The organism is Acinetobacter celticus (assembly GCF_001707755.1).
In the GTDB taxonomy this organism is placed as follows: Bacteria; Pseudomonadota; Gammaproteobacteria; order Pseudomonadales; family Moraxellaceae; genus Acinetobacter; species Acinetobacter celticus.
The window spans coordinates 57,672-115,342 of the sequence record NZ_MBDL01000011.1 but is presented as its reverse complement, the minus strand read 5'-3'; the positions used below and the strand labels follow the sequence as shown (position 1 = coordinate 115,342).

52 protein-coding genes and 1 tRNA gene (2 of these 53 cut by a window edge) are annotated in these 57,671 nt (G+C 38.7%); 26 read left to right on the top strand and 27 right to left on the bottom strand.

Features of this window, described 5'->3' with window-relative positions; translation table 11 throughout:
• Window positions 1-751, top strand: partial view of a glycosyltransferase family 2 protein gene (locus BBP83_RS11825; RefSeq protein WP_245669751.1) — the 3' portion only. Its footprint begins 23 nt before the window's first position; only the last 751 of its 774 coding nucleotides appear in the window; its start codon lies off the left edge, out of view; its stop codon occupies window positions 749-751.
• Window positions 752-758: 7 nt separating this feature from the next.
• On the top strand, window positions 759-1,766 hold the full coding sequence (locus BBP83_RS11820; RefSeq protein ID WP_068888793.1) for a glycosyltransferase: 1,008 nt from the start codon (window positions 759-761) through the stop codon (window positions 1,764-1,766).
• Here BBP83_RS11820 and BBP83_RS11815 read toward each other — a convergent pair.
• The gene (locus BBP83_RS11815) at window positions 1,763-2,644 is read right to left on the bottom strand and encodes a glucosamine inositolphosphorylceramide transferase family protein (protein ID WP_068888791.1); all 882 of its coding nucleotides are present in this window, start codon (window positions 2,642-2,644) and stop codon (window positions 1,763-1,765) included. The genes BBP83_RS11820 and BBP83_RS11815 overlap by 4 nt on opposite strands.
• An 82-nt stretch (window positions 2,645-2,726) precedes the next feature.
• On the opposite strand from BBP83_RS11815, the gene BBP83_RS11810 reads away from it, so the two are divergent.
• Window positions 2,727-3,488: a glycosyltransferase family 25 protein gene (locus BBP83_RS11810; RefSeq protein WP_068888789.1), complete on the top strand. Its 762-nt coding sequence runs from the start codon at window positions 2,727-2,729 to the stop codon at window positions 3,486-3,488.
• A gap of 38 nt (window positions 3,489-3,526) precedes the next feature.
• On the opposite strand, the gene BBP83_RS11805 is transcribed toward BBP83_RS11810, so the two are convergent.
• From BBP83_RS11805 to BBP83_RS11785, 5 genes are all read right to left on the bottom strand, one after another.
• Entirely contained in the window at window positions 3,527-4,690 is a 1,164-nt protein-coding gene (locus BBP83_RS11805) for a capsular polysaccharide export protein, LipB/KpsS family (protein WP_068888787.1), read from the bottom strand.
• Between the two features lie 51 nt (window positions 4,691-4,741).
• Entirely contained in the window at window positions 4,742-4,960 is a 219-nt protein-coding gene (locus BBP83_RS11800) for a hypothetical protein (protein WP_068888785.1), read from the bottom strand.
• Between the two features lie 156 nt (window positions 4,961-5,116).
• Window positions 5,117-5,989 (bottom strand): lysophospholipid acyltransferase family protein, encoded by an 873-nt coding sequence (locus BBP83_RS11795; RefSeq protein ID WP_068888783.1) that lies wholly within the window; start codon window positions 5,987-5,989, stop codon window positions 5,117-5,119.
• Between the two features lie 325 nt (window positions 5,990-6,314).
• Entirely contained in the window at window positions 6,315-8,099 is a 1,785-nt protein-coding gene (gene aspS / locus BBP83_RS11790) for an aspartate--tRNA ligase (protein WP_068889026.1), read from the bottom strand.
• Between the two features lie 163 nt (window positions 8,100-8,262).
• Complete coding sequence (locus BBP83_RS11785; protein WP_068888781.1) at window positions 8,263-9,027, bottom strand: DUF4184 family protein; 765 nt, start codon at window positions 9,025-9,027, stop codon at window positions 8,263-8,265.
• Window positions 9,028-9,175: 148 nt separating this feature from the next.
• On the opposite strand from BBP83_RS11785, the gene znuD reads away from it, so the two are divergent.
• The gene (znuD, locus tag BBP83_RS11780) at window positions 9,176-11,218 is read left to right on the top strand and encodes a zinc piracy TonB-dependent receptor ZnuD (RefSeq protein WP_068888779.1); all 2,043 of its coding nucleotides are present in this window, start codon (window positions 9,176-9,178) and stop codon (window positions 11,216-11,218) included.
• A 105-nt stretch (window positions 11,219-11,323) separates the two neighbouring features.
• The gene (locus BBP83_RS11775; protein ID WP_068888777.1) at window positions 11,324-12,787 is read left to right on the top strand and encodes a phospholipase D family protein; all 1,464 of its coding nucleotides are present in this window, start codon (window positions 11,324-11,326) and stop codon (window positions 12,785-12,787) included.
• A 153-nt stretch (window positions 12,788-12,940) separates the two neighbouring features.
• Here BBP83_RS11775 and BBP83_RS11770 read toward each other — a convergent pair whose 3' ends face one another.
• Window positions 12,941-13,399, bottom strand: coding sequence for a hypothetical protein (locus BBP83_RS11770; protein ID WP_068888775.1), 459 nt, complete (start codon window positions 13,397-13,399; stop codon window positions 12,941-12,943).
• Window positions 13,400-13,539: 140 nt separating this feature from the next.
• Between BBP83_RS11770 and BBP83_RS11765 the strand changes: the two genes are divergently transcribed.
• Window positions 13,540-13,920 (top strand): endonuclease domain-containing protein, encoded by a 381-nt coding sequence (locus BBP83_RS11765; RefSeq protein ID WP_068888773.1) that lies wholly within the window; start codon window positions 13,540-13,542, stop codon window positions 13,918-13,920.
• A gap of 101 nt (window positions 13,921-14,021) precedes the next feature.
• On the opposite strand, the gene BBP83_RS11760 is transcribed toward BBP83_RS11765, so the two are convergent.
• Together BBP83_RS11760 and metH are read right to left on the bottom strand one after the other, a co-directional pair.
• Window positions 14,022-14,921, bottom strand: coding sequence for a DUF4145 domain-containing protein (locus BBP83_RS11760; protein ID WP_068888771.1), 900 nt, complete (start codon window positions 14,919-14,921; stop codon window positions 14,022-14,024).
• Window positions 14,922-15,103: 182 nt separating this feature from the next.
• Window positions 15,104-18,793 carry a methionine synthase gene (gene metH / locus BBP83_RS11755; RefSeq protein ID WP_068888769.1) on the bottom strand — a complete coding sequence of 1,230 codons (3,690 nt, stop codon included), beginning with the start codon at window positions 18,791-18,793 and terminating at the stop codon, window positions 15,104-15,106.
• A gap of 463 nt (window positions 18,794-19,256) precedes the next feature.
• On the opposite strand from metH, the gene BBP83_RS11750 reads away from it, so the two are divergent.
• Complete coding sequence (locus tag BBP83_RS11750) at window positions 19,257-20,876, top strand: inorganic phosphate transporter (RefSeq protein WP_068888767.1); 1,620 nt, start codon at window positions 19,257-19,259, stop codon at window positions 20,874-20,876.
• Between the two features lie 92 nt (window positions 20,877-20,968).
• On the opposite strand, the gene BBP83_RS11745 is transcribed toward BBP83_RS11750, so the two are convergent.
• Window positions 20,969-22,516: a hypothetical protein gene (locus tag BBP83_RS11745; RefSeq protein ID WP_068888765.1), complete on the bottom strand. Its 1,548-nt coding sequence runs from the start codon at window positions 22,514-22,516 to the stop codon at window positions 20,969-20,971.
• Window positions 22,517-22,906: 390 nt separating this feature from the next.
• Here BBP83_RS11745 and BBP83_RS11740 point away from each other — a divergent pair, with 390 nt between their 5' ends.
• Entirely contained in the window at window positions 22,907-23,200 is a 294-nt protein-coding gene (locus tag BBP83_RS11740; RefSeq protein WP_068888763.1) for a DUF7710 domain-containing protein, read from the top strand.
• Window positions 23,201-23,288: 88 nt separating this feature from the next.
• Here BBP83_RS11740 and BBP83_RS11735 read toward each other — a convergent pair whose 3' ends face one another.
• On the bottom strand, window positions 23,289-23,906 hold the full coding sequence (locus BBP83_RS11735; protein ID WP_068888761.1) for a rhomboid family intramembrane serine protease: 618 nt from the start codon (window positions 23,904-23,906) through the stop codon (window positions 23,289-23,291).
• A gap of 158 nt (window positions 23,907-24,064) precedes the next feature.
• On the opposite strand from BBP83_RS11735, the gene nfuA reads away from it, so the two are divergent.
• Window positions 24,065-24,703, top strand: a complete 639-nt coding sequence (gene nfuA / locus BBP83_RS11730; RefSeq protein WP_068888759.1) for a Fe-S biogenesis protein NfuA — start codon at window positions 24,065-24,067, stop codon at window positions 24,701-24,703.
• Window positions 24,704-24,867: 164 nt separating this feature from the next.
• Window positions 24,868-26,922, top strand: coding sequence for a TonB-dependent receptor domain-containing protein (locus tag BBP83_RS11725; RefSeq protein ID WP_068888757.1), 2,055 nt, complete (start codon window positions 24,868-24,870; stop codon window positions 26,920-26,922).
• A 48-nt stretch (window positions 26,923-26,970) separates the two neighbouring features.
• On the opposite strand, the gene BBP83_RS11720 is transcribed toward BBP83_RS11725, so the two are convergent.
• Window positions 26,971-27,972, bottom strand: coding sequence for a hypothetical protein (locus BBP83_RS11720; protein ID WP_068888755.1), 1,002 nt, complete (start codon window positions 27,970-27,972; stop codon window positions 26,971-26,973).
• A 40-nt stretch (window positions 27,973-28,012) separates the two neighbouring features.
• Window positions 28,013-29,047 carry an alpha/beta fold hydrolase gene (locus tag BBP83_RS11715; RefSeq protein WP_068888753.1) on the bottom strand — a complete coding sequence of 345 codons (1,035 nt, stop codon included), beginning with the start codon at window positions 29,045-29,047 and terminating at the stop codon, window positions 28,013-28,015.
• Between the two features lie 465 nt (window positions 29,048-29,512).
• Here BBP83_RS11715 and BBP83_RS11710 point away from each other — a divergent pair, with 465 nt between their 5' ends.
• Entirely contained in the window at window positions 29,513-30,127 is a 615-nt protein-coding gene (locus tag BBP83_RS11710; protein WP_068888752.1) for a carbonic anhydrase, read from the top strand.
• 65 nt (window positions 30,128-30,192) lie between these two features.
• On the opposite strand, the gene BBP83_RS11705 is transcribed toward BBP83_RS11710, so the two are convergent.
• Window positions 30,193-30,771 carry an arylesterase gene (locus tag BBP83_RS11705; RefSeq protein ID WP_245669749.1) on the bottom strand — a complete coding sequence of 193 codons (579 nt, stop codon included), beginning with the start codon at window positions 30,769-30,771 and terminating at the stop codon, window positions 30,193-30,195.
• Window positions 30,772-30,868: 97 nt separating this feature from the next.
• Between BBP83_RS11705 and BBP83_RS11700 the strand changes: the two genes are divergently transcribed.
• Complete coding sequence (locus tag BBP83_RS11700) at window positions 30,869-31,594, top strand: ABC transporter ATP-binding protein (RefSeq protein ID WP_068888748.1); 726 nt, start codon at window positions 30,869-30,871, stop codon at window positions 31,592-31,594.
• 1 nt (window position 31,595) lies between these two features.
• On the top strand, window positions 31,596-34,076 hold the full coding sequence (locus BBP83_RS11695) for an ABC transporter permease (RefSeq protein ID WP_068888747.1): 2,481 nt from the start codon (window positions 31,596-31,598) through the stop codon (window positions 34,074-34,076).
• Window positions 34,077-34,097: 21 nt separating this feature from the next.
• On the opposite strand, the gene BBP83_RS11690 is transcribed toward BBP83_RS11695, so the two are convergent.
• Complete coding sequence (locus tag BBP83_RS11690) at window positions 34,098-34,916, bottom strand: rhomboid family intramembrane serine protease (RefSeq protein ID WP_068888745.1); 819 nt, start codon at window positions 34,914-34,916, stop codon at window positions 34,098-34,100.
• Between the two features lie 78 nt (window positions 34,917-34,994).
• Here BBP83_RS11690 and mtgA point away from each other — a divergent pair, with 78 nt between their 5' ends.
• Both mtgA and ppk1 read left to right on the top strand, forming a co-directional pair.
• Window positions 34,995-35,669 carry a monofunctional biosynthetic peptidoglycan transglycosylase gene (gene mtgA, locus BBP83_RS11685; protein WP_068888743.1) on the top strand — a complete coding sequence of 225 codons (675 nt, stop codon included), beginning with the start codon at window positions 34,995-34,997 and terminating at the stop codon, window positions 35,667-35,669.
• Window positions 35,670-35,793: 124 nt separating this feature from the next.
• Entirely contained in the window at window positions 35,794-37,875 is a 2,082-nt protein-coding gene (gene ppk1 / locus BBP83_RS11680) for a polyphosphate kinase 1 (RefSeq protein WP_068888741.1), read from the top strand.
• Window positions 37,876-37,924: 49 nt separating this feature from the next.
• Here ppk1 and BBP83_RS11675 read toward each other — a convergent pair whose 3' ends face one another.
• The 5 genes from BBP83_RS11675 to rubA form a co-directional block, all read right to left on the bottom strand.
• A complete protein-coding gene (locus BBP83_RS11675) occupies window positions 37,925-38,533 on the bottom strand; it encodes a transcriptional regulator (RefSeq protein ID WP_068888739.1) in 609 nt (202 codons plus the stop codon).
• A 605-nt stretch (window positions 38,534-39,138) separates the two neighbouring features.
• Window positions 39,139-40,044 carry a LysR family transcriptional regulator OxyR gene (oxyR, locus tag BBP83_RS11670; RefSeq protein WP_068888737.1) on the bottom strand — a complete coding sequence of 302 codons (906 nt, stop codon included), beginning with the start codon at window positions 40,042-40,044 and terminating at the stop codon, window positions 39,139-39,141.
• 13 nt (window positions 40,045-40,057) lie between these two features.
• Window positions 40,058-40,996: an esterase EstB gene (gene estB, locus BBP83_RS11665; protein ID WP_068888735.1), complete on the bottom strand. Its 939-nt coding sequence runs from the start codon at window positions 40,994-40,996 to the stop codon at window positions 40,058-40,060.
• 60 nt (window positions 40,997-41,056) lie between these two features.
• Complete coding sequence (locus BBP83_RS11660) at window positions 41,057-42,238, bottom strand: NAD(P)/FAD-dependent oxidoreductase (RefSeq protein ID WP_068888733.1); 1,182 nt, start codon at window positions 42,236-42,238, stop codon at window positions 41,057-41,059.
• 76 nt (window positions 42,239-42,314) lie between these two features.
• Window positions 42,315-42,479, bottom strand: a complete 165-nt coding sequence (gene rubA, locus BBP83_RS11655) for a rubredoxin RubA (RefSeq protein ID WP_068888732.1) — start codon at window positions 42,477-42,479, stop codon at window positions 42,315-42,317.
• A gap of 493 nt (window positions 42,480-42,972) precedes the next feature.
• Between rubA and BBP83_RS11650 the strand changes: the two genes are divergently transcribed.
• Entirely contained in the window at window positions 42,973-43,515 is a 543-nt protein-coding gene (locus BBP83_RS11650) for an adenine phosphoribosyltransferase (protein ID WP_068888730.1), read from the top strand.
• Window positions 43,516-43,618: 103 nt separating this feature from the next.
• On the opposite strand, the gene BBP83_RS11645 is transcribed toward BBP83_RS11650, so the two are convergent.
• Window positions 43,619-44,113: a YqiA/YcfP family alpha/beta fold hydrolase gene (locus BBP83_RS11645; protein ID WP_171258098.1), complete on the bottom strand. Its 495-nt coding sequence runs from the start codon at window positions 44,111-44,113 to the stop codon at window positions 43,619-43,621.
• A 460-nt stretch (window positions 44,114-44,573) separates the two neighbouring features.
• Here BBP83_RS11645 and lysS point away from each other — a divergent pair, with 460 nt between their 5' ends.
• The gene (gene lysS / locus BBP83_RS11640; RefSeq protein WP_068889023.1) at window positions 44,574-46,103 is read left to right on the top strand and encodes a lysine--tRNA ligase; all 1,530 of its coding nucleotides are present in this window, start codon (window positions 44,574-44,576) and stop codon (window positions 46,101-46,103) included.
• A 373-nt stretch (window positions 46,104-46,476) separates the two neighbouring features.
• On the opposite strand, the gene trpS is transcribed toward lysS, so the two are convergent.
• Window positions 46,477-47,490 (bottom strand): tryptophan--tRNA ligase, encoded by a 1,014-nt coding sequence (gene trpS / locus BBP83_RS11635; RefSeq protein ID WP_068888728.1) that lies wholly within the window; start codon window positions 47,488-47,490, stop codon window positions 46,477-46,479.
• A 188-nt stretch (window positions 47,491-47,678) separates the two neighbouring features.
• Here trpS and BBP83_RS11630 point away from each other — a divergent pair, with 188 nt between their 5' ends.
• Together BBP83_RS11630 and ypfJ are read left to right on the top strand one after the other, a co-directional pair.
• Window positions 47,679-48,602 carry a DUF808 domain-containing protein gene (locus BBP83_RS11630; RefSeq protein WP_068888726.1) on the top strand — a complete coding sequence of 308 codons (924 nt, stop codon included), beginning with the start codon at window positions 47,679-47,681 and terminating at the stop codon, window positions 48,600-48,602.
• 47 nt (window positions 48,603-48,649) lie between these two features.
• Window positions 48,650-49,555 carry a KPN_02809 family neutral zinc metallopeptidase gene (ypfJ, locus tag BBP83_RS11625; RefSeq protein ID WP_068888724.1) on the top strand — a complete coding sequence of 302 codons (906 nt, stop codon included), beginning with the start codon at window positions 48,650-48,652 and terminating at the stop codon, window positions 49,553-49,555.
• Between the two features lie 52 nt (window positions 49,556-49,607).
• On the opposite strand, the gene BBP83_RS11620 is transcribed toward ypfJ, so the two are convergent.
• Window positions 49,608-50,162, bottom strand: a complete 555-nt coding sequence (locus BBP83_RS11620) for a hypothetical protein (RefSeq protein WP_068888722.1) — start codon at window positions 50,160-50,162, stop codon at window positions 49,608-49,610.
• 143 nt (window positions 50,163-50,305) lie between these two features.
• Between BBP83_RS11620 and BBP83_RS15335 the strand changes: the two genes are divergently transcribed.
• Together BBP83_RS15335 and BBP83_RS11615 are read left to right on the top strand one after the other, a co-directional pair.
• Entirely contained in the window at window positions 50,306-50,470 is a 165-nt protein-coding gene (locus BBP83_RS15335) for a hypothetical protein (RefSeq protein ID WP_171258097.1), read from the top strand.
• Window positions 50,471-50,687: 217 nt separating this feature from the next.
• The gene (locus BBP83_RS11615) at window positions 50,688-51,002 is read left to right on the top strand and encodes an MGMT family protein (protein ID WP_068888720.1); all 315 of its coding nucleotides are present in this window, start codon (window positions 50,688-50,690) and stop codon (window positions 51,000-51,002) included.
• 40 nt (window positions 51,003-51,042) lie between these two features.
• On the opposite strand, the gene BBP83_RS11610 is transcribed toward BBP83_RS11615, so the two are convergent.
• Both BBP83_RS11610 and BBP83_RS11605 read right to left on the bottom strand, forming a co-directional pair.
• Entirely contained in the window at window positions 51,043-51,483 is a 441-nt protein-coding gene (locus tag BBP83_RS11610) for a universal stress protein (RefSeq protein ID WP_068888718.1), read from the bottom strand.
• 309 nt (window positions 51,484-51,792) lie between these two features.
• On the bottom strand, window positions 51,793-52,200 hold the full coding sequence (locus BBP83_RS11605; RefSeq protein WP_068888716.1) for a hypothetical protein: 408 nt from the start codon (window positions 52,198-52,200) through the stop codon (window positions 51,793-51,795).
• Window positions 52,201-52,380: 180 nt separating this feature from the next.
• Between BBP83_RS11605 and BBP83_RS11600 the strand changes: the two genes are divergently transcribed.
• Window positions 52,381-52,457 (top strand) — tRNA-Met (locus tag BBP83_RS11600).
• Window positions 52,458-52,670: 213 nt separating this feature from the next.
• Here the strand turns inward: BBP83_RS11600 and BBP83_RS11595 are convergent.
• The gene (locus tag BBP83_RS11595) at window positions 52,671-54,296 is read right to left on the bottom strand and encodes an NAD+ synthase (RefSeq protein ID WP_068888715.1); all 1,626 of its coding nucleotides are present in this window, start codon (window positions 54,294-54,296) and stop codon (window positions 52,671-52,673) included.
• 386 nt (window positions 54,297-54,682) lie between these two features.
• Complete coding sequence (locus tag BBP83_RS11590) at window positions 54,683-55,171, bottom strand: hypothetical protein (RefSeq protein ID WP_068888713.1); 489 nt, start codon at window positions 55,169-55,171, stop codon at window positions 54,683-54,685.
• Window positions 55,172-55,489: 318 nt separating this feature from the next.
• Between BBP83_RS11590 and BBP83_RS11585 the strand changes: the two genes are divergently transcribed.
• The 4 genes in view from BBP83_RS11585 to BBP83_RS11575 are tightly spaced (at most 19 nt apart) and all read left to right on the top strand, a layout consistent with a single transcriptional unit that may run on beyond the window.
• Window positions 55,490-56,446, top strand: coding sequence for a metal-dependent hydrolase (locus BBP83_RS11585; RefSeq protein ID WP_068888711.1), 957 nt, complete (start codon window positions 55,490-55,492; stop codon window positions 56,444-56,446).
• Between the two features lie 19 nt (window positions 56,447-56,465).
• Window positions 56,466-57,326, top strand: coding sequence for an SDR family NAD(P)-dependent oxidoreductase (locus BBP83_RS11580; protein WP_068888709.1), 861 nt, complete (start codon window positions 56,466-56,468; stop codon window positions 57,324-57,326).
• Window positions 57,323-57,571 carry a hypothetical protein gene (locus BBP83_RS15210; protein WP_141689982.1) on the top strand — a complete coding sequence of 83 codons (249 nt, stop codon included), beginning with the start codon at window positions 57,323-57,325 and terminating at the stop codon, window positions 57,569-57,571. The genes BBP83_RS11580 and BBP83_RS15210 overlap by 4 nt, the downstream gene beginning before the upstream one ends.
• On the top strand, window positions 57,457-57,671 hold the 5' portion of the coding sequence (locus BBP83_RS11575; protein ID WP_068888707.1) for a flavin-containing monooxygenase. 1,252 nt of this gene lie beyond the right edge of the window; 215 of the gene's 1,467 nt are visible here — the first part of the coding sequence; it begins with the start codon at window positions 57,457-57,459; its stop codon lies beyond the right edge, outside the window. Before BBP83_RS15210 ends, BBP83_RS11575 begins: the two co-directional genes overlap by 115 nt.

Here is a 57,671-nt window from a genome sequence, read left to right as displayed (position 1 = left end):
TTATATCATCACTTTAAATTGTGGCGAATGGTTACAGCAAACATTAGAAAGTGTTGAAGAATTTGATGAAGTTATTATTTTAGATTCAGGAAGCACTGATAGAACTTATGATATTGCCCAAAATTTTAAAAATGTAAAAATTGTCCATCAAGATTGGATGGGGTATGCGAAACAGAAAAGTTTAGCATTGGAACAGTGTCGTAATAAATGGGTCTTAAATTTAGACGGAGATGAGGTTTTATCTATTGAATTGAAAGATGAAATTGCCAATTTTATTGATCTAAATACTGGTGATGCGCTTATAATTCCGTTTAATGATGCATTTCTAGGCGTGCCGAATCATAATTTAACAAAGAAACATGCAAAAGTACGATTTTTCAGAAAAGAAAAAGGTCACTATGATCTAACCAATCAAGCACATGAAAGTGTGGTTATTCATGGGGAAGTATGCCGAGCACGGTATGATATTTATCATTATGGTGAAAATACAATTCACTTTACGGTTGAAAAAAGTAACCAATACTCAACGTTGAAAGCTCAAGAAAAGTTCAATAAAGGGAAAAAACCTAATTTTATAAAATTATTACTTGTTATGCCTGTTACATTTTTAAAATCTTATATTATTAGAAGAAATTTTTTAAACGGTTGGAGAGGATTTGTTGGTAGTACAATTAATGCGTTCTATGCATTTTCTAAAGAAGCTAAATTATTTGAACACTATTTGAAAAATAATCAGCGATCAGGAAAATAATTGTATCATGAAAATAGTTCAAGTTTTGGCGATGGAAGGAAGCTGGGGCGGGATAGAGAATCATACTTTTGAATTATCAAAAGAGTTAGCTAAAAATCATGAAGTACATTTAATATTAGGGCTAAAGTATCAAGGAAAAATGAAGCATGTAGAAAATCTTCATTATCATTATTTAGATTTTACAAGAAGTCGATGGAATCTTTTTTTACTGATTGAACTGAATAATACTATAAAGTTTGTTAATCCAAATATTGTTCATGCGCAAGGAGGTAAGGCAAGTAAAATTATTTCATTTTTATCCAATTTTTTTAAAACTCCTACCGTAGCCACAATTCATGGTATGAAGAGTAATATAAAAGATTACTTGAGTTTTAACAAAGTAATAGCTGTAAGTAAAAAAGCCGCACAAAAATTAGAAAAATATCGTACTGTTCATATTGTTTATAATGGAATTCAAAAACCATCTACGATTTGTTCCTCTTACTATAATCATGGAAATAGCTGTTTTATAAAAGCATTAGCGATAGGTCGTTTGAATTCGGTTAAGGGTTTTGATTTATTAATTGAAGCATGGCAGGGAGTGGATGCAGAATTAGAAATATTAGGTGATGGCGAGGATTTTGAAAAACTAAGTAGGTTAATAGAAAAATATAAATTACAGGATAGAGTTAAGCTTATTGGTTTTGTTGAGAATGTACACTCTCATATAGAGGCATGTGATTTTGTGGTTGTTTCTTCTCGGAGAGAGGGTGGGCCATTGGTGGTGGCAGAAGCTTTATTAATGCAGAAGCCAATTATTTCTACCGATGTAGGAATGGTTGAGGATTTTATTCCTCCAATTTATATATCTTCTATCGAAAATGTTAAAAAATTACATGAGTTAATTGAATTGGCGTTAACAAACTATAGTTCATTACGCCAAGATTTCAATTTGTCTTTTGCAAAAGCCGAAAAGTATTTGGTAATCGACAAGATGGTTGAAGAAACTGTAAAAATTTATAAAGAGTGTCTTTAGTTTTTTAGGGATAAGCGAATTGCATCCAAAACTACAAAATTACCGTTGGTATTGATGGTATGACAACCATCATCCTCTGTTTTCCAGTCGGGTAACACAATTTCTAAAAGTTGCTCTTTATAGGTTGTTTGGTTCAGTTCAATTATTTCCTTTAACTCCATATTGCCACCATAACGTTTGAGTGAGTCTTGACTTGGGCGTACTAACTTTCCATCATATATAAAAGGTTTGCCTGCCATACGAAATTGTTGATGACCTTTACATACTGGGTTTTGTGGGTGCTCTTGCCAGTTTGGCTTTAAAATATCTTCGGTAAAAAATAAATCTAAGCGGTCACCAAATTTTTTGCAATTTCTTCGTGTTGATGTAAATAAATACCACATGTCGTTATGATAAAAAGGCGTGGTATCAACAGCTTCGATGCCTTCTAGAATATTAGAATGTTTTTCCCACTTGAGCGGAAAATCTGTACATTTCCATAATTCAATGGTTTTGTTTTCTAAGGTTTCTGGAATCATGTACCAGTCATTTTCAACTTTAAATACGCAAGGGTAGGACAGATGATAATCTAGTTTTAAAATAGTTTGCGGTTCGGTATGTGAACCATCTTTAAAGACTTCTAAAACAGATAAAAAACCGACAGGATGTTGGTCATCGACTTCTTCAAAGAAAATGAAAGTTCGGTCATTTTCCTGCGCATAAAAACAGTCGGCAAATGTGAAATTATGTGGCGAATGAATTTCAAAAAGATCTTTGAGTTGTTCTTGGCTTTTTAAAGGTTGATCTAGCCAGCCAAAACGCATATACCAATGTGAGTCAAACTTCTTAGCTTGCTGCTTTTGTTGAAATTTATACCATTTTTTTAAAATTTTACGCATAATGAGGATAGGGGGATATATAAGACTATCTATCTAATTCTACATTAGATATCATTTATACAGTATGAAATTGGCCTGTTTTATGAAAGTTTTTATTATTAGTATTGAAGAACAAAACTCTCCTAGATTGAACAAGTTTTTAAGTCAGCCTTTTTTTGAACAAGGTAATTTGAAATATACAAAATTGGGTGTCAAAGGTGGGGAGTTATCAGCTAAGCAATATTTTGAAGATGCTGTAAAAGGTAGATCAAGTCCTTTAACGCCTGGTGAATTGGGTTGTACATTATCTCATTTAAATGCTCTAGAAAATTTCTTGAAGACAGATGAAGAGTATATTTTAATTTTAGAAGATGATGCTATTTTACCAGTAGATTTGAGTTTAGAAATTTTGGAAGAAGAGCTAAAAAAAATTAAATTGCCTAAAAATACTTTATTTAGCTTAGGTGGTATTCAAATGAAAGAATGCCATAAAGTTAGAGGAAAATATTGTAATTTTAGTCTATTTGGTAAGAAAGTTTTAGAGGTAGTTCCCGATTTTTATCATCGAGTAAATTATACAGTATCTTATATTGTTGATCGTAAAATGGCGAAAACTTTATTGGAGTACCATAAACCAATTAGGCGTACTGATGACTGGAGTTATTTATGTGATTTTGATTCTTCAGTTAATATTTTAATGACTTACCTTGTTGATCATCCTGTAATTGAGAAAGGTGAGGTTAATAAAAACTTAAGTACTATCGAGAATGAACGAGTTGATAATATTCAAATACTAAGTAGCAAGTATGGTTTTGGAATACGGAAAAATTTAGCTAAATTAAAATATAAGACCTATAAAATTTAAATAGATTTCCTGCAGAAATTTTTTATATCACAATAAATCTATTTCCTTTTTTTTAGCTTATTAATTCTAGATAATATGTAGTATTTTATAACTTTCCATGGTCTGCGTCTAAAGTAATTAAGAATATTTTGCATGTAAATAAAGTCTTTTTCTATTATTTCAATCTTTTTTTGCCTTTCAGTAAGCTCAATTTGCTTGGCTAAGAGGTTTTTAGTTAATTCGCTATAAAGATCGTGGTTATGGTGAAATTCTTTGAATGATGTTTTAAAATTTATAAGAGTATTCTTAATCGAGGTCATATCATCATATTTTATCCAGTAATATTTTAGTAAATATGTTAAGTATTGTTTTTGAAAAAGTGTTAATTCTTTTTTTGTTGGCATCGTGAATATGTTTTCTAAATCATCTATATTTTTGATTTTATTGGTAATTTCGTACCATTCACTACTGCCAAAACAATAAACATCCTTTTCGAGAATAAGAGCTTCTAAGGAGGCTCCTGAATTACAAGATAAAACTTTATCTGCATTTTCAATTAATTTAATAATATGCGCATTGCTATTATAGAAATAGGGATTATGTTCCGTTTCAATAAATTGTATTGTTTTTACAACTTCAGAGTTACAATATGGGTGTATTTTGACTACAACATTTTTTTTGTACTTTCTTGAAAAAGAAGACATAGCCTGAAGGACTTGAACCATATCTAAGTTTGCGTGAGATGCAACACTATCTGTACGAACCTGTAAAGGAAATAATATATAATCACTAGGAAGTGGCGAGCTGTCTTCTAGTTGGGGGTGCTTAGAATCACCACTCAATAATTGACTTCTGTAATGTTGAAGTGTTTTATTAATTTCCTGAATATTAATTTTTTCAATTATGTACCTATGATTTTCTAAATTTAAATAAATATTACTCCAACCAGCATAACCAGTTTTATCTAAACTGAATAATCCATTTATAGGGGCTTCTTTGTAACTTAATACGTTTTTGGGATTCTCAAAAGAATGGAATGAAATAAGTAGATCTTTAGGGGTAAGACGTTTTACGCCATAGGAAGGAAAACTTACAGGAATACATGTAAGTTCCACTTCTAGTTCTAAACAACACTTAATAATATTTTGAACAAAAATAATTTGCTGTTTTTTATTATCTTTAAGCCAATCAATAGGATATTCGAAATAAAATTTTTGATACATAGAATACTACTTAAAGTTGAAAAAATATTTTATAGAATGTTTTACTTTTAATTATTCCTTATCCGCATTGCCTTTTAACACCATATAAATAAGTGCCACAAAAATTGCAAATGCGCCGGCTAAGCTACTCACACAAAAAAACAGAATACGATTATAAGTCGTTAAATTAAACAGCTGATTGTCTACAATGTAGCGCATAAAAATCCATTGCACGATAGCAAATATAATTAAAACAATTGCACGACGACGAACTTCAGGACGCATAGCCATGAGCGAATTCACTGTATAAAATAACGGGAACAATTATGCCATTTTTGAGAATATATCTCAATTGAATAAAGATAATTGACTGAAATGAAAAGAAAATTAAGCTATTTTAGAAAAAACAGCCTGGTTTTTAGCGAAAACATATTAATTGTTATTTGATTAGTCATGATAAACATTGATATCACCATAACAATTTCTAAAACGCTTATAAGACCAAATATACTGTTCAGGAGCTTTGTTGATCATTTCTTGCATAGCCAGATTGAGAGCATTAACAGAATGTTGTAAATCTTTAGACAAAATATCATCTGACAACATCGTGCAATGCACATCAAAACTAGATAAATCTGCATTACGAATACAGCTCAAACCAATGACATTGCATTGCGTTTTGCTGGCAAGTTTTGAAACCAATGTCGCAGAAAGTGTATTTTGATGAAAAAAAGGTGAATAAAGACCACCTGATGCTTTGGGTAGGTGGTCAGGTAAAATGACCGTAAGTCCGCCTTGCTTAAGGTGCTTGAAAATAGCACGAATTCCCGTTTCATCTGCTGGTACTAAGGTCGCATTAAACTTCTGGCGTGCTTCCAACAAGTAGCGATTGATTCCTTTCATTTTGTCAGGCTTATACATAATCATCGGCTGTGTATACAGATTTAGCCACGCATTAAGCAATTCCCAACATCCAAAATGTGGCACAACGACAATCACACCTTTCTTATTCGCTAAGGCATCTTTTAAAATAGATTCACCATGAATGTTTTTTAAGAGGCTTAAACTATATTCGGGTGGCATTCCCCAACATTTAATAAATTCAATATAGGTCAGACACTGGCTTTGAACACTTTTTTTAATTAGTTTCTGTTGTGCTTCTTGGTTTAATTCAGGATAGGCCAGTTGAATATTGATGGTCGTAATACGTTTTATTGATGAATTTAAAGTATAAAGTGCAAAGGCCACGACAATCGCAATTTTCTGTAAAAACCGAAGTGGGAATAGAGCAATTATTTTGAAAATGAAATATATGGTCATTCATTTGACTCGGAAATCTTAAAAGATTAGATAACTATTTAATAAGAACTTGTGCAATCTAAGTCAGAAAAGATCAAGATGGATGAATATCTTAAAATTAAAAAAGTAGAATAAACAAATGATTATGTTAATTATATGTTGATTGAACGATGAGAATGAACATCATATCTTAGTTTGCAATTAAGCGCTGAGTAAAATCACTCAAGATAGGGATTGAAGCGTTATCTTTAAGTGTAATCAATACAATATAATTTTTTCAAATGCTCATCTAAGAATTTAAAAAAACCCTGCATTGAGCAGGGTTTTTTTACGTCAAAAGCTCAAATTATTTAGCTTCTTCTGCTTTAGGTTTTTCACGAAGGCGAATACCCAAGTCACGTAATTGATTTGCTTCAACTGGTGCTGGGGCTTGAGTCAATGGACATTCAGCTGTCTTGGTTTTCGGGAATGCAATCACGTCACGAATAGAAGATGCACCTGTCATCAACATTACAAGACGGTCTAAACCGAATGCTAAACCACCATGCGGAGGCGCACCGAATTTAAGTGCATTTAATAAGAAGCTGAATTTCTCTTCGGCTTCTTCTTCATTAATACCCAAGGCTTCAAAAATGGCTTTTTGCATTTCTAAGTTATGGATACGCAGTGAACCACCGCCGACTTCAGTACCATTCAATACCATGTCGTATGCAACTGACAGCGCAGCACCCGGGTTTGATTTCACTTCTTCAACGCTAGATTTTGGCAGTGTGAATGGGTGATGCACAGATGTCCATTTACCATCATCAGTTTCTTCAAACATTGGGAAGTCTACAACCCAAAGTGGCGCCCACTCGCAAGTCGCAAGTTTCATATCATGGCCGACTTTAATACGTAAAGCGCCCATTGCATCGTTTACAACTTTAGCTTTATCCGCACCAAAGAACACGATGTCGCCATTTTCAGCGCCAACACGTTTCAATAAATCAAGCACGATTGGCTCGATGAATTTAACGATTGGAGATTGAAGACCTTCAATGCCTTTTTCAAGTTCGTTGACTTTGATGTAAGCCAAGCCTTTTGCACCGTAGATACCCACGAATTTAGTATATTCGTCAATTTGGCTACGTGGTAATGCGCCTGCGCCTGGTACACGAAGTGCAACAATACGACCTTTAGGATCTTTAGCAGGGCCTGCGAATACTTTGAACTCAACGTCTTGCATCATGTCTGCAACGTCAACTAATTTCAAAGGAATACGCATATCTGGTTTGTCAGATGCATAGTCACGCATTGCGTCGTTGTACGTCATACGTGGGAATTTGTCGAAATTAACATTTAAAAGTTCTTTGAACATTTTAATGGTTAACGTTTCCATCAAATCCATAATGTCATCGTCACTCATGAACGATGTTTCAACGTCGATCTGGGTGAATTCTGGTTGACGATCCGCACGTAAATCTTCATCACGGAAACATTTTGCAATTTGGTAGTAACGATCGATACCACCAACCATCAACAACTGTTTGAACAATTGTGGTGATTGTGGAAGTGCGTAGAAGCTACCGTTAGACACACGACTTGGGACTAAATAGTCACGTGCACCTTCAGGCGTTGCACGAGTCAAGATCGGCGTTTCAACGTCTAAGAAACCATTGTCTTCGAAATAGTTACGAATAAGGTTGGTGAGTTTAGAACGGAAACGTAAACGATCTAACATTTCAGGACGGCGAATATCAAGGAAGCGATATTTCAAACGAATTTCTTCAGAAATATTGGTGTTTTCGTCATTTAAAGGGAATGGCGGTGTTTCAGAAGCAGCAAGAACTTCAATGTCTTTGCCCAATACTTCAATTTGACCACTCACGATATTTGCGTTTTCAGTACCTTTGTAACGACGACGTACGCGGCCTGTAATTTTTAATACGAATTCTGAACGTGATTTGTCTGCAGTTGCAAATGCTTCTGGGGTATCTGGGTCGATCACCACTTGCACAACACCATCACGGTCACGCATATCAAGGAAGATGACACCACCGTGGTCACGGCGACGATGAACCCAACCGCATAATGTAACGGTTTGGTCAATTTGAGCTTCGGTTAAAGAACCGCAGTAATGAGTGCGCATCATAGCGTTAAAAATCCAACTATATGGGTAAAGGAAGCGAATACGTAAACAGCGCATCGCCTAAAAATGTAATGTGAGATTATGCCTCGTTGGGCATTTTGTCACAAGGCGCTTGGGGTGAAACTCGGGAAAAAGGCTCAAAATCATCACAAAATACAGATGAAATTTATCCCATTCGGTGTCCGCGGTCTAAAATTAAAAACAAGATACAACCTAAACTGAACATCAATAAGCTGCCTTGAAAAAACTCATTCAGTGAACGTCCTACAATTTCATACAATTCTGAACGCCACATGAGACTTGACGGAGACTGAAGGAAATAGCCTGTTTGTAAGGCACCAGCCCCAAATGAAATGAGAGCTAAACCCCAAGCAAAACCTTTGATACGAGCATGAACAGGGTAATGTTGCTGAAACTTTTGATAATAGTGCCAACACATCCAGAACATAATAGGTAAGGCGGCAAAGGATGTGCCTATTTGCAGAATACGATGCAAGGGATAGCTTTGACCAAACAACGCAATGTCTTGGCTTAGGGCGTCTTTAAAAGCAAAAGTTCGAAAATCGGCGTGGGTCAGTCCATCCCAAATTAAATGCGTGGCTGTTCCAATCATGAGCGCAAGGCAGATTGCGAACGTAAATTTCAATATCGACATGAAACCATTTAGATTTAATTCATGTTGAATCCCGATGAAACGATATAAGGCGGGACGGTAAATTACATACCAGAGGAAACAAAAAGCGAGTCCTATCCACAGATCAGGATGAACCAGCGATGACCATAAATGCGTGGTGTTGGAGTTTTCTTGTGTAAATAAGCGGTATAAATCAGGCACCATGCAACCAATGGCTAAAGCTCCAATAGGGAGGCGGTGACCTGTTAGTTTAGACAAGGGCGGTGCTAAAACAGCATGGGATATGGTAAATGGCATTGATTTAGAAAGTAATTAAACTCATTGCTTTGAAAGCTTAGGCAGTGATTCTATCTTAAGGAATAAGAAAGAAGTGTTTTTTATTGCAAAATAAATGAAATGTTATAATATAACGTTAATTTAAGGATAATCTGTTTGAGCCAGTCCCATGCTATTGAAAAAGAATTTAATCACCGTCTCCATTTTTGCTTTTACAGCACCCTTTACATTTGCTGATGACAAGAGTGCTCAAACACATCAATTAGATACCATCCAAGTGACGGTACATCCTTTAGCACCGACAGCGGCTGACTTTGGTGCTGCAGATCATATTATTGATCAGAAAAAATTGGCAGAACGTCCTGCAACCATTGGTGATGCTCTCGCAGGTGAATTGGGTGTCTATTCTAATCAATATGGCGCAGGTTCGAGCCGTCCTGTTATTCGGGGTCAAGATGGCCCGCGGGTCAAAGTACTGCAACATGCATCAGAAACAGCCGATGTGTCAGCGTTGTCGCCAGACCATGCAGTAACGGTCGATCCGATTTTGGCCAAGCAAATTGAAATTATTCGTGGGCCATCGACCTTGCTTTATGGTGCGGGTACAGTGGGGGGATTGGTCAATGTCACAGATCAAAAAATTCCGACACAAATACCTGAAAAAGGCTATGAAGGGCAAGCAGGCATACGCTACAACTCGGGCAGTGATGAAAAGTTAGCCAGTGCGGGGACGACAGTTGCTTTGGGTGATCAGTTTGCCTTACGTGTTGAGGGTTCTAAGCGTAAAGCCAATGATTATATTGCGCCTAATAATGTGCATGATGGTGAAAAAGAACGCCGTGTAGATAATACTTTTGCCGAAGGTCAAACCGTGAATATCGGCGGTTCATGGATTCATGATCGCGGTTTTGTGGGTGCATCTTATAGTCAGCGTCAGGACAAATATGGTCTACCGGGTCATAGTCATGAGTATGAAAGTTGTCATCCGCATAGCGATACTTTGGATTGTCACGTACATGGGGTAGGCGGTGGCCATGACCATGATGATGAAGAGCACGGTGGCCCATGGGTCGATTTAACATCGAAACGTTATGATGTGCGTACAGAATTGGCGGAACCTTTTACAGGCTTTCAAAAGCTTCGCGCTCACGCCAGCTACACTGACTATCAACATGATGAACTGGAAGACAATGCAGTCATGACCACTTTTAAAAGTATAGGTTATGATGCGCGTTTAGAACTGGTACACAATCCGATTGCCAATTGGGAAGGGGTGATTGGTGCACAATATAATCAGCAGAAATTAGACATCACGGGTGAAGAGTCATTAATGAACCCGAACAAAACGCAAAAATGGAGTTTATTTGGCTTAGAGCATCAGCAAATTGGCGATTTTCATTTAGAGTTGGGTGCACGTTTTGATCAGCAAAACATTGATATCGATTCTACGCAAAAGAATTTTGACGATTATGCAATTTCTTATTCAGGTGCGGTCAATTGGGACTTTGCACCAAATTACAAATTGTCTTTAATGGGTTCACATCAAGAGCGATTACCTTTGGCACAAGAGTTATATGCCAATGGCAAACACTTTGCCACCAATACGTATGAGCGGGGCAATGAAAACTTGGGTGCAGAAAAATCCAATAATTTAGAACTGGGTTTGCACTATGAGGCAGATAAATTAGATTATCACCTGCATGTTTATCATAATTGGTATGACAGCTATATTTATGCAGCCACAACCGCGCAACACGAAAATTTCCGTTTGGTGGACTATACACAAGACAAAGCTAAGTTTTATGGGGTCGAAGCAGAAACGGGTTATGCGTTAAATGAGCTTTATAAAATTAGCGTATTTGGTGATTATGTCCGTGGAAAAATTGATGGTGAAAATGCACCGCGTGTTCCTGCGGGACGTTTAGGAACAAAAGTGAATGCAAGTTTTGCCGAGGGTTGGTCAGGCCACGCAGAATATTATCATGCATTTAAGCAAGATGAATTTGCAGTTTATGAGACGCAAACCAATGGCTATAACATGGTGAATTGGGGCTTGGCTTATGCAGGGCAGTACGCCAAAGGCAACGATTACCGCGTGTATTTCAATGCAAATAATCTGTTAGATGATCAGGTGTATTCACATAGCTCTTTCTTGTCGAATATTCCGCAAGTGGGACGTAATTTTACTGTGGGTGTCGAGTTTGGTTTTTAAGACCCGTTTGAAAAATCATGATGGATAGTGGGTAAATCACAGAAATCCTCTTGAAAAATAGCATGATAAAACCTAGTCTGATGCTATTGGACTAGGTTTTTTATTATGCGTATCTTTCAGCGAATTCACAGCAAACTTAATTGGTCACGACGTCATTATATCGGCGTGGTTATTGGTTTGTTGGCAATCGGCTATCTTTCTTCTGCAATTTATCAGAGCTATAAACCTTTGCCAGAAGGGCTGGATTACACCGGAAAACTGCGCCATGCTAAAGTTCAGTTTTTGGCTGATCAGAGCTATGTCGATACCACTGGCAAACAACAATTAGAACAACATATTTTTAAGCAAATGCTCAGCTTAATTGATCAGGCGCAAAGCACTATTGTGTTAGATATGTTCCTGTTTAATAAAGAAGTCGGAAATTCACAGGTTGCGCATCAAGCATTAACACAGCAACTGACTGATGCATTGATTAATAAGCGCAGATCGAATCCAAATATTGAAATTAAATTCATTACCGACCCAATTAATTCCGTTTATGGTGGTGTTGTACCTGAGCATTACCGTCGGTTACGCCAAGCAGGTGTAGATGTCATTGAAACCGATTTAACACCACTGCGCGCCTCTAATCCGACATGGTCAGGTTTTTGGTATTTATGTTGTCAGGGGATTCGCAACAACCCCGAAAAAGGTTGGTTAGCAAACCCTTTTGGCCAAGAAAAAATTACAGTCAGAAGCTATTTAGAATTGTTTAATTTTAAAGCCAATCATCGTAAAACCTTAGTTGTGGATACGGTAGACGGTTGGAAAACCATGGTCACGTCTATGAACCCGCATGATGGTAGTTCACGCCATTCTAATGTGGCATTGGTCGTGTCGGGCAATACGGCAATAGACGTGCTAAAAACAGAGCAGTCAGTCGGTTTAATGTCTAAAGCAAATTTCCCCGTGATTATTGTGGGAGAATTTGAAGCCGAAAAGAGTGATCCGCAAGTACAGGTATTGACCGAAAAAGCCATTTACGATGCAGTGTTGAAGCTGATTAATAGTGCTAAACCCAAAGAAAATATTGATTTGGCGATGTTCTATTTATCTGAGCGCAAGATTGTTAAAGGTCTGGTTGCCGCTCATGAACGTGGCGTAAATGTGCGGGTTTTATTAGACCCGAATAAAGATGCGTTTGGTCGTCAAAAAAATGGTATTCCAAACCGTCAAGTGGCTTCTGAGTTACATAAGGCAGGCGTGCCTGTGCGTTGGTGCAATACTCAGGGTGAACAATGTCATAGCAAGATGATTGTAAAAAGTGGTGTTGGCAAAGCAGAATTAATTTTAGGTTCTGCAAATTTCACGGCACGTAATTTAAAAAATTATAACCTTGAAACCGATTTTCGTGTGGTTGGACAAACTCAAGATGTTGTTTTTAAAGATGCTGAGCAGTTTTTTAATCGTGCATGGGCAAATGTAGATGGCCATCCGCTGAGTGTGGAATATAGCCAATATGCAGATGAATCTAAGTTGAAATATGCCCTTTACCGCTTCATGGAGTGGAGTGGGTTGTCGACGTTTTAGTAGGCTTCCCATCTTAAAAATCCACCTGACCTTCCTTTAAGTTACAAGAGGGAAAGGTCAGAGTGGCTTATTTTTACCTCAGCCTTTTTCAGAAGGAGAAGGCGTTCCCTCTTTTTTAAGGAGAGGGGGAGGGAGAAGTAGACTCAATACTTTTTAGTTTTTAGGCTCAGGATTTGGCGGTATCATTTTGTCCAAATCTTTATCGCTAATTTTATCTAGCTCATGTAAATCTGTTTTAATTTCCCATTTACTGACATCGTCAACAGGTTTAGGCAGGCGCGCTTCTAACCAATCACAGACCACATCTGGTGGAAAGTCGGTATGGTTGCATTGAATGACCCAAGTTAAAAATTGTTTGGCTTCACCATTCATATAAGGTGGTGGTGAAATGGGTAAAAATTGGGTCGGTAAGCGTTCATTTTTAGAAATGTAATTGAGTACATGACCCAACTCTTGAACGGTTTGCCAAGCCAAAGGATGTTCAATATTAATTTGAAATTTGAACCACCATGCTTTTTGGCCATCTGTGCCATAAGCATCAATCATATTTTTTTGAACACTTGGAACCTTACAGAAAAACTCATACAACCGATCAAAATTTAGCTCTGCCACAATGGATGACTCAGTAACAAAAACGTTATTCTAACATAAGCATTTTGATTTCTTGCTTGTAGATGCTGATCTACTATGGGTGAAATAGCTGATTCTAAGCAGTTATTGATTTTGTACATAGTCATAAGAAACTTATAAAAATGAAACCTTATAACAGAAACTTAAAACAGATCTCACGTGACTTACGCAACAACATGACCGATGCTGAAAAGTTGCTGTGGTCAAAACTTCGTGGGAAGCAAATTTTAGGTGTACAGTTTTATCGGCAGAAACCAATTTTAAATTTCATTGTGGATTTTTACTGTCCTTCTGTAAATTTGGTGATTGAGTGTGATGGCAGTCAGCACTATACAAATGAAGGTTTGGAAGCAGATCGGGTGAGGGATGAGGCTTTGGCTCAGTTGGGGTTGAGAGTGCTGAGATTTGATAATGGGCAGGTTTTGAGGGAGATTGATGCAGTGGTTCAGGTGATTTTTGATGAGATTTCTTTACAATTAGAATCTCCCTCTTGCGAAACGTAGTTTCTCATCTTTAAAAAGAGGGACTTTCCGCAAATTTCATGATGGTTGTGATTTACGGTGTTCCTCCCTTTTTTAAAGGGAGGTTAGGAGGGATTTTTTAGTTATTCAATTATTTCATTTTTCTTAATGATGAAATGCTGTATTTCATCACCTTTTTGATTGATATCCTTTTTCCCCACTTCTAGAAGATTGAAGTTGGAATTATTTATATTTTCGATCAATTCTGTTTGAAAATTTGAGATAAAGTCCTGCACTCTACGCCAATCTTTCTCAAAAAAATGATAAAGAGGATACTCATCACCATTATTGAAATTTGTCAGGTGTTTTTCAAGTAAGGTTTCAAATAACTCATATTTATCAATAATGGTATCTAAATATCCATTTGCTTGCTCGGATAAAATAAAAACACTTTTGAGTAAGTGCTCAACAATCTCAAGGGCAATTTTTAAAGAATCTACTTTTGGAGCTTTGATCTCATGTGCAGAATCATTACCCATGAATCTGATGGCATGCAATCTCTCAGCATCTTTTTTTGAGATATAACCAGCTGTAGATAACTTATTAATGCGTATAGCTAAATTTCGTCCAGTTATTTCAAGATGGTTGCAAACTGATTCAATACATGCTCTCAAACCAAGGCTAGATAAAATTTTTGCATCTTCTTGTAATGTTAATAAAACTTCTTTATAGATATTTCTGACCAATTGGGGAATTAGATAATCATGATCAATTTTTTTATGATTTTGAAGTTTTTTAGGATAGTTCTTAATTGTAATATCAGGGATCCATTCTCCATCATTATTTTGAACTGTAAAAAATAAATCATGATCTTCAATTCTTAAAGATACATTATCACAACCTAGACATTTAACTAGCTTATGATATTGAGAATGATCATAATCTTCAGGGGCTGAATGCCAAGTATGTTGTCCTAATACAATATGGTTAGTATCTTTGTCATATTCATTACAATAATTTTTTAAAGTATTTTTTTCAGACATATGCTAATCACTTAATTAATTTTTAATTTACGTCGAATCAAACATATCAGCAGTAATTTTATTTTTATAATCCCTCCCAACCTCCCTTTGAAAAAGGGAGGAGCTGTCACGTAATTCATTTGATACGCAAAAGTTCCCCTCTTTTTTAAAGAGGGGTTAGGGGAGATTAAAAGGATTTTAAATTAAGAAACCGAATCATCCAAATTCGGCGCTAACCAACGCTTCGCTTCATCCAAAGTCCAATTCTTACGCTTTGCATAATCCTCAAGTTGATCTTGAGCGATTTTACCCACGTTAAAGTATTGGCTTTCAGGGTTCGCATAATAAAAACCACTAACAGACGAAGGTGGCCACATTGCAAAACTAGACGTTAACTCAGTACCAATTTTTGCAGTTGAGTCTAACCAATTAAACAACGTCGCTTTTTCAGAATGCTCAGGACATGCAGGGTAGCCCGGTGCAGGACGAATTCCGACATACTTCTCTTTAATCAAATCTTCATTGCTTAACGACTCAGAAGCTTGGTTGCCCCAGAACTCTTTACGAATACGTTCATGCAAATGTTCTGCAAAAGCTTCGGCAAAACGGTCACCCAAAGATTGTGCCAAAATTGCAGAATAGTCATCGCCTTTGGCTTTGTACTCATGTGCCATTTCTTCTGCACCAAAAATGGATACAGTGAAACCACCCAAATAATCTTCCGCTTGCTCTTTGGTTGCGACAAAGTCTGCTAAAGACAGGTTTGGTTTGCCTGTAACTTTGTCGGACTGTTGACGGATGTGATGGAATGTATGCGTAACAGCCGTGCCAAATTCGTCATAAACCTCTACAGAATCGGCAGCTGAACGGTTGGCAGGGTAAATACCGAATACCGCACGTGCATCAAAACGTTTATTCTCAATAATATCTTTGAGCATGGTCTGTGCCTGCTCAAACAAATCAGTCGCTGCTTCGCCAACCACTTTATCTGTTAAAATTGCAGGGAATTTACCTGCCAAACTCCAAGAAATAAAGAAGGGTGTCCAGTCAAAGTATTTAACCAATGTTTCAAGTGGATAATTGCTTAGAGTTTGCATACCAATGAAATTCGGTTTTGCAGGTTTATTGTTTGCAAAATCAATTTTTAAACCATTTTCAATGGATTGTGCATAAGACAATTTGGCCGCTTTTGGCTGTTTATTGGCAATACGCTCACGTACTTTTTCATATTCTTCACGAGTTTCTGTCACAAACTTCGGCTTCATTTCTTTAGAGAGAAGCGTCGTTGCAACACCGACAGCACGTGAAGCATCGGCCACATAAATCACGGCATCATTTGAATATTGTGGGTCAATTTTTACCGCTGTATGCGCTTTAGATGTGGTTGCACCGCCAATCATCAATGGAACATGAAAGCCTTTACGTTGCATTTCTTTAGCAACAAAAACCATTTCATCTAATGACGGTGTAATCAAGCCAGATAAACCAATAATATCGACTTTTTCATCAATGGCAGTTTGTAAAATTTTCTCTGCGGAAACCATGACCCCAAGGTCAACAATGTCATAACCATTACAACCCAGTACAACCCCGACAATGTTTTTACCAATGTCGTGTACATCGCCTTTTACCGTGGCCATCAAAATTTTACCTTTTGATTGCGCACCCGATTTTTCTGCTTCAATGTACGGGTTCAGCCACGCTACCGCTTGTTTCATCACCCGCGCAGATTTCACCACTTGAGGTAAGAACATTTTACCCGAGCCGAACAGGTCGCCAACCACGTTCATGCCATCCATGAGTGGGCCTTCAATTACATCCAATGGGCGTTTGGCTTTTAAACGCGCTTCTTCAGTATCTTCATCAATAAAGGCGGTAATCCCTTTGACTAAGGCATATTCAAGGCGTTTTTCTACAGACTGATCACGCCATTCAAGGTTCTCAACGGCTTTTTGTGCACCTGCTTGACCGCGGTACTGTTCTGCCACTTCAAGTAGTTTTTCAGTGGCATCTTGACCGCTTTCGCCTTGATTGCGATTCAGCACCACATCTTCAACGGCCACTTTTAATTCTGCTGGAATGTCATCGTAAATCGCCATTTGACCTGCGTTGACAATCCCCATAGTCATGCCTTGTTGAATGGCATGGTACAAGAACACCGAGTGAATGGCTTCACGAACAGGTTCATTCCCACGGAAAGAGAACGATACGTTAGACACACCACCCGAAATCATTGCATGGGGTAAGTTTTGCTTAATCCAACCGGTTGCTTCAATGAAATCAACAGCGTAGTTATTGTGTTCTTCAATCCCTGTTGCAACGGCAAATACGTTCGGGTCAAAAATAATATCTTCAGCAGGGAAGCCGACTTCATTGACCAACACATCATAAGAACGCTTACAGATTTCACGTTTACGTGCAGCTGTATCCGCCTGACCTGTTTCATCAAATGCCATGACAATGATCGCAGCACCGTATTGACGGCACAAACGTGCTTTTGCCACAAACTCGTCATAACCTTCTTTTAAGGAAATTGAGTTAACAATGGGTTTACCTTGTACGCATTTCAGGCCTGCTTCAATGATTTCCCATTTAGATGAGTCAATCATGATTGGCACTTTGGAAATTTCAGGTTCAGAGGCGATCAAATTCAGAAAGTGCACCATCGCACCTTGCGAATCGAGCATCCCTTCATCCATATTGATGTCGATGACTTGTGCGCCTGCAACCACTTGTTGTAATGCAACATCAAGGGCTTCGGTAAAGTTTTCTTCGCGAATTAAACGCAGGAATTTTTTAGACCCTGTAACGTTGGTACGTTCACCGACATTCACAAACAATGAATCTGCTGTGATGTTGAATGGTTCTAAACCACTGAGGCGACACGCTGGTTTGGTTTCAGGCAGCTGACGTGGCTGAATGTCTTTGACTGCATTGTAAATGGCACGAATATGATCCGGTGTTGTACCACAGCAACCACCAGTAATATTAATCAGACCACTTTCAGCAAATTCTTTGATAAATGCAGCGGTTTCTTCTGGTGTTTCATCATAACCCCCAAAAGCATTGGGTAAACCTGCGTTTGGATGCGCTGAAACAAAAGTATCGGCAACGTCAGAAATCGTTTTGACGTGTGGGCGGATGGCATCTGCACCGAGTGCGCAGTTAAAACCAATCGACAGCAAATCGCCGTGGCGGACCGAATTCCAGAAGGCTTCAGCAGTTTGACCGGTTAAGGTACGACCCGAAGCATCGGTAATGGTGCCCGAAATCATTAAAGGCAATTCACGGCCAATTTGATTAAACACTTCTTTCACTGCAAAAATGGCCGCTTTACAGTTCAGGGTATCAAAGACCGTTTCAATTAATAGGATGTCTGCACCGCCTTCAATTAAGGCATGGGTTGCTTCAATATAATTTTCTTTGAGTGCATCAAAGCTAATATTACGAAATGCAGGATCATTCACATTGGGTGAAATGGAACAGGTACGTGATGTCGGTCCAAGTACACCTGCAACAAAACGGGGTTTGTCAGGTGTTGAATATTTTTCACAGGCTGCTTTGGCAAGACGAGCTGCTTCAAAATTAATCTCATGGACTAAATCTTCCATGTGATAGTCAGACATTGAAACTTTGGTGCCGTTAAAGCTATTGGTTTCAATAATGTCTGCGCCTGCATCAAGGTAGGCTTCATGAATATTTTGAATAATTTGCGGTTGGGTCAATACCAATAAGTCATTATTGCCTTTTAAATCAGAGGCCCAGTCGGCAAAACGCTCGCCACGGTAGTCTGCTTCTTCTAATTTGTGGCGTTGAATCATGGTTCCCATTGCACCGTCAATAATCAGGATGCGTTTGGTAAGAAGCTCTTTTAGGGTAGCAAGCGTGGACATAAATAACCCAATCCGATGGAATATAAAATCGGCAAATATATTAACAGAATTCAGTTCACTTTGACTGATATTCGCGCTTGAACCATGGGCTTTATCTTTTAACCCTAAGATCACCAGTCATTTTGTCAAAGATATCAAAAAATGCAGAGGAGGATATTGCTTCATCAATTTGCAGCTTTGTTCGGTCATCATGCAATATGCGGAATAAATATCATCCTATAGAGTGAAATATTTCAAAATATTTAAGCATTAAAATATTACATTTAAATATACAGAATATAGGGGTTATTTTGTTTTAATATGTTGAATATTATTAAGTATATTTAAATGGTATACAGGTTGGTCTATCGGAAAGACATACAATAAAGTCTGAAATACTGCTTTATATGACAGCGCTTTGTCATATAATTGTCACAATTAAACTGAACAATACGGGGATTCTTAAATCTCCGTTCCTGCTTGCATGAATTCTAATCAAACTCCCGTAGATTCAGCACAACCCGCGACAGTAGTTTCGTCGACGAATGTTCATGTGCCTACACCGAAATTTTTTATGCCGGTGTTTTTAACCGTTATTGTTTCTACCCTTATTTATATTGGCTTTCAATTATCCGCCGATTTGGCACACGTACCTGCATTAAGTCTGTATTCCATAATTTTATTGGGAACAGCGTTATTTATCGCACTCGGATTTGAGTTCGTGAATGGTTTTCACGATACAGCCAATGCTGTAGCAACTGTGATTTATACCAATGCCTTGTCTGCACCTGTTGCAGTAATGTGGGCTGGTTTCTGTAATTTCCTTGGGGTAATGGTCGCCAGTGGGGCAGTGGCTTATGGCATCATTGCTTTGTTACCTGTTGAACTAATTATGAACGTGGGTTCTGGTGCAGGTTTTGCCATGGTTTTTGCCATGTTGATTGCTGCAATTCTTTGGAACTTAGGTACTTGGTTTTTGGGTATTCCAGCCTCGAGTTCACACACTTTAATCGGTTCGATTTTAGGTGTGGGAATTATGAACTACTTGCTCCACGCGGGTAGTGGTGCAAGCGGTATCGATATGGAGCAAGTGCTTAAAGTTGGTAAAGCTTTGTTGTTTTCTCCATTGATTGGTTTTGCATTTGCAGCTTTGCTGTTTTTGTTAGTGAAAAAAATCTTTAGAAAACAGTTGGAGTTATTCCAGCCACCTGAAGGCAATAAACCACCACCACCACTGATTCGTGCCATTTTGATTTTTACTTGTACGGGTGTAAGTTTTGCACACGGTTCAAATGATGGTCAGAAAGGGATGGGATTGATTATGCTTATTTTGATTGGTTGTGTGCCTTTGGCTTACTCCCTGAATCAAAATTTAGATCAAAAACATATTCAGTCTTTTGAACAGTTATCGGGACAAACCGCGCAGGTGATTTACGCACAACATACGGATATTCCAGATGAAAAAGCGCGTGATATTATTACCAAATATATTCAAACCAAAGAAGTGAATGCAGAGGTTATTCCTGCATTGGCAAGCTTGACCGATCATTTGGGTGACCGTGTTGGGCAATATAAAGGTGTACAGGACATTCCTGAAGCAGAAGTTTCGGTTATTCGTAATGACATGTATCTCAGTACAACAGCATTCAAACGTTTAGACAAAGCTAAGCAACTGCCTGCTATGACCGCTGATCAGCAAAAAACCGTGAAAGAATACCGTAATAAGCTGGATTCATTCCTACAATATATTCCAACATGGGTGAAGGTTGCAGTTGCTTTGGCACTGGGCTTAGGAACTATGGTGGGATGGAAACGTATTGTCGTGACGGTCGGCGAACGTATTGGTAAGGATCATATGACCTATGGTCAAGGGATGTCAGCAGAACTTGTGGCTATGTCAACTATTGCGGCTGCCGATGGTTTTGGGATGCCAGTTTCAACGACACATGTCTTGAACAGTGCGGTTGCTGGAACCATGGTTGCCAATAAATCGGGCTTAAATGCACAGATGGTACGCACAATTTTATCGGCGTGGATCTTTACCCTTCCGGCAACAATTTGCTTGTCTGGCGGTTTATATTGGATTTTACTTAAAGTCTTTTAATGATTGATTAAGTCTATAAAAAAACGCTACTCAGGTAGCGTTTTTTTATTTTGAAAGATTGAAAAACTTATAATGTTTGCGTGGGCTAGTACTTACTTTTTCAACTTCGCCAATACTTGCTGAATAGGTAGTTTTTCTGTGGCAAAACCATAGACGGCAGCAAAAGGAAGCGCGGTACGGGCTAAATAAGCCACACGCCATAAACCACCATGGTTGGCTCCTTTCATCATTAATTCAAGCGGGTGTGCCAGTTTAACTTCAGGATTAGCCACAGATTGCGGATTGCGTAAATCATGAATCCATAAGGCTGCCATAATGGCGTTGGTGGTTTCGGGTTTGAAAGCTTCAACATCAAAAAGACTTGCCCCATTAAAGGCTGCTTTGAGTAATGGATTTTTGGTTACGGAATAAGTGGTGGTTGATGGTGCAATATTAATACTGACTTTTTGACCTTGCGCCCGTGCCAATGTTGCACGCCATTGTTGAATACGTTTTGCCAACGCATAATTTGGGCCTTGTTCAATCACTAAACAATCGGCAATACCGTAGTTTTGACCATTGTCTGATGCGACCAAGCTATGCAGATTTTTTTTGAAAAAGTGCTGACGCGAAAGTGTAGAAAGGCCCGTGCTAATGAATTGCTGGATTTTTGAACGTTGTGCAAATTTATCTGCCGAAGCCTCAACCACTTCGGCTGGGACAGCATAGACATCGGTAGGAGTACACATGTACATCAAGCTGGTATTGGTTTTTTGTGCACTCACGGTCTGCATAATGGCATCCATGGCCATGGATACGCGCACATGCTTTTCCCCATCTAAATAGGCAATGGCAGCTAAGTCTAATGGCTGTTCATTTTGTATTAACCATTGCGTAATTTCTGGAATTTGGGTTAATAAATTTGCCCCGAGTTTTTCTTTGAGGACTTGTACTGATGTATCGGCAGACAGGGCTTCAACGCTAGGCGCATACAGGGTGGCATTGCCTTGTTGGATGGTCTCTAAAATTTTGCTCCAGACACGCTTATTCGGTAAATCTACTGCGACAATATTAGCTTTCCATTTTGACAGCCATGTTAAAGGGCCTGCTTCAGAAGCAGCACCAAACAAAACCAGAGTACGGTCAGACAGGTCAAACCATCCAGGGTGAGCAATGACTTCTCTTAACGCATCTGCATGGCTAGGTTCGACAATGCCATGATCCTGCCATTTCTGAATTTGCGCTAAAAGTGCTTCGCCTTGCAATTTTTTCCCATGATAGGGCACATACCATTCTGGTTCAGCGTTACTTTCACCTTTGAGTTTGATGGTATGCAACGGCTGTGCTTTAAGTTGCATGACATCTTTAAGCAAATATTTTTCATTATTACGGAAAAATTCAAAGGTATGGTGCGCCTTATTGAGTCCCGCTTCTGCAATTTGAATCGGGTTGCTGGCATTCAGAATCCCTTGTTCCACCAACGCTTTAAAATATTGTGGGTACTGCTTACGCCAATTTTTTTCATTAGAGGCTTTGAGCGAAGTATGAGGGTCTACACTGGCTAAGGCTTCGGCAATGATTTCTCGTCCAGTTTTAGAGGTGCTGGGTTTTTGTTTTTGTGTTGGATTTGGAAATTGAAGACCGTCTATAGAGCTGGACATGCAAAATATCTCACGTGATCTGATGGTTAATATACATTTGTATACATTATCTATGCCAAATTAAATTATTAGTTGGCATTAACTGCCAAATTTGTGTAAATCTTTAGCTAAGCTCAGGTGTGAAATGTATCGCCATTTTTAGGTCATTGCTTTCTTTAAACTTTTCTCTATTTCTTCACAGTAAATAAAAAGACCGAAAGTCTCTGTCCGAACGCTATTCATCCCCTAAAAATGATGATGAATAAGAAAGGGGTGATGTGGATTTATTGTTGAATATCCAAATATTATAAATTTACGAAATGTTGCAAATTAAAACTCATTAAATTCTTGTAATGTGATGTGAATCACATTTAGTATGGGTCTAGAAAAACAAAAAAGAAGGGGGCCTTGATGAATAAATCGAATCAAGTGTATGTATTTAATGCGCACCAAGCAGGTTTTGCATCTGCTGTTTTTTCGACGTATAAACAGGCTGAAGGGTGGATTCAAAGAAACTATCTAAGCGGTATTTTGACTGAATATCCGTTAAATCAAAGTTGCTATGATTGGGCAAAATTACAGGGTCACTTTAAAGAGCGCTCTGCCATTGATCGATCACCAATTTTCATTGCTAAATTTATTTCTGCTTATCAAAAAAACTGGCATTTCCTGCATGGCCAACGACTACAAAGTATAGATGGATAAGTGCTTTTAAAATGGTAGTTGCAAATCTAAGATATAAAAAAGGATTCTGCATAGAATCCTTTTTTACTGTGAGCTATACGGAAGTGTATTAAAAAGGAAACTGCATCAGCTGATGGAAAAAATGAGGCAAGAGTCGAGGCTCAATAATAATGGTCATAATGACACCGTAGGCCGCACCCCACAAATGCGCGCTATGATTGATATTTGAATTCCCACGTTTGCCTGACCAAATACTATAAGCCACATATAGCACAGCAAAAATAATGGCAGGTACAGGAATAAAAAATACAAAAATGAGTTTCCATGGCTGAAATAATATGTAGGCGAACAATACGGCTGAAACAGCACCTGAAGCACCTAAACTGGCCCAACGCGCATCATTTTTATGTTGTAGGTAGCTAGGAATAATGGCAGCAATTAATCCGCCCAAATAAAACAAAACAAAACCTAAGTCGAAAAAATATTGGCGATAAAACGTTTCAATCACACTACCGAAAAAGAACAGCGTAATCATATTAAAGAGCAGGTGTGTGCCATCTGCATGCACAAAACCATGGGTAATAAAACGATCATATTGACCACGTTGCATTGCAGGAGGCCAAAAAATTAAGCGATTCATGATGTTCTGATTTTGGAAAGCCAAAAAAGACACAATCGCTGTAATGATGATAATGATAACGGTATGGTTTAAAGATAAATCAAGCATAAATTGCTGTTCTAATCATCAATATTTGCTACTGATAATGCCATTAAATTTAGCATTAGCGATAACTTTCAATATAATTCCGACAATTTTAGTTGAATTTTTCATAATGAACCGCATCTTCAGTTAAAATGGCGACTTCAGCATGAGGAAATATTGTTATGTCGACTGAGAATACCAGCACTGCAGTTGCAGAAGAGATTCCAAATTTATTGATTACACCCAATGCACAAGAGTATTTGAAAGACTTATTGGAAAAACAAAATACACCGGGCATTGCTGTACGTATTTTTGTAGAAAATTCTGGTACACCGCGTGCTGAATGCTGTATGGCTTACAGTGCGCCTGAAGAAGTCGTACCTGCAGATTTCAAACAAGATTATCCTGAGTTTGTTGCTTTTATTGATGCACCATCTATTCCGTATTTATTAGATGCTGTGATTGATTACAACAAAGACCGTTTTGGTGGTCAGTTAACTTTCCGCGCACCAAACTCGAAAGTGCCACGCGTTGGGCCAGATGCATCGGTAGAAGAACGTATTACTTATGTACTGCAATCTGAAATTAACCCTGGTTTAGAAGGGCATGGTGGTAACTGTGCATTGGTCAATGTTGTTGAAGACCCAGAGCATGGCTTAACTGCTGTACTTAAATTTGGTGGTGGTTGCCAAGGTTGTTCGGCAATTGATGTAACCTTGAAACAAGGTGTAGAAACCACTTTGAAACAGCATGTGCCTGAATTAATGCGCGTTGTGGATGAGACAGACCATAGCCAATCAGAAGGCGCTTATTTCAAATAAGTCGATGAATAAATGAAAAATAGCCTCAAATATTGAGGCTATTTTTTTTAATAGCACCAATTATTGAATGATAATAATTATCAATTATATTTGCATTGTGTTTATTGTTTGTTAATATTGCCCCACAAATTTACGTTATTTCTCCACTTTTTGGGTTCGGGCATATGAATAAATCACTATTACGATCAACTTTGGCACTTTCTGTAATTGCTGCCATGAGTTCAGCTACGCAGGCAAATGAGCAAAGTGCTACGGTTCAAAATAACGTGACAAAACTTGAAACCATTGTTGTTACAACCGCGGGTGGTTTTGAACAAAATATTGCAGATGCTCCTGCTTCCATTTCAGTGATTAGTGCCGAAGAATTACAAAAAAAATCGTATACAGATGTCATTGATGCTGTCAAAAATATGCCAGGTGTATCTGTGCAGGGTGGTGGAAACAATAAAGAAATAACCATTCGTGGTATGGGCGCAAACTATACCAAGTACCTTGTGAACGGTCGTCCAGTAAGTGCGGGTAGAACAGTGAACGGTAATGGTACAGATGGCGGAAAAATTGGTGCCTATTTGCCACCAATTGACATGATTGAGCGTATAGAAGTCGTCCGTGGGCCCATGTCATCCTTGTATGGTTCGGATGCTATGGGCGGTGTGATTAACATCATTACGAAGAAAGCATCATCGAGTAACTGGCACGGAAGTATTTCTCCTGAATATACAAAATCGAATAATGATTATGCCAATGATAGTTACGGCGTCGGCATGTATGTCTCAGGGCCATTAATTAAAGATAAATTATCTTTAAGTCTGGATGGTAATTTCCAAGGCAATGATGAAAGTGATTATGTCGGTGGAGAAGGGCAAAAATCGGGTTCAAGTGAGTCTGAAAAGAAAGTCAGAAAGTTCGGTACTGAACTGGTTTGGAATGTCGATGAGCATCATGATATTGGCTTACGTTATGACTTTACAGGTCAACAGTACACAACGACACTTGGCAAAAGTGTTGGTATTGCAAGCCAAGCGTCAACCAATGAAAATGAAAAAGATCTTTATACCTTAACGCATAAAGCCAGTTACGATAATTTTACGGTTGATTCATACTATCAAGATGAAACAACTAAAAAAGTGTATAGCGGTGCTGTTAGTGATCAAAAACAGGAAGATTTAAAAGTATTCAATACGCAAGGCACATTTTTCTTGGGGGATCATACTTTAACGGTAGGTGGTCAATATCAAAAAGAAAAAATTACAGATACCACCAATGGTTTAGCCAGTGTTACTGGTGTGACTTCACTTGATCGTTGGTTATTTGCTTTGTATGCAGAAAATGAGTGGAGCATCACCGATGATTTCGCGTTAACACTTGGCGCTCGATACAATAAAGATGAATACTTTGGAGGCGAAATTACACCGCGAATTTACGGTATTTATCATTTAACTGATGTTTTAACGTTAAAAGGTGGGATCAGTACAGGTTATAAACAACCTGCCATTAGCCAAATTTCCGAAGGTTTTGGTAGCCGTACAGGAAAAGGCAGTGGTGTGATTATTGGTAATCCTAACTTGTCTCCAGAAAAAAGTATCAGCTATGAATTAGGTTTTAATTTTTCAGATCCTGAACTGGGTTTAACCAGCAGCTTGATGGTCTTTAAATCAGATTTTAAAGATAAAATTGTAGAAGACCGTTTATGTGAAACACCGGGGACAACCAATAGTTCTCCTGTTCAGGACTGGAAATGTTCAGCCAATGGTAAACCCTATCGATTTGTTAGCCAAATGATGAACGTTTCTGATGCAGAAATGAAAGGGGTCGAATTCGCATTAGACTATAATTTACTTGATAACTTACGTGCGAGCACCAGCTATACCTATACTGAATCTGAGCAAAAAAGTGGCGAATTTAAGGGGCAAGCTTTAAATAAAATGCCAAAACATATGCTGAATGCAGGTCTAGATTATGATGTTTCGGATACATGGAATACGTGGATGGACTATAATTATCGTGGCAAAACCAGCGATTATTTAAGCCGTACAGCAATGGGGAATGGTACACCTGCTTATGGTACTTTCGATGCTGGTGCTGTCTTTAAAGCAACACAGAATTTAAGTTTGACCGCTGGTGTTTATAACATTGCCAATAAAGAAATTAGCAATAGCGAATACGATATTGTGCTTGATGGCCGAAGATATACAGTGGGTATGAATTTCAAATTTTAATTCATATAATAAAAAAAGTCGCATGATGCGGCTTTTTTTATCTTTAATTTAGAGCTTTAAGATTGCTTGGGCTTCTTCAGAATAGTAAAACTGCGCTAAATGTACACGGGCACGTTCACGCAAATATTGTGAGCTAATCATCTGCTGAATGATGGGATTCAATAAGTTTTGTAGCTCATTTTGAATCAGTGCTTCATCAATATTTAAATCGCGGAGTAGTAGGTCAAAAGGTCGCTCCTGATTGCGGATATACCATGCATAAACGCCATCATGGACTTGTTGTTTTAAATAATCAGATTGGCGAATGTAGTCCCAAATTTCGGCACCCATACCGACAGTTTGTGGTAAATCCTGTATTTCAATATAATTTTTTAGTACAGAAACAGGCATATTTTTAATTTTATGCCACAAGTTGGCCTGAAAGTGATACAGCTTATGGTCATCAAAATGCTGGTTGAGTACCGTTTCACTCATTTGGCTGAGTTTAAGAATATTCTTCTGTAAATATTTGCCAATAGCATCATCTAAATTGGTATCGGTGACATTTTCCAAAACGGACTTGCCCATTTTCATAAAACGGGATACACCGGGGACACTTTTTGCGATGACCGAATTGTCTAAATAGTCCTGAATAGAGTGCTGAATCAGCTGACTAATCATGGCGGAGAAAGCAGGACTGTTGACCACTGTTTTAATTAAGCGCTGACGGTGATCACTTTTACCCGCCACATATTGGGCTATTTTATCAATGGTTAGAACGGGAATGATATCGGCAATTTTAGTGCTGTCATTGATAGAATGAATCAGTGCAAATTTGATATGTTCAGCAATTTGGTCAATTAAAAAATTGCTGGCAGGAGTATGTAAAATCTGCTTTTGAATGAGGGTATTAATTTGTTCAAAAGACCAAAGTTGCTGTAAAGACTGCTTTCTGAACCAGTGATAAAAATTTAAAAATTCAGTTTGGACAGTGCCTGTTTGAGCAAACGTCTGATCTAAAAAGTTAAGATGAGCGTCTATCAGTTGCTCAAGCATCGGATTCTTCTGCATACTGTCCTTGGAAACCGGCTTTGCTGGAAAACGCGGTGAATTAGTTTAAAGGTATAAGTCTATCGGTTAGCGGATTCTTAAACTTTTGGCTTTTGGCAAGAAAGGGCAGATAGTGATCAGCAACTTCTTGCTCTGCTTCAAGTAATGGCATATGGCCAACATTATTAAGAATGACAGGAGCTTCAGCCCGTTTCAACAAAGATTTTAATTCATTTGCGGCCGCAACATTAATAATTTTATCCTGTTTTCCCCAAAGAATGAGTGTAGGAGCTTCCACCGATTTAGTTAGGCGGGCAAAACTATCTGGCGTATAAATACGATTCATAGTAATCACTTGATCAATCATTTTACTGGTTTGATCTGCCTGTGAAATGAGCTGTTTTTCTTGAGCTTGTTTCAGTTTAAATGGCAAAACAGGCGGATTTTGCATCAATTGATGCATCACTTCATCTAAATCCCCAGGTTTAGAAACGATCAGCTGTTTTAATGAATACGGATTTTTTGTATAGGGTGTAGCCGCATGCCGATAAATGCCAGCGCTATTGAGTAAGAAAAGGCTTTGTGTATCAAATGGATATTGCGCAGCATAAACCGTAGCAATAGAGCCACCCAGTGAATGCCCTGCAATATTCAGTTTATCTTCGATGTCAATTTTTTCGGCAAATTGGCGTAGTTGGTCGGTAACATTCGGGACAGAATTGTCAAAATTGACCGGAACTTTGGTGTCACCATTGCTAGGTAAATCTGGAATGATCACATGATAATAAGGGGTTAGAAAATGGGCAACACGGTTCCAGTTATCTCGATTACCAGCCAGACCATGAATCAGTAAAATTGAAGGATTGGCCCGTGACCCGCCTTCATTGTAGCTCCATGTCACTTTACCAACTTGTACGGTTTTTGTGGTCAGGCCCGCTATTTTACGTTCTTGAATTAAATAATTTTGTAAAATGGGCGGTGTAATACTTGTCGATTGCGTATTGTTGGCCGCAAAACTGGGTAGGCCAACCATTAATAGGCCACTGAGACAACCTAATTTGAGTATGTAGCAGATTGTCGAATGTAATCCTTTCATTGACAGAGATGACCCCTAAAAAACGGCTTTAATTTGTTATTACATTGATTTAAAAATTATCTGAATTAGCCCTGAGGTTTAACAGCAATAACTCCTGAAGATATTGTAGTTCAAAAGTGTAGTTTGTCACCTTCAGCTTGTTTGAATGGGGTAGTCATGTCGATTATAAATGTGAACTGTGTCGTAAAAAATATCTTATTTTTTATTATAAAAGTTTAAAGCATTGGCATTTTATATCGTTTTTTAGGCGGTTCCCCGAAAACTTAGTCTAATTTAAGTGACGTAAATTGTACAATGTGTTGCTGGCTAAATTATTTTAAGTAGCTATTGATTGAAAAACAGTCTGCAAAATACTGGTTATGGGACACTACAGCTTTAGAAAAAAGAAATCACTATTGTTTTTGCAAGTGACATTCAATAGTTAGAGGATTAAAATATCAGGACTTCAAATCAGGGTAGAAGAACATGCTAACGGCAGAAGAAGCTTTAGATCGTTTAAAAAACGGGAATGAACGTTTTGTTAATGGTCAAACTAAACATCTTACGCTTTTGACGCATCAGCAACGTGCAGAACTGGCTGACAGCCAAGAACCATTTGCTATTGTATTGGGTTGTTCAGATTCACGTGTACCTGCAGAAATGGTTTTTGACCAAGGTTTAGGTGACTTATTTGTGATTCGGGTCGCAGGCAATATTGTCGCACCATCACAAGTGGGTAGCGTGGAATTTGCAGCAGACAGTTTTGGTTGTCCTGTTGTGGTGGTCTTGGGTCATACCCATTGTGGTGCAATTCACTCAACCATTGAAGCATTGATGAACCCGACATCACCTCCATCTGCAAACTTAATGTCGATTGTGAACCGAGTCCGTCCATCGGTTGAAATTTTAATGCAAACTGAACTAAAAGATGATTTAGAAAAATTATCTGTTCATGCCGTGCGTTCCAATGTTTTTGCTTCTGTGAATCAACTGCGTCATGGTTCAGCGGTGCTTGAAAATCTTATTGCTCAAGGCAAATTAAAAGTGGTTGGTGCAGAATATTCGCTAGAAACGGGCGAAGTAACTTTTTATGATTTTTAAGTAAAATATGTAAATACATTCGTATGCATTTTAAAAGGCGCTTTTTTATAAAGCGCCTTTTTTGTTTATAAACTGCTTTTTATATAAGGATAAGCCGTATTTAATAAAATTGGTTGTGCTTTGGCATTGGGGTGAATTTGATCATTTTGAACCAGATCTTTTTTACCTGCGACACCTTCTAAAAAGAAAGGCAAGAGTTTGACTTTGTACTGCTGGCTGACCATTTTGTAATTATTTTCAAAGGCTTTGCTATATGCTGTACCATAATTTGGCGGAATTTTCATCCCAAAGATAATGACTTGCGCTTTGGCTTGTTGGCTTATTTGAACCAACTGTCCTAAATTTTTCTGAATCATTTGTGGTGGTTGCCCACGTAAGCCATCATTGCCACCTAATTCAATTACCACAATTTGTGGCTTGTGTGTTTGTAGCAGTTTAGGTAGACGCGCTAAGGCACCACTGGTGGTTTCACCACTGACACTTGCATTGACCACTTTATGTTGTTTCGGATACTGTTGGTCTAGGCGTTTTTGTAACAGATAAACCCAACCTTGTTGAGGCTGTATACCGTAGCCTGCACTTAAGCTATCGCCAACAATCATAATGGTTTTGGCAGAAACGAGCATGGGGCTCAGACTGAACATAACGATGAACGCGCTAAGAATGACACCCAATTTCTGATTGTGATTTTGCATAAGGTTCTGCTTAAGATCCTGCTATAGGCCTAAAGATAGGAAAAATATGAGCCAATTTTCGACTAATCCGTCCATCATGACACACGCCATTATTTCTGCACAGCAATTGACACAAAAGATAAAACTTGCGCACAAAGAACTGATTATTTTTGAGAATTTAAACCTCGATATTTACGCAGGAGAACAAGTCGCCATTACAGGGCGCTCTGGTTCAGGCAAGTCAACCTTGTTGGGTATTTTGGCTACACTAGATCAGGCCAGTGCAGGGCACTTACAGCTCTGTGGCGAAGCAATTGAACAATTGAATGAAGAACAGCGTGCGCATGTGCGCTTAAAACATATTGGCTTTGTTTTTCAGTCTTTTCAATTGCTACCACATTTGACGGCACTAGAAAATGTGATGTTGCCTTTACGCTTACATCCACATTTTAACTATGCACAGGCAGAGCAAAAAGCTCTAGATTTATTGGCAAAAGTTGGCTTAGAACAACAAGCTTCGCAAACACCCAAAGTTTTATCGGGCGGTGAACAACAACGAGTTGCGATTGCCCGTGCGTTAATCAGTGAACCTCAGATTATTTTTGCCGATGAACCGACAGGAAATTTGGATGGTGCGACGGGTAAGGAAATTGAACAGTTATTGTTTCAGTTGAACCGTGAGTTGGGCACAACACTGATTTTAGTCACGCATGACCCTCAATTGGCGGCCCAGTGCCAGCGCCATTATGAATTAGTCGATGGTCAGCTGATTGAACATTTGCGAGGCGGGTGAAATGAACAGATTATTTCGTCCCTTACTGACGCAAAGCTTTAAAAGTACTGGGGTTTATTTGCTATTGATTGCTTTGATTTTAGCCATTAGTGCCACCACAGCATTAAAGTTTAGCAATGAGCAGATCCAAAATGCAGTGGCTTTACAGGCCGCTGAAATGTTGGCAGGTGATTTGGTACTGAGTGACAATGCACCCATCGAACAGCGTTGGAAAGATCAAGCCAATACGCTGGGTCTTCAACAATCTGAAGTTACCATGTTTGGTTCAATGGCACATACAACAGATCAGTTTGTCATGGTGAATGTGAAAGCCATTGATGCTTCATTTCCGCTACGTGGAGCGCTTCGCGTTATCCCCGATGCTCCGCAGATTCAATCTGGAGACGTTTGGCTGAGTCAGCGTGCAATGGATTTATTAAAGGTTAAAATCGGGGATGCACTGAATATTGCCGATGGTCGGTTTAAAGTCACTGCAAAAATTGACCATGATTCGAATCAGGAACTCGGTTTTAGTGGGTTTTCTCCGACAGTGATTATCTCTAAACAAGATGTTGCCAAAACCAATGCCGTACAAACCGGTAGTCGTATTGAATATCGTTTATTAATGGCAGGAAGTGCTAAGAACATTCAGCAATTTGAACAACACTTTAAGCAAATTCAGCATCCTGAAGCAAAAAACAAACTTGTGAATGATCAAGTGCTTGATGAACAAAGCAGTTTACGTCTTCGAAATGCCAGTGAAGGCAATACACGCCTGATGAAACCGATTGCCAATTTGGATACTTTTTTACAATTGGCCAATATTTTGACCATTTTATTGTGTGGTATCGCCATTGCGCTTACCAGTCAGCGTTATGTACAGCAAAATCAAGATCATATTGCTTTAATGCGGTGCATCGGCGCATCTAAACAGCAAATTTTGTGGGCGTATTTGGCGCTGTTAGCCACTGTTTTTGCAATTGCGATGTTCATTGGCAGTGTTTTTGGTATCGGTTTAGGTTTTGCTTTATTACAACTGATGTTGCAATTGATTCCACATTTAGATGTGCAATTTTCTGCCAGTGCCATGTTGTTTGGGCCATTGCCGATTGCCATGCTGACCAGCGCCGTGGTTTTGTTGGGTTTTGTTTTGCCAAGCTTGTGGCAATTGTTAAATACACCGCCGATTCGCGTTATTCGTCAGCAAGAAAAATCGGTTAAATCGATGTTGTGGATGCTACTGGCAGGAACAGCGAGTTTGGTCTTTTTTAGTGCGGTATTAACAGAAAATTTAGTACTTACGGCATGGGTGATGGGGGCGATTATTGGGCTGTGCCTGATTTTGTATTTTGTAGTTTGGGCCTTACTGAAATTTATTCGAAACTTAAAATCAGGTATTTCTGCTTATGTGCGCACACCGTATCAAACTGCATTTCAAATAACTGCCTTGGCTTTAGGTTTAAGCCTTATTACTGTTTTGGCGGTGTTACGAACTGACTTATTAGAGCGTTGGCAGCAACAATTGCCAGCAGGAACGCCGAACCAATTTGTATATGGTTTGCCCCCTTTTGATATGCCTGAGTTTAAACAGCAGTTGGAAGCACATCAATGGAAGGGTACGCCGTTATATCCCAACATTCGTGGGCGTTTAGTTGCAAAAAATGATCAGCCATTTTCAGCGCAGTTGGTACAACAGAATAATTCGTTGCGTCGTGAATTAAATTTAACCCAATCGACCACGTATCCGACCGATAATAAAATTATCAGTGGTACAGCAACCTTTAGCCAATCTGGAGAAGTTTCGGTTGAAGCAAAAACAGCGACCGAATTGGGCATTAAAATTGGGGATCGTCTGACCTTTAGCTTGCCTGAAGGGCTATTACAGGCCAAAGTGGTGAATTTACGTAGTGTGGAATGGGAAAGTTTTAGTCCAAACTTCTTCTTTATTTTTTCACCGCATAGCATGGATGAAAATGCTGGCAGTTATTTAGGGAGTTTTTATGTACCAGATGCAGAAAAGCTCAAACTTATTGAGTTGATTCAGCAGTTTTCCAATACGGTATTTATTGATGTCAGTTTAATTTTAGATGAAATTAAACGCATTGTAAGTTTACTGGTGCAAATTGTGACGATTTTAGCGGTATTGGTGGCGCTGTCTGGCATTTTAGTTTTGGTGGCTTGTCTCAATTTACTCATGGACGAACGTAAACGTGAAGTGGCATTATTACGCTCATTTGGCAGTTCTAAACAAAAACTGAAACGCATGCTGAGTATGGAAATTGGTTTTATAGGGCTGATTGCAGGTGTAGTTTCTTGCTTATTTGCAGAAGTGATTAGTGCTATTGCCAGCTATAAAATGGATTTAATCATTCAACCCCACTGGGAGATTTGGCTGATTTTACCCGTGTTAATGACCGTGGTCTGTGCGCTGATTGGGCGCTATCGACTCAGTTATTTAAGTGATATTCCACCGTTGCAAAGTTTAAGGGAGATGAATCAATAGATTCATCTCTACTTTAATGCATTAACTTGTTGTATTTGGCATCCACTGAATGAGTTCTTGCCACAGCGGTGTGACATAGACCACCAGTGATAGACAGTATTGATAGATGAACCAGCAGATCGCCAGTCCAAGCAGCAGGCTCGCTAGATTAACCACAACGCCACGTTGTATTTTTTGTCCGAAATACCATGTGGTCGCTAAAAATGCGCCCATCAGCATGCCCCCAATATGGGCAGCATTGTTAATGCCACTGATCATAAAGCCCATGACCAAGTTAATGGCCATTACACTGACTAAGGTTCTTTTATCCAATAAAAAACGTTGTTGGGGCAATACCGGAAAAAGCGATAAAATTGTGAGCGCTGCACCAATTCCCATAACTGCACCGGAAGCACCAGCACCGACACTTGGTAATAATGCACGGTTGGCTTCACCGATGCGAAGCAGTTCATAGCTGTCTTGAATGGATACATAACCACTAAGCAATGAGCCACTAATACCTGCTAAAAAATATAGGCCAATAAAATAAACGCGACCCAACATTTGTTCCGCAATACTGCCGAAAATATATAATGCCCACATATTGAGCATTAAATGAATCAAGCCAAAGTGAAAAAACATACTGGTAAATAAGCGCGCGGGTTCCGCTAAAAAGCTTAAAGGTGCATAATCAGCACCCCAGCGAATTGCATCAATTGTGCTTGGATTACTGATGTCCATGCCATGCAACACTTGCCAAGCGAATAGCCCAACATTAATGGCAATGAGCAGGGCGGTGAACCACCAAAGGTGAATTTCAAGTTTAGACGTGTTTACTTGCGGTGGGTAAAGTTTAGACATGCTATTCTTTTGCGTTGATTATTCGTTTAATAACAAGCTTAACACGAAAAATGAAATTTTCAGGAGCATCCGACTGACATGAAAGCCTTTCTTGCCCGCACGCTACTTATTCTGCTTAGTTTCGTGCTTTTGGTGCAATTGTGGATCTTTGCCAGTTTAGCATGGTGGCGGACGCATCCTGTCGATACCACGATGATGATGCGCTTGGATTATTGGTCAGCGCCTTCTCAATCCATAAAACACCAATGGCGTGATTACGACCAAATCAGTGACTATATGAAACAGGCGGTTGTGGCGGCTGAAGATGCCAAGTTTTTACAACACCATGGTTTTGATTGGGCAGGGATGCAGTTTGCTTTAGAGCGCAATAAAGACAAAGGCAAAGTTGTGGCTGGTGGTTCTACGATTTCACAGCAATTAGCAAAGAACTTGTTTTTATACAATAAGCGTTCATTTATACGTAAAGGCCAAGAAGCGGTAGCAACGTGGATGATGGAACGCATGTGGTCCAAACAACGCATTTTGGAAGTATATTTAAACTCGGTTGAATTTGGCGACAATATTTATGGCGTTGAAGCGGCTACACAGCATTATTTTGGCAAAAGTTCACGCAGTTTAAGTCGTGAACAAGCGGCATTTTTGGCTGCACTATTACCGAATCCAAAGTATTATCAAGATCATCGTGATGACCGAAAATTGCAATATCGTAAACGTATGATTCAAAAATATATGCGCTATAGCCATATTCCTTAATATATTTGAGTGGCCTTGTATCTTGAATAAAAAAGCCTAAATTTCTAGGCTTTTTTATGAAATTGTCACAAATTTGAAGCATACTTAGGGACATGCACCGCACTTAAAAAAACATGGGTTAGATATGAATACGGCAGCTGACGCATCTCCTGCACCAATTGAATATACTTATAATGATCGTTATATCAATCGTGAATTATCAATTTTAGATTTTCACCTGCGGGTATTGGAGCAAGCGGTCGATCCATTGCACCCATTGCTTGAGCGCATGAATTTTCTGTTAATTTTTTCACGTAATCTTGATGAATTTTTTGAAATTCGTGTTGCGGGAATGATGGAACAGCTGGATTTGGGCAATGAAAGTCGCACACCAGACGGTTTGACACCGAAACAAGTACTAGAACAAATTTCGCTGACAGCACACGCTGCAATTGAACGCCAATATCGTATTTTAAACAAAGAAATTTTAAATAAACTGCGTGAAGAAGACATCTGTTTCTTACGCCGTGGCGAATTAACCCCTGCACAATCGGCATGGGTGAAAAAATATTTCCAAGAACAAGTGGCACCGGTACTGACCCCTATTAGTCTTGACCCTGCCCATCCATTTCCACGATTGGTCAATAAAAGTCTCAATTTTATTGTGACCTTAGAAGGTAAAGACGCATTTGGGCGTCAGATAGATTTGGCCGTTGTCCCTGCGCCACGTTCCTTGCCACGTGTGGTTCGCTTACCAGACGAACTGACCGATGGTAAAGAACATCATGTGATGTTATCCGCGATTATTCATGAGCATGTGTCTGATTTGTTCCCGGGTATGACGGCAACGGGCTGTTACCAGTTCCGAGTCACTCGTAATGCAGATTTGGCTTTAAATGAAGATGTTGAAGACTTGGCGAAGGCCTTAAAGGGCGAATTAAGCTCACGTCGGTTTGGTCGTGCTGTGCGCTTGGAAGTAACGCATAATTGCCCAAAACATATTTATGAATATTTGTTAAACGAGTTCGATTTAGAACAAGAGCAATTGTATAAAGTTGATGGGCCAGTGAATTTGGCGCGTTTGTTGTCGGACTTTAAACGACCGCATTTACGTTATGATTCACATACGCCGATTATTCCAAAAGTATTGAAAAAATCTGAAAATATTTTTAGTGCAATGCAGAAGCAAGATATTCTGCTTCATCATCCCTTTGAATCATTTGCCCCTGTTATTAACTTGCTACGTGAAGCTGCACGAGACCCACAAGTTTTGGCCATTAAGCAGACTTTATACCGTAGTGGTGCCGATTCTGAAATTGTACAAGTCCTGGCAGAAGCAGCACGTAATGGTAAAGAGGTGACCGCTGTTATTGAGCTTCGTGCACGTTTTGACGAAGAGTCGAATATTGCCGTAGCCAATGTGTTGCAAGAGGCGGGCGCTGTTGTTGTTTATGGTATTGTAGGTTATAAAACCCATGCCAAAATGATTTTGGTCGTGCGTCGTGAAAACAATAAATTAGTCCGCTATGTGCATTTAGGGACCGGCAACTATCATGCGGGGAATGCCCGTATTTATACCGATTATGGTCTGCTGACAACTGATAAAGAGCTGTGTGAAGATGTACACCGTATTTTCCAAGAATTGACGGGTATGGGCAAAATGGCGAAGTTGAAAAAACTGCTTCATGCGCCATTTACCCTGCATACGCAGCTGATTAATTTTATTGATGATGAAATTGCTAACGCGAAGGCGGGTAAGCCTGCTCAAATCATTGTTAAAGTCAATGCGCTGACAGAAAGGCACTTAATCAATAAGTTATATGAAGCTTCTCAGGCTGGTGTGCAAATTGATTTAATTATTCGTTCTATTTGTTGTTTACGTCCAGGATTAGCAGGTCTTTCTGAAAATATTCGTGTGCGTTCAATTGTGGGACGTTTTCTAGAACATACGCGAGTGTATTATTTTAGCAATAATGGCGATGCACGTATCTATTGTTCAAGTGCGGACTGGATGGATCGAAATTTATTTAATCGTGTTGAAGTGTGTTTCCCAATTGAAGACCCTGCCTTAAAGAAACGTATTTATCAGCAGGGCTTATTAACTTATTTGCAAGACAATCAACAAGCGTGGCAACTTCAAGGGGATGGAAATTGGGTACGGGTACAAATGGCGGAAGGGGAAACACCGCATAACTCACAGCGTATTTTACTGGAATTTATTAAATAACTGAGATTATAAAAAGGAGCCAAAAGGCTCCTTTTTTGACGCTTGATCTTTACCGACTAAATAGCTTTCTAAATATAGCCTTAATCAAACTATCCACTTGATAGGCAGAAAGTTTTAATTGTTGTGCGATTTGCTCAACGGTATATTCTTGGCTAATGAGCTGAAGTATCTGATATTTGGGTGGATATAAGTGATGATCCGAAGCAGTAGGGCTCTCGCCATTAAATTTATGCAGAAGTAAAAAGTCTGCAAATAGAGTATGCATGACTGCGCCTCCCCTTAAAATTGTTTTCAGTTGTTTTAAACTGGATTCAAGCGGGGTTTCATTAAGTAGATATGCATTCGAGCCCATTTGAATGGCATCAAAAATCAGTTGCGTGTGTTCTGCTTGATGAAGAGTTACCAAATAACCTGAAGGATGAGTTTGTTTAATAAGGTGAATAAAATTTAAATCTGAAGAACTCTGTACATTATAAAAAATCAAATTGGGTAAATGCTCTGTAATCATATTTTTTGCATTTTCAATAGATGAACTTTGCATGAGCAATTCTTGGGGATAGCCTAAAGAGTTTAAAATATTTTTTAAGCGTAATTCAGGGGTTATGCCGAGGTGATTAATAATCAGCACAGGTACAGGTAAAATCAAATCATTAACCATTAGCTAATATACTCTAAATTAAGCTTCATCAAATTTCATTAAAACAATATTCTCTAAGATTACTTTGCATTAAAAATTAGGGTCTGCATATCCCAAGAAATAGGGATTTAAGATATGTAGGTATATTTAAGTAATTGTAGGGTAATGAATATTATCAAATTATGATATTTTTTGGTGTGTTTTGTAAAGAGTGTCTTATTTTTTATTCAATAGATACAGCTAAAATTTGAGTGGGTATTTGTATTTATTTTTAGACTGATTGAGTGAGTTTGAGTCAGAAACTATTTTCATTTTTTAAAGTATTTTTTAACTCATTTTGATTAAAAATTGTTTGATGGCCACTGAAGAGACTATGTTTAGTAAGCATAAAAATACCAAGAAATAGGGATATATCTGTACTTATTAAGTGTTTATTATCGTGGCGTCTTCTGACTTATCTGGCTAGTGAGAAGATTTATAAAGGATACAGATGATTTTATATTCGAGTTTGAAATCATCTGTATTTTTCCTTAAAGGGCAACTGTAATTGGTTTGCCCTTTTTTTCTTTATGCAAAAAAAAAGAGCATCGAATGCTCTTTTAATTTCAATCATTGTGATTAATAACTTAGTGAAGATTCTGCATAATTTTTTGAAAAATTTGGAGCAATACATCAAATTCACTTTGTAGCGGTGTGCTTTTGCGTGTAATCAGTGCCAAAGTACGACTTGGGCCTGCTTCAATTGGCTTAATCGCTAAATTTGGATTGGCTTTGATCATATTGGTATGAATGGCAATTTCTGGAAGTAGGGTAAAGCCTAAATTTGCAGAAACCATTTCAACCAAAGTTGGCAACGAGCTGGCTTTTAGACGGTGATCATTTTTACGTTCGCCAATTGGGCACGCACTGAGCGCATGGTCACGTAAGCAATGACCTTCTTCTAAAAGCATTAAGCGAGATAAGTCTAAATCATCTAAAGAAACAGCATGTGCCGCATTTTGATCTGTACGATTATGCACAAGGTACAGACTTTCTTTTGCAATTTCAGCAACTTTTAAACCACGAGTATCGAAAGGCAAGGCCAAAACGATCATGTCTAAATTACCATGCTCGAGTTTTTCAACGATTTTTTCACTTTGTGCTTCGTGTAAGTGCAATTGAATTTTAGGCAACTGCTTATGCACTTCATCTAGAAGCTGTGAAAGAAGGAATGGAGCAATAGTTGGAATAATGCCAAGATGCAAATCGCCAGTGAGAGGCTCGCTCATTTCACGGCTCAGGCGCATTAAGTCTTGAGCATCTGCCAAGAGAACACGTGCTCGGGCAACAACCTGTTCGCCGAGTGGCGTTAAACGCACATTTTGACGGTCGCGTTCTACAAGTACGCCACCTAACAAACGCTCAAGCTCCATGATGCCGCCAGACAAAGTTGACTGGGTGACAAATGAGCGACGCGCAGCTTCAGTAAAATGTAGCGTTTCAGACAGTGTTACGAGATATGACAGCTGTCTTAAAGATGGTAATGCAGCCATAGTGTCCTAGTGTTTATAATTTAAAATGTTCAGCAAATAAACCGCTAATATATGGAATAAAATGCGGAGGGATATCATGACCCATTCCATCAATTAATTCAAACTTAGCACCTGAAATTGCTTTCGCAACAGCTTTGCCGTGGCTTGGTGGAAGTAAGCGATCGCAAGACCCATGTATCACCAAGGTGTTCTTCTGGATTTGTTGATCCAGCTTTAGCAGTGAACCTGTACATAATATTGCTAAAAACTGTTGAAGTATACCCGCTGGGTAATAACTTCGTTGATATAATTTACGGGCAGTTTGAATTGCCTCCAGTTGATTGACGTAGCCTGGAGAGCCAATGGTGTTAAAGAGTTTCAAACTATGGTTGATAATGCCGTCTTCATCATGGGATTCTGGCTTACCAATTAAGCTGAGTAATTGTTTTGGAAAGGGTGGGGGTAACATCGGTTGATTGTTACTGGTAAACATTAGGCCAATATTGTTAATTTTTTCTGGATATTTTGCCGAAAGAATTTGCACAATCATCCCACCCATTGATGCCCCAATCAGATTGACTTGTTCAAGCCCCATTCGGTCAATCAGTAGTGACACATCTTCAGCCATATCGTGCAAGTTATAAGGCGCGCCTTGATTTTCAAGTCCTAAAATAAAACGGCCCATTAATTTTACTGTATTAAGACGAGGGCCTTGATGTCTGACTTTTGAAGAAAGGCCGATATCACGATTGTCAAAGCGAATGATACGATAGCCTTGATCGATTAGAGATTTACAAAAAAAATCAGGCCAATACAGCATTTGTGCGCCTAAACCCATCACCAGTAAAATCACAGGATGTTCGGGGTTGCCACCGACTTCTACATGTAGCTCAATGCCGTTGCCTAAATCGACTTTGGTTTCATGCATAAATGTGGTGTATGGCGAATTGCTAAATTTTAAAGCACTATTCATTTTTATTGATCTCCCCCATCAAGGACGTTTTTATTTAAAAAACGTCCTTATATTAAACCCTTAAACTGATATAGGAATCAAGTCAGGGACTTGTTTTGCCAGTGCCAGACGTTGTTTGCCTGCAGTTGCACCAAGTAAAACAAAACCACGTAAAGTGCCTTCTGCATCTGAGGCTTTGGCCAACATCCCATCTTCAGTTTCTTCTGTATTCCACGTGACCTCTACATCGATGGGTGCAGGTAAGACAGTAAGCGGTGCAGCTGGGGTTTTCACAGCAACAGGCATCGCTGGATAATGCACGGCGGTATTTTCGCCATTTAATGTTTTTGCCAGCGCGCGCGCTTGTTGCATAATTGGCATCACATAGGGCAAAAGAATGCCATTTACTTCAACACAGTCACCCATTGCATAAATATCAGCTTGATTGGTTTCTAGACCTGCATTGGTCAGTACGCCACGACTGGTATGAATATTCGTTGCTTTGGCTAAGTCAGTGTTAGGAAGTAGGCCAATAGCAGAAAGTACAGCATCGGCTTGCAAGGCTTGACCATTGGCTAAAGTTACGAAGTAATGCCCGTGTTCATTTTTAGAGATTTTTTCGACCGTTGTACCCAAGACAAAATGAATTCCTGTTGCTTCTAAATTTTCTTTAAATGTCTGTGCAACATGCGCAGGCAATAGGCGACCTAAAGGCAGGGGTGCCAGATCAATGACCGTAACTTGATGGCCTGTATTTTGTAAATCGTTGGCAAATTCACAACCAATTAAGCCCGCACCTAAAATAACCACGCGCTTTTCTGCACTTGAGTCAAGTTGGCTACGAAAAGCTTTATAGTCGTTTAAGTTATTGACCACATGAATATCATCGCTACCATCACCTGCAATGGCCAGACGAATAGGATTTGCACCTACTGCTAATACGAGTTTTGAATAAGTTTGAACTGTAGCGGTCTGATCTACATGTTCTAGATGAAGTTGGTGTGTAGCAGACTCAATTGATTTGACCCAAGTATGATTTAAAATTGTCATATTTAACTGTGCAGACATTTTTGCGGCATCGCCAAGGGCAATCTGTTCGGGGGCTTTTTTACCGGTATAAGCATTTGATAATGTCGGTTTGGCGTAGTTTGCTGCGTCATCGGCACAGATCATAACCAGTTCTTGTTCGGCGTTAAGCTTGCGGAATTCGCGTGCGATGGCATAACCCGCCATGCCTGAACCAATAATGACAATAGGATGCATACTCTACTCCAAGCACATAAATTTTTATAAAGACGTAAAAAAAGACCATAACATAGATGGTCTTTGATGGAATGTGTTAAATTTCAATCATTTCAAAATCAACTTTTGACACGCCACAATCAGGGCAAGTCCAATCATCTGGGATATCGTCCCATTTTGTGCCCGCGACAATACCGTCTTGAGGCCAGCCTTCTGCTTCGTCGTAAATCCATCCGCAAACGATGCATTGATACTTTTTCATTTAACTCTCCAAAAACTAACCGAAAAGAGCGGTCAGTAAAAAATCAGATCTTGCAAAACTCTAATAATATGACTTTATCAGCGTACACATTGATTAAATTTTTACGCAGTTCTCATCATAAAGTAAAGTGAATAAAAGTTTAATCTGTGAAATTAAAACCAGAATGTCACGCGAGGACAAAAAATGTCAGAAAACACGCAATTTATTTAAATTTTGTCAAACAATCTGGTGTTCTCAGGTTGGGTTCAGATGATGTGAGCATTCACGTTTCTTTTGAATTTTTATATATTTAGACTAAGGTCGTGAAGTGAAAACCAAATAAATTTGCTAAATTAGAATAAGATAATTATTAGTTCATTATTTATTCAAAAATAAACATAATTAAATCAATGGTATATTGTTCGTTACGGGCTGAAAATTGAGGCGTTGGCTGTTCATTGTTCACATTTTGCGTTAAAATTCATACATTCTTTTCTTATTTTATCTTTCTCCTATGAGCAATTTGTCTACTGCATTGTGGTCGCACATTCGTACTGTCCAAGATTTCCCAAAACCAGGTATTTGTTTCTTTGACCTTACGCCGTTATTTATGAATAACATTGGCCCTTTGACAGATGCATTGATTGCAAGTATTCCAGCTGAAAAGTTGGCTGAAGTAGAAAGCTTTGTGGCTGTTGAAGCACGTGGTTTTGTTCTTGCGAGTCTTTTGGCACAGCGTACAGGCAAAGGTCTTATTTTGGTGCGTAAAGCAGGGAAGTTGCCACCACCAGTAGTGGGTGTGGGTTATAGCTTAGAGTATGGCTTAGATCGCTTGGAAATGTCTTCTGAAATTGAAGCTCAAAAAGTCATTATTGTCGATGATGTCTTGGCAACAGGTGGCACATTGCGTGCGGTGAAACAATTGGTTGAAAAATGTCATCACCAAGTTTTAGGCGCAAGTATTTTTCTGGATTTGCCAGATTTACATCAAGATTTAGGTTTAGAAATTTGGTCGGTTTTAGATGATAAATCTAAACCACAGTTGGATGCTGCTTAAGCCTGATAAGTTTGAGAGCATTTAAAAAGCATTAATAAAAAGCATTAATAAAAAGCATTAATAAAAAGCATTAATAAAAAGCCTTGCAGCCTGCGAGGCTTTTTTATTTGTGTAAAATATTGTGTTCAATTTCCTGAATAAGAGCATTTAAATTTTCAGGGCATTTGAGTCGATGATGACCACCATCAAGTGCTTGAATTTGCATATAGTCTTCTAATTGTTCTTGTACAGCATGCATATCCAACATTTCGTCGCCCAGTTCTAAATAAGCAAATTGGGGAATATCGTGATTTAGGTCATCATGACAAATAAATGGGTAATCTTCTCTGAAGTTGGGATGCAAGCTCGGGTTGGCAATGACACAAGGAATTTGATGAGCCAATGACATTTTAAGCGCCCAATAACCCCCTAAGCTATGGCCGACAATAATTTCAGGTTTAATTTTTTCAATAATTTCATGATAAAAATTGGCAACAGTTCGAAAATTAAGGTTGCGATAGTCTACATTGATACAAAATTTCTGTTTCGCATCGATGGCATGGAATTTAGTAGACTCACGCGATGAATCTAAACCATGCAGAAATAAGATTTTGGACATGCATGAGCTCATTGTTTGTACTGACATTTACAGATTCTGAAAGTTGAAAATAATCTACTTTTCAACCAATTTATTTGGATATTGTAATGTTCTTGTGCAAATAAGGAATTAAGCTTTTGGTCTAATCTACTAAGGGCGAATAGCCTAAAATTGTATAAATCAATTTGGTGAAAACAGGTTGGACGTGAGTGTTTTAGCAAGACGAACGAGGGAGTCTGAATATCATCAAGCAATTCAAGGTGCTACATCTCTGTTTTAGAATATCTCGTCATCTTTGTTATTTTATTCAGGCTGAAATTGAAAAGAGATTCGATGACTTTAAAGTTTAGGAATGAGTGCGTGGCACTTTTAAAGATCTGAAGACGCTATCCATATGGAAATTATTACAGAATCTACGAATTTTGATGTATTTCTGCTATGCTATGCGACTTCCAATTTATTAATTATATACGAGGCAGAGATGACGCAACAAACCGCTCAATCGACTTCTGAACAACACATTTCCGAAAACGATTTAATTGCACAGCGTCATGCCAAGTTAAAGCAAATTGAAGAACAGGCAAAGGAAAAGGGAGTAAGCCCTTGGCCGAACACGTTTAAACGTGAACATTATGCACAAGACTTACAAGACCAATTTGCTGGCATGTCTAAAGAAGACATTGACGCGGGCGAAAAAGTTTATGTAAAAGTTGCGGGCCGTGTGATGTTAAACCGTGGTTCATTCATCGTCATTCAAGATATGACCGGACGTATTCAGTTATATGTTGCACGTAAAGAACTGGCACCTGAAGTATTAGAAAGCATCAAAGCCTTAGACCTTGGCGATATTATTGCCGTTGAAGGCTACATGGGTCGTTCTGGTAAAGGTGATTTATATGTTCATATTGAACAGTTTGAATTGCTGACCAAATCGCTTCGTCCTCTTCCAGATAAATTTCATGGTTTAAATGATACCGAAGTAAAGTATCGTAAGCGTTATTTAGATTTGATCGTCAACGAAGAAACACGTAAAACTTTTGAAATTCGTGCAAAAGTGGTGTCTGGTATTCGTGCCTATTTGACCAATGAACGTTTCATGGAAGTTGAAACGCCGATGATGCATGTGATTCCAGGTGGTGCTTCTGCGCGTCCATTTGAAACACATCATAACGCATTAGATATGCCATTATTTTTACGTATTGCCCCAGAGTTGTACTTAAAGCGTTTGGTGGTGGGCGGTTTTGAACGTGTATTTGAAATTAACCGTAACTTCCGTAACGAAGGTGTTTCAACGCGCCATAATCCAGAATTTACCATGATTGAATTCTATCAAGCTTATGCAGACTATAAAGACTTGATGGAATTGACTGAAAAAATGCTGGAAAAATTGGCCATCGATATTTTAGGTTCAACCGATGTGCCTTATGGTGAAGAGGTTTATAGCTTCAAAGGCCCATACAAAAAAATCTCAATGTTTGATGCAATTCTTGAACAGAACCCAGAATTTACGCCAGAAAATGTTGGTGATCGTGAGTTCCTTGCGAACTATATTAAAGAAACATTGAAAGAACAGGTAAAACCTAGTTTTGGTTTAGGCCGACTCCAAACCATTGTATTTGAAGAAACAGTGGAAACGACATTACGTCAGCCAACATTTATTACAGAATATCCAGCGGAAACTTCACCATTGGCACGTCGTAATGATGATAATCCACACATTACCGATCGTTTTGAATTTTTTATTGGTGGTCGTGAATTGGCCAATGGTTTCTCAGAATTGAATGATCCGATTGACCAAGCAGAACGTTTCCAAGCACAAGTGGAAGAAAAAGATGCAGGGGATGATGAAGCTATGCATTACGATGCAGACTTCGTTGAAGCATTAGAATATGGTTTACCGCCGACAGCAGGTCAAGGGATTGGTATTGACCGCTTGGTGATGTTATTTGCTAATGCACCAAGTATTCGTGATGTAATTTTGTTCCCGCATATGCGCCATAAAAATGCATAAGTTGTGAGTAAAACAGGCCCGCCTAGTGCGGGTTTTTTTATATCGAATTTTAAATATGTTAAATGATAAAACGCAGACAAAAAAATACGCAATAATTGGGGTGACTATTGCGTATAACAACGAAACTGCTTTCACAGCTCCGGTAAAGGAGAAATGTATGATTTTAGGTTTCCCTTAAAGCATGAACTCATTGTAAAGAGCATGCTCATTCAATTCATCGGTATTCACGTTAATATATGTTAGCCAATGTTAATAGTTGGTGTTTTATATGATCAATCACTCATCTTTCGTCGTTTTAATCAACATTCTCACATTAAAAAGCCTTCCATTAGAGGAAGGCTTTTATTTTTTAAGTGCAATAGTTTAGTTATATTTAAAAATGAAATACGCCTAAACCTGATTTTATTTCATCCAATGTTTGTTGGGTGATGTCACGGCATTTATCTGTCCCTGTTTTTAAGATGTCCATGATGTAATCAGGGTCTTTTTGCAGTTCTATGCGACGTTCACGAATTGGCGTGATTAATTCTTTTAACACACCTTCTAGACGCTTTTTCACCACACCATCACCTAAGCCACCACGACGGTAGTGTGCTTTGAGTTCTTCGACTTCTTCCTTATTGGTGTCAAAAGCATCTAAATAAGTGAAGACAATATTGCCTTCTACTTGACCCGGATCTTCAACGCGAAGATGGTTCGGGTCAGTGTACATCGCATTGACTGCTTTTTTAATGTCTTTGTCTGAGGCATCTAAAACAATGGTATTGCCCAATGATTTAGACATTTTCGCTTTACCATCAAAACCAGGTAAGCGGCTCATATTAGAAAGCAAAACTTTACATTCAGGAAGTACTTCATGACCAATTTGACGGTTCAGACGACGCACAATTTCGTTGGTCTGTTCAATCATTGGAATTTGGTCATCGCCCACTGGAACAACGGTGGCTTTAAAAGCTGTGATATCGGCGGCTTGTGCCACTGGATAGCACAAGAAACCTGCAGGAATATCACGTTCAAACCCACGTAACTGAATTTCAGCTTTAATGGTTGGGTTACGCTCTAAGCGTGCAACAGTGACAAAGTTTAAATACAGCATTGTGAGTTCGTTCAATGCTGGAAGGCATGATTGAACACAAATAGTTGTTTTTGTTGGATCAATACCGACCGCTAAATAGTCTGTCGCAACTTCAATAATATTACGACGGACTTTTTCAAAGTTATCGGCATTGTCAGTTAATGCTTGTGCATCTGCCAGCAAAAGGTGCTGATGATGAGAATCCTGTAAACCTACGCGTGAACGTAAAGAGCCAACAAAGTGACCGAGGTGAAGCTGTCCAGTAGGACGGTCGCCAGTCAAAATTACTGGACGATTATCTTGATTGCTCATGTTCTATTCCATAAGAGCAGCCAGCGCTGCAGTACGTTTTCAAAGAATGGCAATATTGTACGGTATTATTTTTTTTTATGTCAGCCCGAATAAAACCCAGCATAAAAAAATCTTTGAATTAATCAAGTAAATACAAAAAATATTAAAAAACCCTTTAGAATTATAAAAAATGAAAAGGAAAAAGAACAATGGCCAGTAGCCTATTATTACTTTTAGATGATATTGCCACCGTACTTGATGATGTTGCCGTGATGAGCAAAATGGCTGCTAAAAAAACCGCAGGTGTTTTAGGGGATGATCTGGCGTTGAATGCGCAACAGGTCAGTGGCGTGCATTCAGACCGCGAACTTCCTGTGGTTTGGAATGTTGCGAAAGGTTCATTTATTAATAAATTGATTTTAGTGCCTTTGGCGCTTTTAATCAGTGTGATTGCACCTTGGGCAATTAACCCTTTGCTGATGGTTGGCGGTCTATTTCTGTGTTATGAGGGTGTCGAAAAAGTTTTGCATAGTCTGCATCATAAAAAAGCCAAAACAGTCGATGAAGCTCAGCAGGAATTAGAACATGTAGAAGTTGATTTGGTGGCCTTTGAAAAGGAAAAAGTAAAGGGCGCTATTCGTACTGACTTTATTTTATCGGCAGAAATTGTGGTGATTTCACTGGGAACAGTGGCGACAGCGAGTTTTATTACTCAACTGAGCGTGCTGAGTGTAATTGCTATTGCCATGACTGTAGGTGTGTATGGTTTTGTCGCATTGATTGTCAAAATTGATGATATTGGGCTACATTTAACCGAACAAACATCTAATTTAAAACAAAAAATTGGCCGCGGTTTATTGGTGTTTGCACCGATATTAATGAAGACATTAACCATTGTTGGAACCATTGCCATGTTCCTTGTGGGTGGAGGGATCATTAACCATGCTGTGCCGTGGATGCACCATTTTTCAGAAGATACTGTTGAATATGTGCAGGAAATTCCAAGTATTGGTAATATTGTTGGAGCCTTGGCACCCACGTCGCTTAATTTGCTGATTGGTTTTATTGCAGGTTTACTAGTGTTGCTTGCTGTGAATATGGTGAAGAAAATTTGGCCAAAATTTAAATCATAATTTGAGTTTTAGCCAGATCAATCAAAAACTAAAAAAGGATACTTACTATGCGTTGGAAAGGACGTCGAGTCAGCACGAATGTTGAAGATCGCCGTGGCGGAGGCGGTGCCAAAGCAGGCGGTATTAGTATTTTAGGTTTAGTCGTGGCATTTGTGGCATGGAAGTTTTTTGGGGTTGACCCACAGCAGGCCTATCAGGCCACTAAACAAGTGACGCAGCAAACTGCTGGCGTGGAAACCAAAGGATTAGATCAGCCAACACCCGATCAGCAAGAAGCGATGGATTTTGTGGGAACGGTTTTGGCAGATACTGAAGATACGTGGACGCAAGTTTTCAAAAGTCAGTTAAATGCTCAATATGTACCACCAAAATTAGTGATGTTTAGTGGTACGGTGAATTCAGGTTGTGGTACAGCGCAGGCCGCTATGGGGCCATTTTATTGCCCAGCAGATCGGAAAGTGTATATAGATACAACTTTCTTTAAGGATATGCGTACACAAATGGGCATTGGGGGTGAGCAAAATCAGACTGAATTGTCACGTCAAGATCAGGCAGGGGATTTTGCCCAAGCTTATGTGGTTGCCCATGAGGTCGGACATCACATTCAAACGCTGTTAGGTATTTCAGAACAAGTACAAAAAGCCCGTGCACAAGCCAGTAAAGCACAGGCGAATCATCTTTCTGTTTTGCAGGAATTACAGGCCGATTGTTTGGCGGGTATTTGGGCCAATCATAATCAGCAAAGGACACAATTCCTTGAACAAGGCGATGTGGAAGAGGCGATGGATGCAGCGCATAAAATTGGCGATGACTATTTGCAAAAGAGCGCAACAGGTCAAGTGGTGCCAGACAGCTTTACCCACGGAACCAGTCAACAACGTATGACATGGTTTAAGAAAGGCTTAACATCAGGCCGAATTGATAGCTGTGATACGTTTAATAATCCTGTTTAATTTAAACGAAAATAAAAAAGAGGATATGGCATCCTCTTTTTTATATATTCCATTATTTATTTAGAAAGCTTTTGAAATTTCGAAGGATGCGAATACTGACATACAGTGCTGCGAGTGCAAATAAACCCACCCCAAAAACCACATATTTTAAGTTTGCAACATCTTCAAGATAGAACTGTTTAATTTGATGTTCAGGATAATTGAGCGTTTTAGCTTGCTGTGTCCGACTGTCAGTAAATGCAACATTTTGAATATATTTAAAATTGCCTACGTGGACTAAATCGAGGGTTTGAATTTGACGTGTTTGCTGTTTGTTGTATTCATCGAGGCAAATATTGGGGTATTGGGCACAGTTAATTTTGGCAATATAACCATTTTGCGCAATTAAAATGTAGATGCTCTGATCTGGTTTTTGATTATTGGATAGCAATACCAATTGCTGTTGTGCGGTCGATGTTAAATGAACTTTTTTGGCTTGCGTAAAATTTTGCTCTGCGTGGAAAATTTCATAAGCCTTAGATAGGCACGTGAGCAGTAATGCTGCTGTGATAATAAAAATGACGGCAGCAAAAAAAATGCGGAAAGTAAGCTTAATAGTCTGATGCATAAGAAAAGAATGTGCTGAAAAGGCCAAGAAGGATGCATGAGAAATATGCAAGGATCTGTATGTTAGCGCATCTTAAATAAAATTGTGAAATAAACTGAAATGATGCAAGTGATGGCGGTGGGGAATCGAAAGCAATCAGTCTAATGGCATCGAATGCTGTGGTAGATGCATTGGATAATTTGGTCACTGCAAATATTAATTTCGCTTCTCCTATTGAAGAAACACGTACAACTGAATTTTTAAAAAACAGTAGCTTAATTAATATCGGGCCTAAAACGCATATAGGTTACTTCAGTATCAGCGAATAAGAAGTTGCCGATGCCATAATTAATGTATCTACTGGGTCATTAGTGAATTTGTTCGATAAAGTTGAATTAATAACCTTGAAGCATACTGATATCACGCTACAGGACTTATTGGATAATCAATAGTTGTTATTTTAATTGAATGATTTTGCTTTAAGATGAGAGAGCCTACGGGTTCTCTTTTTTATACTTGAATCTATTTGAAAAGGAATGAGCCGACATGCAAAGCAAAGAGCTTGCGCAATATATTTTGACTGTTGTCAGTTTAATTCCTGTGGGGAAGGTTGCAACGTATGGACAAATTGCACAACTTGCAGGTTTACCTAAGCATGCACGTTTAGTGGGCTATGTTTTAAAACATATGGATGAAGACGTAGATTTACCATGGCATCGCGTAATGAATAGTCAAGGTAAAATAAGCCTAAATAAATTGGATGAAAGCGCTAATAATATTCAGCAACAAAAATTATTAGAAGAGGGTGTTGTGGTAATTGCAGGCAAAGTCGATTTGAAAAAATATCAATGGAAAGGCTGAGTCCTTCAACATGGAATATTAAAGGACTCTCAGGACATATTTATTTACGGATAATCAGAACTGGAATATCAGATGCACCTAATACGCTTTGAGCAACACTACCTAAGAAAAATTTCTTAATCCCTGTTCGGCCATGAGAGCCAATCACAATCAAGTCAGCTTGCACATCTTGTGCTGCTTTCGCAATTTCTGCATGTACCACTTGGCCTTCAAGTAATTTTGTTTCAACGTCAATACCACTGGCATTAAATTTTGCTTTCACATCATTTAAGGTTTCTAAAATAGAGGTACGGGCGCGTTCAATGAGATCATTGGTTTGCGATGCAGAAATATACTCAGCGGCAATATATGGGTCGAGTACTAAAACTTGAACAACGGTAATTTTACTGTTAAATGCCTTTGCAAATTCTGCAGCTTGAGTAACCGCAGCGTAAGAAGTTTCTGAACCATCAACGGGAACTAAGATATTTTGAAAAGCCATGTAAATTCTCCTTATTGTTTAAACATTTTATAAGCAGTCGCTAAGTTGTACTGTATAAAAAATAACTGCCTTAGCTCGATCATAGCGCGAAATAAAAATAAAGAAAACCTAGTGAATTCATACGAATATTTTTAGTAAAGTATACGTAAATTAAGAAATATTAATGGTTTATTGAACTTATAAACACATTTGAAATGTCTTGTTGATATTCATTTACCACTAAAGTTCTAGTGCGATGGCAGGTGAGTCCTTTAAGTCATCAAAAAATGGGCGGATAGCGTATATTTGTAAGCGTATAAAACCTCATTGCTAATCACATTGGATTGATTTTTTATCTAATTTTATCATCGGTGCAAGCTGTTGGTATTCTTTCAGAACTTGCTCTTTATCTTCGCCAAAAATTTGTAGTTGAAGCTGTTGAATTTTTTTCTGACTAAGATGTAAATTTGCACAATGCATGGCGACGGCATTTTCTTTAGCCACCGCTAAACGTTCTGAATCTGACAGTTTAGAGAAACCATTAATTTCTTGTTGTGCTTTACTTAATTGTACCAAACTACGCTTTTGTTGCATGTTTAGCAGGGTTTTTGAGTTAATCCATTTGGCAACGTCCATGCGTACGCCATTATAGTCGACAAAAATAGGTGAAATTAGCTGACAGCCTGAAAGACTCAGCCCAAGGAATATACTACAAAGTAATGAGTATGGAAGTTTCAAAGTAATCACCTCTTAAATAACATTCTAATTTTCAAATAAAGAGATCAAAAAAACCATCTTAAATTGTAAATTTGTTCATTTTTTAATTGCTTAATGCGGGTTTGATTAAACGGTGAGCATTTGAGGCTAAAAAAACTTGACGGTCGTTATGTAAATTTAGATAATGCGCACACAGTTTAAGGCTATGTAGCTCAGTTGGTTAGAGCACCGCACTCATAATGCGGGGGTCACAGGTTCAAGTCCCGTCATAGCCACCATTTTAAAAGACCAAGCTCTCAGCTTGGTCTCTTTTTTTGTCTGATGAAAAGTGATTCGCTTGTTTATGATACAGCGCGTTCATACTTGCTCATGCTTTTATCTTAGAAATTTCGAAAATAATTCCGAATGTTGTACTGCCTGATCATTTTGATGGGGATGGGGTATAAAAAAACTCAAACCGAAGTTTGAGTTTTTTTATCTTTAAACGAGGTTTAAATACCTGGTTTCCAACCATTCACTATTGGGTAGCGACGTTCACGACTGAAAGCACGTGAACTAATACGCGGGCCAATGGCACCTTGACGGCGTTTGTATTCGTTGGAATCGACCAAACGAATAACTTTAGCCACAGTTTCTGCGTCAAAACCTTTGGCAATAATATCGTCTTGACTCATATCTTCTTCAATATAAGCATACAAAATCGCATCGAGTAAATCATAAGCAGGTAATGAGTCTTGATCAGTTTGATCTGGACGTAATTCTGCAGAAGGTGGACGAGTAATCACACGTTCAGGAATAACAGGCTTGTCTGAAATGCTATTACGGTATTTTGCCAATTCAAATACGATGGTTTTATACACGTCTTTAAGTACAGCATAACCGCCGACCATGTCGCCGTACAATGTGCAGTAACCCACAGCAAGTTCAGACTTGTTGCCTGTCGATAACACCAAATTACCAAACTTGTTGGAAAGTGCCATGAGCAAAGTGCCACGTGAACGTGCTTGTAGGTTTTCTTCCGTTGCATCGGCTGGCGCATTGCCAAAGAAAGGGAATAAGGTTTGCATAAAGCCAGAAACCACTGGGCTAATGTCAGCGATACCAAAAGTTACGCCCATATTTTTCGCTTGTTCAGCAGCATCTTCTACACTGATTTGCGCAGTGTAAGTGTACGGCATCATAACAGCTTGAACTTTTTCAGGGCCAATGGCATCGGCAGCAATTGCCAGTGTTAATGCTGAATCAATTCCGCCAGATAAACCTAAAATAACCCCAGAAAAACCTGAACGTTGTACATAGTCACGGGTTGCCATTACTAAGCTTTGATAGATTTCAGCCATGGTGTCTAAAACAGGCATAATCGTGCCCACTTTAAAGGCTTTCTCTGCGACATCGTATTCAGCGATATGTAGCTCTTCTTTGAAGCTTGAGGCTTGTACAATGACTTGACCATCTTTCGCAATCACAAAGCTGGTGCCATCGAAGATTAAATCATCTTGACCACCAACTTGGTTGCAATAGACCAAGTTCAAATGCATTTGTTTGGCTAGTGCCGACATGGTCTCAATACGATGCTGTGGTTTACCCACTTCATATGGGGACGCATTTAAAACCAAAGCCGTTTCTACATTTAACTGCGCTAACTGCTGTACGGTTGGTAAAGACCAAGCGTCTTCACAGATAAGCACACCAAATTTATGACCGAGATATTCAAAAACTAAATGCTGATGACCTTCACTGAAGTAGCGCTTTTCATCAAAAACGCTGTAATTCGGCAAGTTTTGTTTGTTGTAAATACCTAAAACCTGCCCATCTTTCATGACCGCAGCCGAGTTATAGCGCTGTCCATCTTCAGTTTGATTTACAAAACCAAAAACAAGAACAATGTCTTTTACTTCTGCTAATTTCTCAAAAGCTTGTTTAGTGCGTTTGTTTAAACTTGGGCGAAGCAATAAGTCTTCTGCAGGATAACCTACAGTTGAGAGTTCTGGAAAAACAATAATATCGGCATTTTGTTTTTTCGCTTCATTTGCCTGTTCCAGCATTTTTTCAGCATTTGCCGTTAAGTTGCCAGTATCTGGAGAGAATTGAGCAAGTGCAATTTTAAAACTATTCATTCCGACTAAGTCCTATTCCTATAGGGGTGAACACACTTAAATACTGATTTTTTATCGTTATAATTATTCAGCAACGTGCATTTTGATACTAAAAAGAGTGCCTGAATGGCCTAAATAAAAACATCATCAAAATTATGATATAAAACCAATTTTTGCGCAGTATACAAATTTAATGCTAGAGCTATTTTAGCTGAGTTGGACTCAGATACTAGTGGCAATTCCAGATTTTTCTATACTAAGCACAGATGGTACGGTTTTAAGGATGTATCGAGTTGAATATACAGCTTTATCTTGTTGAAGAATACATCAGAAGCGTGAATTTAAGCTTAATTTTAAAAACATATTTTTCGGGGAGTGAACAGGGGATGTATTTAAAAAGTTCTGAATTATGGTTTTAATATAATGTTGCGAATACGTTTAAAAAAAATGTCGCGGGCAATGTCGCCTTGTTGTTCTATGTTGTAGTCAAAAAAGGCTTTATTGGCTTTGAGTTTATAAATATAAGGATTGTATTTACGAAAACTTAAGAAAAAAGCACTTTGTAAAAGTGCACCACGCAGAAATACATGAATATGTTGTTGATATTGATAAATATGCGCCATCTCATGAATGAATAGCCCTTGATAAGCAGGACTTTCACGTGAGTAGTCTTGGCTGTAATTGGGTGATCGTGCATGAATATAGCCACGGGGTGCCATCACCACATGTTTGGCTTGCCATGGTAAATAAGGGTGATTCATCACTTTAACCGTGCTGTAGTCAATTAAATCTGCAAATACGGTTTTACACAATGAGATTTCGCCCGCAGTTAAATTGCGACATTGAAAACGTTCTAATTTTAATAATCGAATAACAAGCGGAAAAAAATAATACATAAAGAAAATAACAATAAGAACTTATCTTTAAGATAGCAAACTTCTGTCGGTGTGGTTTTTTAAAAGCGTTAAATTTCGCAACTGCGACTAAAAAACAGGCTGACCCGCATTGATATGAATCTGGCATATTGTGCGTAGTTATCGGATGTTTTGTAAGACAATTTTTAGTGTCGGTAGTATTTGCCAATTCAAAGACCCTTTTTGCAAATGGCAATGATTCAGGCATGGATTACTTTTTTAAGATCACTCTGAGTCGCAAGAGCGCTTGGGTAGTCTATTTTTCGCAAAGTGGATGCGAACCTAAAAAGAGTAAAAGCTATGCAATTCATTCACCCCATAAAAAAAACATTCAACAAGGTGTTTGCGCTTTCGCAGTTCGATGCGCAAAAGCAATCTTCCATTATTCCTATTCGCCACATGAATTTTGATTTTGAGTCGGCAAAGATTGATCCCAAATTTTATATGAATGCTGAGCTTGCCAGTGCTTATTTTGCCTCATTATCCATTTTTTTGACCTATGGTGAAGATTTGGTGATTGATACAGCACGTTATCATCGTGATTTACTTCAAGATGCGCGCTTAAAACAACGTGTAAGCTCACTGATTGGTCAGGAAGCGCTACATTCCAAACTGCATGAAGAACTCAATGATGCCTACATGGAAAAAGACTTGCCCGTAAAGCTGTTTAGGACTTTGGCAGGATGGGTGTTTGACTATGGTTTTAATCGTTTACCACAACCAATGAAGTTGTCCTTAATGGCTGGTATTGAGCATTTTACAGCCGTATTGGCTGAATACATGATGAATCATGAGCAGGTATTTTTTAGCTCACAAGATGAAAAGCAACGCGCTATTTGGATGTGGCACATGTTGGAAGAATCAGAACATAAAGATATTGCTTATGATGTCTTCCAAAATCTTTCGAATAATTATGCGCTACGTATAGCAGGTTTTTTTCCTGCCTTAATCACCATTTTAGTGCTGATTTCAGCGGCATCGCTATTGGTGCCATTTTACCGAGAACCTAAAAATTTAATTCGTTGGCAATATTGGAAAGATATGCCCCGTAGTTTTCAGCTGATTTTCGGTTTGAAAGATGGCGTATATGGCAGTAGTTGGAAACATATTTTTGATTATTTACGTCCAAGTTTTCATCCGAATGATTACGATACTTCTGATTTTTTAGCCTATTACAAAGAACGCTTATTAAATGCAGATAATGGCGTGCTTGCCCCTTATTTTGTTAAAGAATTTACACCTACACTAAAAGTATAAAAATAAAAGAGGATTAGTTATGGGATTTTTTTCTAAGAAAATTGCACCCAGTCAGCAAGCGTATGCTGTCGTTACAGGCGCGGGTAGTGGAATTGGCCGTAGTTTTGCAATGGAATTAGCACGTCGTGGAGGCACGGTGGTTTGTGCCGATATTCATCTTGAAACAGCGCAAGAAACGGTCAACCTAATTCAATCACTTACCTCATCGAATGCTTACGCCGTGCAATGTGATGTAGGGCTGAAGGAGGATGTGAAGGCTTTGGCGGAACAGGCAGAGCAACTATTGGGTCATCCTGTGACCTTGCTGATTAATAATGCAGGTGTGGGTTTGGGTGGGAAATTTGATGAAGTGAGTTTAGAGGATTGGCAATGGTGTATGCATGTCAACCTTTGGGGAGTCATTCATGGTTGCCACTATTTTGTGCCTCAATTTAAACAGCAAGGTTTTGGCGCTATAATTAATGTAGCTTCGGCTGCGGGTTTTACTGCTGCGCCTGAAATGACTGCATATAACGTGACCAAAGCCAGTGTGTTGGCTTTGTCTGAAACACTATCGGCTGAATTACGCAGTGCCAATATTCGTGTCAATGTGTTGTGTCCGACATTGGTGCCAACCAATATTATGAAAAATGGACGCTTACCGAAAAGTTATTCAGGTTTGGCGGATCAATTACTGATGAATCATGCTTTTATCGATAGTGATCAAGTGGCAAAAAAAACGCTCAATCAGCTTGATGCCAACAAGCTGTACACTATACCGCAGCCTGATGCTAAATTATTTTGGTGGATGAAACGAATTTCGCCACAACTGTATGCTAAGTTATTGGGCGTTGGATATCCCTTATTTAATACTTATATTAAAAAAGTGGGGGCTTCATGATGAATATGCCGACTTCATTAGATACCGAAAATTTATCAGATACAGGGTCTAAAACGACAGAAAAAACCTCTGTAAAAAAAACCATTGCTAAGCGTCGTGCTAAAGCGACAGAACAGCAAAAAGAAGATGTATATTATCTGCTAAAACAAAAACCTATGACACAATTGTGGTTGGTGCAGGGATATCGGGTATTGCGACCGCACATAAGTTACAGCAAGTTGGCTATGATCATTATGTCGTGTTAGAAAAAGCCAGTCGCGTTGGTGGCACATGGCGTGAAAATACCTATCCGGGCTGTGGATGTGATGTGCCCTCTGCGCTGTATTCGTTTTCTTTTGCGCCAAG

Excerpts from the sequence above, each read along its gene's own strand:
- BBP83_RS11820 (WP_068888793.1), top strand. The coding sequence starts at position 759 with ATGAAAATAGTTCAAGTTTTGGCGATGGAAGGAAGCTGGGGCGGGATA.
- BBP83_RS11815 (WP_068888791.1), bottom strand. The coding sequence starts at position 2,644 with ATGCGTAAAATTTTAAAAAAATGGTATAAATTTCAACAAAAGCAGCAA.
- BBP83_RS11810 (WP_068888789.1), top strand. The coding sequence starts at position 2,727 with ATGAAAGTTTTTATTATTAGTATTGAAGAACAAAACTCTCCTAGATTG.
- BBP83_RS11805 (WP_068888787.1), bottom strand. The coding sequence starts at position 4,690 with ATGTATCAAAAATTTTATTTCGAATATCCTATTGATTGGCTTAAAGAT.
- BBP83_RS11800 (WP_068888785.1), bottom strand. The coding sequence starts at position 4,960 with ATGGCTATGCGTCCTGAAGTTCGTCGTCGTGCAATTGTTTTAATTATA.
- BBP83_RS11795 (WP_068888783.1), bottom strand. The coding sequence starts at position 5,989 with ATGACCATATATTTCATTTTCAAAATAATTGCTCTATTCCCACTTCGG.
- aspS (WP_068889026.1), bottom strand. The coding sequence starts at position 8,099 with ATGATGCGCACTCATTACTGCGGTTCTTTAACCGAAGCTCAAATTGAC.
- BBP83_RS11785 (WP_068888781.1), bottom strand. The coding sequence starts at position 9,027 with ATGCCATTTACCATATCCCATGCTGTTTTAGCACCGCCCTTGTCTAAA.
- znuD (WP_068888779.1), top strand. The coding sequence starts at position 9,176 with ATGCTATTGAAAAAGAATTTAATCACCGTCTCCATTTTTGCTTTTACA.
- BBP83_RS11775 (WP_068888777.1), top strand. The coding sequence starts at position 11,324 with ATGCGTATCTTTCAGCGAATTCACAGCAAACTTAATTGGTCACGACGT.
- BBP83_RS11765 (WP_068888773.1), top strand. The coding sequence starts at position 13,540 with ATGAAACCTTATAACAGAAACTTAAAACAGATCTCACGTGACTTACGC.
- BBP83_RS11760 (WP_068888771.1), bottom strand. The coding sequence starts at position 14,921 with ATGTCTGAAAAAAATACTTTAAAAAATTATTGTAATGAATATGACAAA.
- metH (WP_068888769.1), bottom strand. The coding sequence starts at position 18,793 with ATGTCCACGCTTGCTACCCTAAAAGAGCTTCTTACCAAACGCATCCTG.
- BBP83_RS11750 (WP_068888767.1), top strand. The coding sequence starts at position 19,257 with ATGAATTCTAATCAAACTCCCGTAGATTCAGCACAACCCGCGACAGTA.
- BBP83_RS11745 (WP_068888765.1), bottom strand. The coding sequence starts at position 22,516 with ATGTCCAGCTCTATAGACGGTCTTCAATTTCCAAATCCAACACAAAAA.
- BBP83_RS11740 (WP_068888763.1), top strand. The coding sequence starts at position 22,907 with ATGAATAAATCGAATCAAGTGTATGTATTTAATGCGCACCAAGCAGGT.
- BBP83_RS11735 (WP_068888761.1), bottom strand. The coding sequence starts at position 23,906 with ATGCTTGATTTATCTTTAAACCATACCGTTATCATTATCATCATTACA.
- nfuA (WP_068888759.1), top strand. The coding sequence starts at position 24,065 with ATGTCGACTGAGAATACCAGCACTGCAGTTGCAGAAGAGATTCCAAAT.
- BBP83_RS11725 (WP_068888757.1), top strand. The coding sequence starts at position 24,868 with ATGAATAAATCACTATTACGATCAACTTTGGCACTTTCTGTAATTGCT.
- BBP83_RS11720 (WP_068888755.1), bottom strand. The coding sequence starts at position 27,972 with ATGCAGAAGAATCCGATGCTTGAGCAACTGATAGACGCTCATCTTAAC.
- BBP83_RS11715 (WP_068888753.1), bottom strand. The coding sequence starts at position 29,047 with ATGAAAGGATTACATTCGACAATCTGCTACATACTCAAATTAGGTTGT.
- BBP83_RS11710 (WP_068888752.1), top strand. The coding sequence starts at position 29,513 with ATGCTAACGGCAGAAGAAGCTTTAGATCGTTTAAAAAACGGGAATGAA.
- BBP83_RS11705 (WP_245669749.1), bottom strand. The coding sequence starts at position 30,771 with ATGTTCAGTCTGAGCCCCATGCTCGTTTCTGCCAAAACCATTATGATT.
- BBP83_RS11700 (WP_068888748.1), top strand. The coding sequence starts at position 30,869 with ATGAGCCAATTTTCGACTAATCCGTCCATCATGACACACGCCATTATT.
- BBP83_RS11695 (WP_068888747.1), top strand. The coding sequence starts at position 31,596 with ATGAACAGATTATTTCGTCCCTTACTGACGCAAAGCTTTAAAAGTACT.
- BBP83_RS11690 (WP_068888745.1), bottom strand. The coding sequence starts at position 34,916 with ATGTCTAAACTTTACCCACCGCAAGTAAACACGTCTAAACTTGAAATT.
- mtgA (WP_068888743.1), top strand. The coding sequence starts at position 34,995 with ATGAAAGCCTTTCTTGCCCGCACGCTACTTATTCTGCTTAGTTTCGTG.
- ppk1 (WP_068888741.1), top strand. The coding sequence starts at position 35,794 with ATGAATACGGCAGCTGACGCATCTCCTGCACCAATTGAATATACTTAT.
- BBP83_RS11675 (WP_068888739.1), bottom strand. The coding sequence starts at position 38,533 with ATGGTTAATGATTTGATTTTACCTGTACCTGTGCTGATTATTAATCAC.
- oxyR (WP_068888737.1), bottom strand. The coding sequence starts at position 40,044 with ATGGCTGCATTACCATCTTTAAGACAGCTGTCATATCTCGTAACACTG.
- estB (WP_068888735.1), bottom strand. The coding sequence starts at position 40,996 with ATGAATAGTGCTTTAAAATTTAGCAATTCGCCATACACCACATTTATG.
- BBP83_RS11660 (WP_068888733.1), bottom strand. The coding sequence starts at position 42,238 with ATGCATCCTATTGTCATTATTGGTTCAGGCATGGCGGGTTATGCCATC.
- rubA (WP_068888732.1), bottom strand. The coding sequence starts at position 42,479 with ATGAAAAAGTATCAATGCATCGTTTGCGGATGGATTTACGACGAAGCA.
- BBP83_RS11650 (WP_068888730.1), top strand. The coding sequence starts at position 42,973 with ATGAGCAATTTGTCTACTGCATTGTGGTCGCACATTCGTACTGTCCAA.
- BBP83_RS11645 (WP_171258098.1), bottom strand. The coding sequence starts at position 44,113 with ATGTCCAAAATCTTATTTCTGCATGGTTTAGATTCATCGCGTGAGTCT.
- lysS (WP_068889023.1), top strand. The coding sequence starts at position 44,574 with ATGACGCAACAAACCGCTCAATCGACTTCTGAACAACACATTTCCGAA.
- trpS (WP_068888728.1), bottom strand. The coding sequence starts at position 47,490 with ATGAGCAATCAAGATAATCGTCCAGTAATTTTGACTGGCGACCGTCCT.
- BBP83_RS11630 (WP_068888726.1), top strand. The coding sequence starts at position 47,679 with ATGGCCAGTAGCCTATTATTACTTTTAGATGATATTGCCACCGTACTT.
- ypfJ (WP_068888724.1), top strand. The coding sequence starts at position 48,650 with ATGCGTTGGAAAGGACGTCGAGTCAGCACGAATGTTGAAGATCGCCGT.
- BBP83_RS11620 (WP_068888722.1), bottom strand. The coding sequence starts at position 50,162 with ATGCATCAGACTATTAAGCTTACTTTCCGCATTTTTTTTGCTGCCGTC.
- BBP83_RS15335 (WP_171258097.1), top strand. The coding sequence starts at position 50,306 with ATGGCATCGAATGCTGTGGTAGATGCATTGGATAATTTGGTCACTGCA.
- BBP83_RS11615 (WP_068888720.1), top strand. The coding sequence starts at position 50,688 with ATGCAAAGCAAAGAGCTTGCGCAATATATTTTGACTGTTGTCAGTTTA.
- BBP83_RS11610 (WP_068888718.1), bottom strand. The coding sequence starts at position 51,483 with ATGGCTTTTCAAAATATCTTAGTTCCCGTTGATGGTTCAGAAACTTCT.
- BBP83_RS11595 (WP_068888715.1), bottom strand. The coding sequence starts at position 54,296 with ATGAATAGTTTTAAAATTGCACTTGCTCAATTCTCTCCAGATACTGGC.
- BBP83_RS11590 (WP_068888713.1), bottom strand. The coding sequence starts at position 55,171 with ATGTATTATTTTTTTCCGCTTGTTATTCGATTATTAAAATTAGAACGT.
- BBP83_RS11585 (WP_068888711.1), top strand. The coding sequence starts at position 55,490 with ATGCAATTCATTCACCCCATAAAAAAAACATTCAACAAGGTGTTTGCG.
- BBP83_RS11580 (WP_068888709.1), top strand. The coding sequence starts at position 56,466 with ATGGGATTTTTTTCTAAGAAAATTGCACCCAGTCAGCAAGCGTATGCT.
- BBP83_RS15210 (WP_141689982.1), top strand. The coding sequence starts at position 57,323 with ATGATGAATATGCCGACTTCATTAGATACCGAAAATTTATCAGATACA.